The organism is Streptomyces sp. NPDC088794, from assembly GCF_044750545.1.
Lineage (GTDB): Bacteria > Actinomycetota > Actinomycetes > Streptomycetales > Streptomycetaceae > Streptomyces.
Window position 1 is genome coordinate 343,829 of record NZ_JBIVKB010000010.1, and the last position, 50,795, is coordinate 394,623.

The 50,795-nt window shown below is 70.9% G+C and carries 42 protein-coding genes and 1 pseudogene (1 of these 43 cut by a window edge); 31 read left to right on the top strand and 12 right to left on the bottom strand.

What is annotated here, in order from left to right:
* Together ACIP6U_RS27700 and ACIP6U_RS27705 are read left to right on the top strand one after the other, a co-directional pair.
* On the top strand, window positions 1–1,416 hold the 3' portion of the coding sequence (locus ACIP6U_RS27700) for a glycosyl hydrolase family 95 catalytic domain-containing protein (protein WP_401723007.1). It extends 864 nt beyond the left edge of the window; 1,416 of the gene's 2,280 nt are visible here — the last part of the coding sequence; the start codon falls outside the window, past its left edge; it ends in the stop codon at window positions 1,414–1,416.
* 35 nt (window positions 1,417–1,451) lie between these two features.
* The gene (locus ACIP6U_RS27705; RefSeq protein ID WP_401723010.1) at window positions 1,452–2,165 is read left to right on the top strand and encodes a hypothetical protein; all 714 of its coding nucleotides are present in this window, start codon (window positions 1,452–1,454) and stop codon (window positions 2,163–2,165) included.
* A 61-nt stretch (window positions 2,166–2,226) separates the two neighbouring features.
* Here ACIP6U_RS27705 and ACIP6U_RS27710 read toward each other — a convergent pair whose 3' ends face one another.
* Together ACIP6U_RS27710 and ACIP6U_RS27715 are read right to left on the bottom strand one after the other, a co-directional pair.
* Window positions 2,227–4,284 carry a TIM-barrel domain-containing protein gene (locus ACIP6U_RS27710; RefSeq protein ID WP_401723012.1) on the bottom strand — a complete coding sequence of 686 codons (2,058 nt, stop codon included), beginning with the start codon at window positions 4,282–4,284 and terminating at the stop codon, window positions 2,227–2,229.
* Window positions 4,285–4,382: 98 nt separating this feature from the next.
* Window positions 4,383–5,396: a LacI family DNA-binding transcriptional regulator gene (locus tag ACIP6U_RS27715; RefSeq protein ID WP_401723015.1), complete on the bottom strand. Its 1,014-nt coding sequence runs from the start codon at window positions 5,394–5,396 to the stop codon at window positions 4,383–4,385.
* 333 nt (window positions 5,397–5,729) lie between these two features.
* Here ACIP6U_RS27715 and ACIP6U_RS27720 point away from each other — a divergent pair, with 333 nt between their 5' ends.
* The gene (locus tag ACIP6U_RS27720) at window positions 5,730–7,673 is read left to right on the top strand and encodes an acyl-CoA dehydrogenase family protein (protein WP_401723016.1); all 1,944 of its coding nucleotides are present in this window, start codon (window positions 5,730–5,732) and stop codon (window positions 7,671–7,673) included.
* A gap of 5 nt (window positions 7,674–7,678) precedes the next feature.
* Here the strand turns inward: ACIP6U_RS27720 and ACIP6U_RS27725 are convergent, their stop codons facing one another.
* Entirely contained in the window at window positions 7,679–8,128 is a 450-nt protein-coding gene (locus ACIP6U_RS27725) for a lamin tail domain-containing protein (protein ID WP_401723018.1), read from the bottom strand.
* Between the two features lie 196 nt (window positions 8,129–8,324).
* On the opposite strand from ACIP6U_RS27725, the gene dxr reads away from it, so the two are divergent.
* From dxr to ACIP6U_RS27755, 6 genes are all read left to right on the top strand, one after another.
* On the top strand, window positions 8,325–9,587 hold the full coding sequence (gene dxr / locus ACIP6U_RS27730) for a 1-deoxy-D-xylulose-5-phosphate reductoisomerase (protein ID WP_401723020.1): 1,263 nt from the start codon (window positions 8,325–8,327) through the stop codon (window positions 9,585–9,587).
* A gap of 8 nt (window positions 9,588–9,595) precedes the next feature.
* Window positions 9,596–10,888, top strand: coding sequence for a M50 family metallopeptidase (locus ACIP6U_RS27735; RefSeq protein ID WP_401723124.1), 1,293 nt, complete (start codon window positions 9,596–9,598; stop codon window positions 10,886–10,888).
* Between the two features lie 168 nt (window positions 10,889–11,056).
* Window positions 11,057–12,214, top strand: a complete 1,158-nt coding sequence (gene ispG / locus ACIP6U_RS27740) for a flavodoxin-dependent (E)-4-hydroxy-3-methylbut-2-enyl-diphosphate synthase (RefSeq protein ID WP_123997368.1) — start codon at window positions 11,057–11,059, stop codon at window positions 12,212–12,214.
* A 399-nt stretch (window positions 12,215–12,613) separates the two neighbouring features.
* Window positions 12,614–13,462: a GNAT family N-acetyltransferase gene (locus ACIP6U_RS27745; protein WP_401723023.1), complete on the top strand. Its 849-nt coding sequence runs from the start codon at window positions 12,614–12,616 to the stop codon at window positions 13,460–13,462.
* Between the two features lie 146 nt (window positions 13,463–13,608).
* The gene (locus ACIP6U_RS27750; protein ID WP_401723025.1) at window positions 13,609–14,139 is read left to right on the top strand and encodes a GNAT family N-acetyltransferase; all 531 of its coding nucleotides are present in this window, start codon (window positions 13,609–13,611) and stop codon (window positions 14,137–14,139) included.
* Window positions 14,140–14,212: 73 nt separating this feature from the next.
* Entirely contained in the window at window positions 14,213–15,916 is a 1,704-nt protein-coding gene (locus ACIP6U_RS27755) for a proline--tRNA ligase (protein WP_401723028.1), read from the top strand.
* 52 nt (window positions 15,917–15,968) lie between these two features.
* Here ACIP6U_RS27755 and ACIP6U_RS27760 read toward each other — a convergent pair whose 3' ends face one another.
* Window positions 15,969–16,379, bottom strand: coding sequence for a hypothetical protein (locus ACIP6U_RS27760; RefSeq protein WP_401723030.1), 411 nt, complete (start codon window positions 16,377–16,379; stop codon window positions 15,969–15,971).
* A gap of 15 nt (window positions 16,380–16,394) precedes the next feature.
* Here ACIP6U_RS27760 and ACIP6U_RS27765 point away from each other — a divergent pair, with 15 nt between their 5' ends.
* From ACIP6U_RS27765 to ACIP6U_RS27780, 4 genes are read left to right on the top strand one after another with little or no spacing between them, the layout of a single operon-like run.
* The gene (locus ACIP6U_RS27765; RefSeq protein ID WP_401723033.1) at window positions 16,395–17,408 is read left to right on the top strand and encodes an FAD:protein FMN transferase; all 1,014 of its coding nucleotides are present in this window, start codon (window positions 16,395–16,397) and stop codon (window positions 17,406–17,408) included.
* Window positions 17,405–17,986, top strand: coding sequence for a ferric reductase-like transmembrane domain-containing protein (locus tag ACIP6U_RS27770; RefSeq protein ID WP_401723036.1), 582 nt, complete (start codon window positions 17,405–17,407; stop codon window positions 17,984–17,986). Before ACIP6U_RS27765 ends, ACIP6U_RS27770 begins: the two co-directional genes overlap by 4 nt.
* Window positions 17,983–19,200 (top strand): NADH-ubiquinone oxidoreductase-F iron-sulfur binding region domain-containing protein, encoded by a 1,218-nt coding sequence (locus ACIP6U_RS27775; RefSeq protein ID WP_401723039.1) that lies wholly within the window; start codon window positions 17,983–17,985, stop codon window positions 19,198–19,200. Before ACIP6U_RS27770 ends, ACIP6U_RS27775 begins: the two co-directional genes overlap by 4 nt.
* Before the next feature lies 1 nt (window position 19,201).
* Window positions 19,202–19,402 (top strand): ferredoxin, encoded by a 201-nt coding sequence (locus ACIP6U_RS27780; RefSeq protein WP_401723042.1) that lies wholly within the window; start codon window positions 19,202–19,204, stop codon window positions 19,400–19,402.
* 65 nt (window positions 19,403–19,467) lie between these two features.
* On the opposite strand, the gene ACIP6U_RS27785 is transcribed toward ACIP6U_RS27780, so the two are convergent.
* The 3 genes from ACIP6U_RS27785 to ACIP6U_RS27795 are packed head-to-tail and all read right to left on the bottom strand — an operon-like array spanning window position 19,468 to window position 21,449.
* The gene (locus tag ACIP6U_RS27785) at window positions 19,468–20,367 is read right to left on the bottom strand and encodes an aminoglycoside phosphotransferase family protein (RefSeq protein WP_401723044.1); all 900 of its coding nucleotides are present in this window, start codon (window positions 20,365–20,367) and stop codon (window positions 19,468–19,470) included.
* 27 nt (window positions 20,368–20,394) lie between these two features.
* On the bottom strand, window positions 20,395–20,883 hold the full coding sequence (locus tag ACIP6U_RS27790) for a ferritin-like domain-containing protein (protein ID WP_401723046.1): 489 nt from the start codon (window positions 20,881–20,883) through the stop codon (window positions 20,395–20,397).
* Entirely contained in the window at window positions 20,880–21,449 is a 570-nt protein-coding gene (locus ACIP6U_RS27795; RefSeq protein WP_401723047.1) for a hypothetical protein, read from the bottom strand. The genes ACIP6U_RS27790 and ACIP6U_RS27795 overlap by 4 nt, the downstream gene beginning before the upstream one ends.
* A 224-nt stretch (window positions 21,450–21,673) precedes the next feature.
* On the opposite strand from ACIP6U_RS27795, the gene rimP reads away from it, so the two are divergent.
* The 9 genes from rimP (at window position 21,674) to ACIP6U_RS27840 (ending at window position 33,655) form a co-directional block, all read left to right on the top strand.
* Complete coding sequence (rimP, locus tag ACIP6U_RS27800; RefSeq protein ID WP_401723050.1) at window positions 21,674–22,210, top strand: ribosome maturation factor RimP; 537 nt, start codon at window positions 21,674–21,676, stop codon at window positions 22,208–22,210.
* A gap of 2 nt (window positions 22,211–22,212) precedes the next feature.
* A complete protein-coding gene (gene nusA, locus ACIP6U_RS27805; protein ID WP_401723051.1) occupies window positions 22,213–23,199 on the top strand; it encodes a transcription termination factor NusA in 987 nt (328 codons plus the stop codon).
* Window positions 23,200–23,289: 90 nt separating this feature from the next.
* Entirely contained in the window at window positions 23,290–23,568 is a 279-nt protein-coding gene (locus tag ACIP6U_RS27810; protein WP_123997354.1) for a YlxR family protein, read from the top strand.
* A gap of 146 nt (window positions 23,569–23,714) precedes the next feature.
* Window positions 23,715–26,873 (top strand): translation initiation factor IF-2, encoded by a 3,159-nt coding sequence (gene infB / locus ACIP6U_RS27815; RefSeq protein WP_401723054.1) that lies wholly within the window; start codon window positions 23,715–23,717, stop codon window positions 26,871–26,873.
* Window positions 26,874–27,010: 137 nt separating this feature from the next.
* Window positions 27,011–27,304 carry a DUF503 domain-containing protein gene (locus ACIP6U_RS27820; RefSeq protein WP_019074817.1) on the top strand — a complete coding sequence of 98 codons (294 nt, stop codon included), beginning with the start codon at window positions 27,011–27,013 and terminating at the stop codon, window positions 27,302–27,304.
* Between the two features lie 37 nt (window positions 27,305–27,341).
* Window positions 27,342–27,791, top strand: a complete 450-nt coding sequence (gene rbfA / locus ACIP6U_RS27825; RefSeq protein WP_123997352.1) for a 30S ribosome-binding factor RbfA — start codon at window positions 27,342–27,344, stop codon at window positions 27,789–27,791.
* Window positions 27,788–28,693, top strand: coding sequence for a tRNA pseudouridine(55) synthase TruB (truB, locus tag ACIP6U_RS27830; protein ID WP_401723058.1), 906 nt, complete (start codon window positions 27,788–27,790; stop codon window positions 28,691–28,693). Before rbfA ends, truB begins: the two co-directional genes overlap by 4 nt.
* 272 nt (window positions 28,694–28,965) lie before the next feature.
* On the top strand, window positions 28,966–32,568 hold the full coding sequence (locus ACIP6U_RS27835; protein ID WP_401723060.1) for a trypsin-like peptidase domain-containing protein: 3,603 nt from the start codon (window positions 28,966–28,968) through the stop codon (window positions 32,566–32,568).
* Between the two features lie 139 nt (window positions 32,569–32,707).
* Window positions 32,708–33,655: a bifunctional riboflavin kinase/FAD synthetase gene (locus ACIP6U_RS27840; RefSeq protein WP_401723062.1), complete on the top strand. Its 948-nt coding sequence runs from the start codon at window positions 32,708–32,710 to the stop codon at window positions 33,653–33,655.
* An 88-nt stretch (window positions 33,656–33,743) separates the two neighbouring features.
* On the opposite strand, the gene ACIP6U_RS27845 is transcribed toward ACIP6U_RS27840, so the two are convergent.
* Entirely contained in the window at window positions 33,744–36,965 is a 3,222-nt protein-coding gene (locus ACIP6U_RS27845; RefSeq protein ID WP_401723127.1) for an AAA family ATPase, read from the bottom strand.
* A gap of 795 nt (window positions 36,966–37,760) precedes the next feature.
* Window positions 37,761–37,841: pseudogene (locus ACIP6U_RS27850) on the bottom strand (hypothetical protein); the annotation flags it as partial.
* 459 nt (window positions 37,842–38,300) lie between these two features.
* Here ACIP6U_RS27850 and ACIP6U_RS27855 point away from each other — a divergent pair.
* Window positions 38,301–39,797, top strand: a complete 1,497-nt coding sequence (locus ACIP6U_RS27855) for a PQQ-binding-like beta-propeller repeat protein (RefSeq protein WP_401723065.1) — start codon at window positions 38,301–38,303, stop codon at window positions 39,795–39,797.
* Window positions 39,798–39,878: 81 nt separating this feature from the next.
* Here the strand turns inward: ACIP6U_RS27855 and ACIP6U_RS27860 are convergent, their stop codons facing one another.
* Complete coding sequence (locus tag ACIP6U_RS27860; protein ID WP_401723067.1) at window positions 39,879–40,172, bottom strand: DUF397 domain-containing protein; 294 nt, start codon at window positions 40,170–40,172, stop codon at window positions 39,879–39,881.
* 218 nt (window positions 40,173–40,390) lie between these two features.
* Between ACIP6U_RS27860 and rpsO the strand changes: the two genes are divergently transcribed.
* The 5 genes from rpsO (at window position 40,391) to ACIP6U_RS27885 (ending at window position 45,824) form a co-directional block, all read left to right on the top strand.
* Window positions 40,391–40,678: a 30S ribosomal protein S15 gene (gene rpsO, locus ACIP6U_RS27865; protein ID WP_073494901.1), complete on the top strand. Its 288-nt coding sequence runs from the start codon at window positions 40,391–40,393 to the stop codon at window positions 40,676–40,678.
* A gap of 313 nt (window positions 40,679–40,991) precedes the next feature.
* Complete coding sequence (locus tag ACIP6U_RS27870) at window positions 40,992–43,208, top strand: polyribonucleotide nucleotidyltransferase (protein ID WP_401723069.1); 2,217 nt, start codon at window positions 40,992–40,994, stop codon at window positions 43,206–43,208.
* Window positions 43,205–44,584, top strand: a complete 1,380-nt coding sequence (locus ACIP6U_RS27875) for a M16 family metallopeptidase (protein WP_401723071.1) — start codon at window positions 43,205–43,207, stop codon at window positions 44,582–44,584. The genes ACIP6U_RS27870 and ACIP6U_RS27875 overlap by 4 nt, the downstream gene beginning before the upstream one ends.
* A 26-nt stretch (window positions 44,585–44,610) precedes the next feature.
* The gene (dapB, locus tag ACIP6U_RS27880; protein ID WP_401723074.1) at window positions 44,611–45,363 is read left to right on the top strand and encodes a 4-hydroxy-tetrahydrodipicolinate reductase; all 753 of its coding nucleotides are present in this window, start codon (window positions 44,611–44,613) and stop codon (window positions 45,361–45,363) included.
* A gap of 8 nt (window positions 45,364–45,371) precedes the next feature.
* On the top strand, window positions 45,372–45,824 hold the full coding sequence (locus tag ACIP6U_RS27885) for a hypothetical protein (protein WP_401723076.1): 453 nt from the start codon (window positions 45,372–45,374) through the stop codon (window positions 45,822–45,824).
* Window positions 45,825–45,936: 112 nt separating this feature from the next.
* Here ACIP6U_RS27885 and ACIP6U_RS27890 read toward each other — a convergent pair whose 3' ends face one another.
* Both ACIP6U_RS27890 and ACIP6U_RS27895 read right to left on the bottom strand, forming a co-directional pair.
* Window positions 45,937–46,491 (bottom strand): PH domain-containing protein, encoded by a 555-nt coding sequence (locus ACIP6U_RS27890; protein WP_401723079.1) that lies wholly within the window; start codon window positions 46,489–46,491, stop codon window positions 45,937–45,939.
* A 90-nt stretch (window positions 46,492–46,581) separates the two neighbouring features.
* Window positions 46,582–46,818 carry a hypothetical protein gene (locus tag ACIP6U_RS27895; RefSeq protein ID WP_401723081.1) on the bottom strand — a complete coding sequence of 79 codons (237 nt, stop codon included), beginning with the start codon at window positions 46,816–46,818 and terminating at the stop codon, window positions 46,582–46,584.
* 174 nt (window positions 46,819–46,992) lie between these two features.
* Here ACIP6U_RS27895 and thyX point away from each other — a divergent pair, with 174 nt between their 5' ends.
* From thyX to ACIP6U_RS27910, 3 genes are all read left to right on the top strand, one after another.
* Window positions 46,993–47,727 (top strand): FAD-dependent thymidylate synthase, encoded by a 735-nt coding sequence (gene thyX, locus ACIP6U_RS27900; RefSeq protein ID WP_401723084.1) that lies wholly within the window; start codon window positions 46,993–46,995, stop codon window positions 47,725–47,727.
* A gap of 193 nt (window positions 47,728–47,920) precedes the next feature.
* Window positions 47,921–48,820: a 4-hydroxy-tetrahydrodipicolinate synthase gene (gene dapA / locus ACIP6U_RS27905; protein WP_401723087.1), complete on the top strand. Its 900-nt coding sequence runs from the start codon at window positions 47,921–47,923 to the stop codon at window positions 48,818–48,820.
* Window positions 48,821–48,948: 128 nt separating this feature from the next.
* Window positions 48,949–50,634 carry a ribonuclease J gene (locus ACIP6U_RS27910; protein WP_401723089.1) on the top strand — a complete coding sequence of 562 codons (1,686 nt, stop codon included), beginning with the start codon at window positions 48,949–48,951 and terminating at the stop codon, window positions 50,632–50,634.
* Window positions 50,635–50,795 lie beyond the last annotated feature (161 nt).

Here is a 50,795-nt window from a genome sequence, read left to right on the forward strand (position 1 = left end):
CACCTCCTGAACCGCCACACCACCCTCCACCGCACCGCCTACACCCGCGTCACCCTCGACCTCCACGCGGACCCCGCCGAACGCGCCCTGCCCGGCTCCGAGTTGCTCACTCACCCGGACAGCCCCGCCCTCCTTGAGCGCCTCTTCGCCGCAGGCCGCTACCACCTGCTCTCCGCGAGCGGTCTCCTCCCGCCCCGGCTGACCGGGCTCTGGACCGGCGAATGGGACACGGCCTGGTCCGGTGCCTTCACCAACGACGCCAACCTCAACCTCCAGACCGCCTCCGCCGCATCAGCCGGCCTGCCCGAAGTGACCGAGGCCCTCGCCTCCCTGATCCACGGTCAGCTCGACGACTGGGCCGAGAACGCCCGTACGGTCTTCGGCGCCCGAGGCGTCGTCGCCCCCGCCCACACCGACGGCGAGTCCGGGCTGTCGTACCACTTCAGCCGCGAATACCCCCTCCACCTGTGGACCGCCGGCGCCGACTGGCTGCTGAAGCCGCTCGTCGACCACGACGAGACGCGCGGCGCCCGAGACCCGCGTACCGCTGCCGCGCTCGCCGAAGTCGCCCGGTTCTACGAGGACTTCCTCAGTCGGACGGACGGGGAGGGGCAGTTGGTCGTCGTGCCGTCCTACTCGCCCGAGAACCGGCCCGCGAACGGGAGTTGGGGCGCGATCGACGCGGCGATGGACCTGTCCGCCGCCCGGCACGCCCTGCTGACCGCGGCCGACTACCACCCGGGCCCCGACGCCGACCGCTGGCGGGCGCTCGCCGACCGTCTGCCGCCGCACCGTGTCAACTCCGATGGCGCCCTCGCCGAATGGGCCCACCCGGGCCTCGACGACAGCTACGACCACCGGCACCTCAGCCACCTCTACGGTGTCTGGCCGCTCGACGAGATCACCCCGTACGACACCCCCGAACTCGCGGCCGCCGCCCACCGCGCGCTTGAACTGCGCGGCGCCGAGAACGACTCCGCGCACGGGCATCTGCATCACGCCCTGATCGCCGCCCGGTTGCGCGACGGGGACCGGGTCGCGCACGCACTCGGGCAGGTCCTCAAGGGCGACTTCTTCCACAACTCCCTGATGAGCGCGCACTACCCGAACCGGGACGTCTACAACGCGGACGCGGCGCACACCCTGCCCGCGGTGCTCGTCGAGACGCTCGTGCAGTCGACGCCGGACCGGCTGGTCCTGCTGCCGGCGCTCCCGGCGACGTACCCGGAAGGCGAACTCCTGGGCGTCCGCTCCCGGTTCGGGGCCGTGCTCGATCTGACCTGGAGCCCGAACGAAGCGACCGTGCGGCTGCGCCCCACCCGCAGCCGCCGTGTCGAACTCCGGACTTCCGCCGGCGCGGAGCCGCTCGATCTCGTCGCCGGCGAAGACCGCGTCCTCACCCTGAGGGCGTGGTGATCCGCGCAGTTCCCCCCACCCATGGAAGGGACACCATGGCAACACGCACGCTCGGCAGGATCACCATGGCGCTGCTGGCCCCGGCCCTCGCGCTCGGCGCCACCGTCGGACTGGCCTCCGCCCCCGCCTCGGCCGCCGTCTGGAGCTCCTGCGACCAGTGGGGCAACACCTCGCTGAACGGCTACACGCTCTACAACAACATCTGGGGTTCGGGCGCCGGCAGCCAGTGCATCTGGGCCAACTCCGGTACCAACTGGGGTGTCAACGCCAACCACCCCAACACCGGCGGCATCAAGTCCTACCCCAACGCCAAGAAGGTGATCAACAAGTCGATCACCGCGCTCGGTTCGCTGTCCAGCAGCTACAACGTCTCCGTGCCGTCGTCCGGCGCGTACAACACGTCGTACGACATCTGGGACACCAACTACGACTACGAGATCATGCTCTGGATGAACAAGACGGGTGCCGTCGGACCGCTCGGCACCTCGCAGGGCACCCTCACGCTGGGCGGCCACACCTGGACCGTCTACAAGGGCAACAACGGCGCCAACGAGGTGTTCTCCTTCATCCGCACCTCCAACTCCAGCTCCGGCACGGTCAACGTCCTGCCGATCCTGAAGTGGATCAAGGACACCAAGGGCTGGTTCGGCAACGTGACCATCGGGGACGTGCAGTTCGGCTTCGAGATCACGTCCTCCTCCGGCGGCCTGAACTTCACCGTCAACAGCGAGAGCGTCACCAGTAGTTGATCCGCAGTTGTTGATCGCCGGATGGCCGGTCCCTTCCCCACGGGACCGGCCACCCCCGCGTCTACTCCGCCACCGGCAGCCGCGCCCCGTCCCGCAGGAACAGCGGGATGCGGTCGAGCGGGGCCTCGACCGTCACGGCCGCGCCGCCCTCGTACGTCTCACCGGTCCACGCGTCCGTCCAGGTCGCGCCCGCCGGGAGGTACGTCGTGCGGGCCGTGGCGCCGGCGGTCAGGACCGGGGCGACCAGCAGGTCCCGGCCGAAGAGATAGGCGTCGTCGACCGTCCAGGTCGCCCGGTCGTCCGGGAACTCCAGGAACAGCGGGCGCATCGTCGGCAGCCCCTCCTCGTGGGCCTCCCGCATCACCTCCAGGACGTACGGCTTCAGGCGCTCGCGCAGGCGCAGGTACTTCGCCAGGATCGGGGTGGTCTCCTCGCCGTACGACCAGACCTCGTTGGGGCCGCCGGTCATGTCGGGGCCCAGCTCCATGCCGGGGTCGCGGAAGCCGTGCAGGCGCATCAGCGGGGACAGCGCGCCGAACTGGAACCAGCGGACCATCACTTCGCGGTACGCGGGGTCGTCCGGGTCGCCGCCGTGGAAGCCGCCGATGTCCGTGTTCCACCAAGGGATGCCGGACAGGGCCGTGTTGAGGCCGGCCGCGATCTGGCGGCGCAGGGTCGCGAAGTCGGTGCCGATGTCGCCGGACCACAGGGCGGCGCCGTAGCGCTGACTGCCCGCCCAGGCTGAGCGGTTGAGGGTGATGATCTCGTCGTCCGGAGTGCCGGCGGCCAGCAGACCCTCGTGGAAGGTGCGGGAGTTCTCGGCGGGGTAGCTGTTGCCGACCTCCAGGCCCGGGCCCGTCCAGTACCGCAGGTTCTCCTGGAACCCGGGCTTCAGCTCCGGCTCGCAGGCGTCCAGCCAGAAGGCCGTGATGCCGTACGGGTCGAGGTAGTTCTCCTTCACCTTCGACCACACGAACTCCCTGGCCTCCGGGTTCGTGGCGTCGTAGAAGGCGACCTGCACGGTGGAGGCGACGCCCTTGTCGGGCCAGTCCGCGTGTGCCATCGGACCGTACTGTGTGCCGATGAGGTAGCCGCGCTGCTCCAGCACCGGGTGGTTCTCCGACAGCGGCGACACCGACGGCCAGAAGCTGACCACCAACTTGATGCCCAGGTCGGCCAGTTCACGGACCATCGCGCCCGGGTCGGGCCACTCGGACAGGTCGAACTTCCAGTCGCCCAGGTGCGTCCAGTGGAAGAAGTCGCAGACGATCGCCGAGATCGGCAGCCCGCGCCGCTTGTACTCCCGTGCCACGGCGAGGAGTTCGTCCTGCGTGCGGTAGCGCAGCTTGCACTGCCAGAAGCCGGCCGCCCACTCCGGCAGCATCGGCGTACGGCCCGTCGCCGCGCTGTAGCGGCGCTGACCGTCCGCCGGGGCGCCCGCGGTGATCCAGTAGTCGATCTGCCGGGCCGAATCGGCCACCCAGCGCGTGCCGTTGCGGGCCAGCTCCACGCGACCGATCGCCGGGTTGTTCCACAGCAGGGTGTAGCCGCGACTGGAGGAGAGCACCGGTATGGAGACCTCGGCGTTGCGCTGCACCAGGTCGAGGACCAGGCCCTTCTGGTCCAACTGCCCGTGCTGGTGCTGCCCCAGACCGAACAGCTTCTCGTCGTCGTAGGCCGCGAACCGCTGCTCCAGACGGTGGTGGCCGTTGCCGACGGCCGTGTACAGGCGCGAGCCCGGCCACCAGAAGTGCGCCCGCTCCTCGGCGAGGATCTCCACGCGGTCGTCCGTGCGCAGGAAGCGGATCAGCCCCTCGGCATCCACCTCCACGGTGAGCGCGCCGACGGTCAACTGCCCCTGTCCGCCCTCTATTTTGACGGTGTACGACGCCGGCGGCGCGTCCGCGAGCAGCGCGCCCGGCAGTCCGTCCAGGACGGGACCGCCGAGCCGGGCCCGGACCCGGACGGCATCCGGCCCCCACGGCTCGATGCGCAGCGTCTCCTGGCGGCCGCTCCACTCCAGCGCGCCGTCCCGCTCGCGGAAGGTGCCGACGGTGGGGGACGACTGCGCGAGGCTCACCGCGCCGGTCGGGGGCTGGTTTTCGGCAGGCTGATTCACGAGGAGTGCTCCTGGAGGAAAGCGGACAGGGGTGACCCGCACCGGCACCGGGAAACTGGGACGTGGAACCTGGAGCGTGCGACCTGGAACGGGGCGTGTCAGGACGTCGACGGGGCCGGACCCGTACTGGACCGCACCGTCAACTCCGGTGCGATCAGCACGACTTCGTCCTTGCCGTGGCCGTCCAGCTTGGCGACCAGGTGCTCCACCGCGTGCCGGCCCATCTCCTGCGCGGGGATGGCGACCGACGACAGCCGCACCGAGGCCTGCACGGCGACCTGTTCCGGGCAGATCGCGACCACCGACACGTCCTCCGGCACGGCCCGGCCCTGCCCGCGCAGCAGGGCGAGCAGCGGCTCCACCGCCGACTCGTTCTGCACGACGAAGCCCGTGGTGCCCGGGCGCTCGTCGAGGATGCGGGCGAGGGTGAGCGCCATCGCGTCGTACCCGCCCCCGCACGGCCGGTGCAGCAGTCGTACGCCCAACTCCTGGGCCCGCGACCGCAGTCCGTCGAGGGTGCGCTCGGCGAAGCCGGTGTGCCGCTCGTAGACCGCGGGGGCCTCGCCGATGACAGCGATGTCGCGGTGGCCGAGCGTCGCCAGATGCTCGACGCACAGCGCGCCCGTCGCCTTGAAGTCGAGGTCCACGCAGGTCAGTTCGGTGGTGTCGGCGGGCAGCCCGATCAGCACGGCCGGCTGGTCGGTGCCGCGCAGCAACGGCAGCCGCTCGTCGTCGAGTTCGACGTCCATCAGGATCATGCCGTCGGCGAGCCCGCTGCCGGTGACCCGGCGCACCGCGTCCGGACCTTCCTCGCCGGTCAGCAGCAAGACGTCGTAACCGTGTGTCCGGGCCGTGGTGGCGACCGCGATGGCGATCTCCATCATCACCGGCACGTACATGTCGGTGCGCAGCGGGATCATCAGCGCGATGATGTTCGACTTGCTGCTGGCCAGGGCGCGTGCGCCCGCGTTCGGGTGGTACCCCAGCTCGCGGATGCTCTGCTCGACCCGCAGCCGGGTGGTCACGGAGATGGACCGCTTCCCGCTGAGGACATAGCTCACCGTGCTCGCCGAGACTCCGGCGTGCTGGGCGACCTCGGCGAGGGTGACCATCCAGCTCTCCAAGCGGTGTGAAGCGCTTCGACAGTGCGCATTACGAACAGGGGCGGGTGAGGATGGTTCGACATTAGCTTCGGCGCGGGTGGGTGTCCATAGGTTGTCGAAGCGCTTCGACAGCTTTTCTCGAACCGATGCTCCACGAGTTGGGGGCCGTGCCCCGACGCGTACCCGAACCGTCCCCCGGACGGACCCCCGGCGCAACACTTCAATCCGTCGGACGGCTGCGCGAAGGGTGGTGGGGTCGCCCGGAATCGGGTACTAACGATCGGGTAGCACCCGTCGGTAACCAACTGGTCCGAGGTCCCGATTCGCGGCGAGGTGACCCTCATGTCCGCACCATCCAGCGATTCCCCCGTCAAGGCCACCGTCTCCGAACGCGAGGCCCGCCAGGTGGCGGAGGCCGCCCGGGAGCAGGAGTGGCGCAAGCCCAGTTTCGCCAAGGAGCTCTTCCTCGGCCGCTTCCGGCTCGACCTGGTCCACCCGCACCCCACCCCCGCCGCCGAGGACGCCCAGCGCGGCGAGGAGTTCCTCGCCAAGCTCCGCGACTTCTGCGAGACGAAGGTGGACGCGGCACTCATCGAGCGCGAGGCCAGAATCCCCGACGAGGTCATCGGCGGGCTCAAGGAACTCGGCGCCCTCGGGATGAAGATCGACACCAAGTACGGCGGGCTCGGCCTCACCCAGGTGTACTACAACAAGGCGCTCGCGCTGGCCGGCTCCGCCTGCCCGGCGATCGGTGTGCTGCTGTCGGCGCATCAGTCCATCGGCGTACCGCAGCCGCTGAAGATGTTCGGCACGGCCGAGCAGAAGGAGGCCTTCCTCCCGCGCTGCGCCCGCACCGACATCAGCGCCTTCCTGCTCACCGAGCCCGACGTCGGCTCCGACCCGGCCCGCCTCGCCACCAGCGCGGTGCGCGACGGGGACGACTACGTCCTGGACGGCGTGAAGCTGTGGACCACCAACGGCGTCGTCGCCGACCTGCTGGTCGTGATGGCCCGAGTACCGAGGACCGAGGGCGGCAAGGGCGGCATCACCGCCTTCGTCGTGGAGACCAACTCGCCCGGCATCACCGTCGAGAACCGCAACGCCTTCATGGGCCTGCGCGGCATCGAGAACGGCGTCACCCGCTTCCACCAGGTGCGGGTGCCGGCCGCCAACCGCATCGGCCCCGAGGGCGCCGGCCTCAAGATCGCCCTCACCACCCTCAACACCGGCCGCCTCTCGCTGCCCGCGTCCTGCGTGGCGGCCGGCAAGTGGTGCCTGAAGATCGCCCGTGAGTGGTCCGCGGCGCGCGAGCAGTGGGGCAAGCCGATCGCCGACCACGAGGCCGTCGGCGCGAAGATCTCCTTCATCGCGGCGACCACCTTCGCCCTGGAGGCGGTCCTGGACCTGTCCTCGCAGATGGCCGACGAGGACCGCAACGACATCCGCATCGAGGGCGCGCTCGCCAAGCTCTACGCCTCCGAGATGGGCTGGCTCATCGCCGACGAACTCGTCCAGATCCGCGGCGGCCGCGGCTTCGAGACGGCGGCCTCCCTGGCCGCCCGCGGCGAGCGAGCGGTCCCGGCCGAACAGGTGCTGCGCGACCTGCGGATCAACCGCATCTTCGAGGGCTCGACCGAGATCATGCACCTGCTGATCGCGCGCGAGGCGGTCGACGCCCACCTCTCCGTGGCCGGCGACCTCATCGACCCCGACAAGTCCCTTGCGGACAAGGCGAAGGCGGGCGCGAACGCGGGCGTCTTCTACGCCAAGTGGCTGCCGAAGCTGGTCGCGGGACCGGGCCAACTGCCCAACTCGTACAGCGAGTTCAAGCGTGAGGTGGACCTCTCCCCGCACCTTCGCTACGTCGAGCGCACCGCCCGCAAACTCGCCCGCTCCACCTTCTACGCCATGTCCCGCTGGCAGGGCCGGATGGAGACCAAGCAGAGCTTCCTGGGCCGGATCGTCGACATCGGCGCGGAACTCTTCGCGATGAGCGCGGCCTGCGTACGGGCCGAACTCCTGCGCAGCCAGGGCGAGAACGGCCGCGAGGCCTACCAACTCGCCGACGCCTTCTGCCGCCAGTCCCGGCTGCGCGTCGAGGAACTCTTCGGCCGCCTGTGGAGCAACACCGACACCGTCGACCGCAAGGTGGTCAAGGGCGTCATGGCGGGCACGTACGAGTGGCTGGAGAAGGGGATCGTCGATCCGTCGGGCGAGGGGCCGTGGATCGCGGACGCGACCCCCGGACCCTCGAAGACCGAGAACGTGCACCGACCGGTGACGTAGTCGGTCTAGCAGTACTTGTCGCTCGGATCCCGCGTCGTCCAGGAGCAGGAGTCGACCTTCGAGCCGGTCGACTTGGTCAGCGTGGCGGTGTCGCTGGTGTTGTTCCAGACGTACGCGCCGCGGCCCTGGTACTTGTTCGACGCGGTGTCCGTGCCCTTGCCGGTGTGCACCTTCATGTACTTGCCGGCGCCGATCTTGATGTTCTTGAAGACGTACTTGTGGCTCGACGTGTCCTTCAGGATCCAGCCCTTGAGCGAGATCGCCGAGCGGCTGGTGTTCTTGATCTGCACCCATTCGCCGTTCAGGCTCGCGTTCGAGCGGTTGTCCGAGCCCGGGCTGTCGAACCAGACGTGGTAGACGATCACTCCGCCGGCGGCTTCGGCGGGTGAGCTGAGCAGGGTGCCGGTGAGTACGGCGGCGCCCGCGATCGCGGGCAGAGCGGCGCGTATCCGCATGGAAATCCCCCAAGAATCCCAAGAAATTCGTCCCCCCGACCGATTTCACCCCCGGTCGGTAGAGCAGTGCTATCACACGATCTTCACTCGGGCTTCACAAAGGGGGTTTCTGCTTCATTCGGCACAGGAAGCGACAAGCCACCCGCGCGAGGGACGCGCTGTCCTCCTGGCGGTGCGATGCGGCCACAATGGGGGGATGAGCGACAGTCCAGCCCCCCTCGCCGATCCGCACCTCGTCTACGACCCGGTCGCGGGCGGCGGACCGAAGGACGTGGTGATCCTCGGATCCACGGGGTCGATCGGCACCCAGGCCATCGACCTAGTACTGCGCAATCCCGACCGGTTCCGCGTCACCGGCCTCTCCGCCAACGGCGGCCGGGTCGCCCTCCTCGCCGAGCAGGCGCACCGGCTGCGGGTACGGACCGTCGCGGTGGCCCGCGAGGACGTCGTACCGTCCCTGCGCGAGGCGCTGACCGGCCTGTACGGCGCGGGTGAGCCGCTCCCCGAGATCCTCGCGGGACCGGAGGCGGCCACCCACCTCGCCGCCTCCGACTGCCACACGGTCCTCAACGGCATCACGGGCTCCATCGGCCTCGCCCCGACCCTCGCCGCCCTGGAGGCGGGCCGCACCCTCGCGCTCGCCAACAAGGAGTCGCTCATCGTCGGCGGCCCGCTGGTCAAGGCGCTGGCCAAGCCCGGACAGATCATCCCGGTCGACTCCGAGCACGCGGCCCTGTTCCAGGCGCTGGCCGCCGGCACCCGCTCCGACGTGCGCAAGCTCGTCGTCACCGCGTCCGGCGGCCCCTTCCGCGGCCGTACGAAGTCCGAACTGGCGGACGTCACCGTCGAGGACGCCCTCGCCCACCCCACCTGGGCGATGGGCCCGGTGATCACGATCAACTCGGCGACCCTGGTCAACAAGGGCCTCGAGGTCATCGAGGCGCACCTCCTCTACGACATTCCCTTCGACCGCATTGAGGTCGTCGTGCACCCCCAGTCGTATGTCCACTCGATGATTGAGTTCACGGACGGATCGACGATCGCCCAGGCGACGCCCCCCGACATGCGCGGGCCCATCGCCATCGGGCTCGGCTGGCCGGAGCGGGTTCCGGACGCGGCCCCCGCCTTCGACTGGAGCAAGGCCTCGACGTGGGAGTTCTTCCCCCTGGACAATGAGGCGTTCCCCTCGGTGAACCTCGCCCGGCACGTGGGTGAGCTCGCGGGCACCGCCCCGGCGGTGTTCAATGCGGCCAACGAGGAGTGCGTGGAGGCGTTCCGCGGCGGCGCACTGCCGTTCAACGCAATCATTGGGACCGTGACAAGAGTGGTCGAGGAACACGGCACCCCCGGCGCGGGAACTTCACTCACCGTGTCGGACGTCCTCGAAGCGGAGACCTGGGCACGGGCCCGGGCCCGGGAACTGACAGCGCAGACGGCGACCGCGGAGGCGCGTGCATGACGAGCTTGATGATGATCCTCGGCATAGTCGTCTTCGCGTTCGGCCTGTTGGTCTCGATCGCGTGGCACGAACTGGGGCACCTGTCCACGGCCAAGCTCTTCGGCATCAGGGTGCCGCAGTACATGGTCGGCTTCGGACCGACGCTGTGGTCACGCAAGAAGGGCGACACCGAGTACGGGTTCAAGGCCATCCCGTTCGGCGGCTACATCCGCATGATCGGCATGTTCCCGCCCGGACCCGACGGCCGCCTGGAGGCCCGCTCCACCTCGCCCTGGCGCGGCATGATCGAGGACGCCCGCTCGGCCGCCTTCGAGGAGCTGCGGCCCGGCGACGAGAGCCGCCTGTTCTACACGCGCGCCCCCTGGAAGCGCGTCATCGTCATGTTCGCGGGCCCGTTCATGAACCTGATCCTGGCGGTGGCGCTCTTCCTCACCGTCCTGATGGGCTTCGGCATCGCCCAGCAGACCACCACGGTCAGCTCGGTCTCCCAGTGCGTGATCTCGCAGAGCGAGAACCGCGACAACTGCACGTCGGGCGACCCGGCCTCGCCGGCCGCGGCGGCGGGCCTCAAGCCCGGCGACAAGATCGTCTCCTTCGCCGGAGTGCGCACGGACGACTGGAACAGGCTCTCCGACCTGATCCGCGCCAACCCCGGCAAGGACGTCGCGATCGTGGTCTCGCGCGACGGCAAGGAGGTCACCCTCCACGCGACGATCGCCACCAACCAGGTCGCCCAGAAGGACTCCAGCGGCCAGATCGTCCAGGGCAAGTACGTCAGCGCAGGCTTCCTCGGCTTCAGCGCGGCCACCGGCGTCGTCAAGCAGGACTTCGGCGACTCGGTGACCTGGATGGGCGACCGGGTCGGTGACGCCGTCGACTCCATCGTCGCGCTGCCCGGCAAGATCCCCGCCCTGTGGGACGCGGCCTTCGGCGGCGGCGAGCGTGCCGACGACTCCCCGATGGGCGTGGTCGGCGCGGCCCGGGTGGGCGGCGAGATCTTCACCCTGGACATCCCGGCGAGCCAGCAGCTGGCGATGTTCGTCATGCTGGTGGCCGGCTTCAACCTCTCCCTGTTCCTGTTCAACATGCTCCCGCTGCTGCCCCTGGACGGCGGCCATGTCGCGGGTGCCCTGTGGGAGTCCCTGCGCCGCCACACGGCCAGGCTGCTGCGCCGCCCGGACCCCGGTCCGTTCGACGTGGCGAAGCTGATGCCGGTGGCGTACGTGGTGGCGGGCATCTTCGTCTGCTTCACGCTGCTCGTGCTGGTGGCGGACGTGGTTAACCCGGTGAAAATCTCGTAGCCACTACTGGTTCGCAACGGCCCGGCATCCTTTCTGCCGGGCCGTTCTCCATCGGGTGGGTTTACCAGCGGGATGTGCCTGGCCCTCTGTGGGTGACGTAATCTCAAAGCCTGGAGCCCGTTGTTCCGGGACCGGGGCCTTGATCCACGACTTGGGGTTGCACAGCAGATGACTGCGATTTCTCTCGGCATGCCGTCCGTTCCGACCAGGCTCGCCGAGCGCCGCAAGAGCCGGCAGATCCAGGTCGGTACCGTGGCGGTGGGCGGCGACGCCCCCGTGTCGGTGCAGTCGATGACGACCACGCGTACGTCCGACATCGGCGCGACCCTCCAGCAGATCGCCGAGCTCACCGCGTCCGGCTGCCAGATCGTCCGGGTGGCCTGCCCGACGCAGGACGACGCGGACGCCCTGTCGACGATCGCCCGCAAGTCGCAGATCCCGGTGATCGCGGACATCCACTTCCAGCCGAAGTACGTGTTCGCGGCGATCGAGGCGGGCTGCGCCGCGGTCCGGGTGAACCCCGGCAACATCAAGCAGTTCGACGACAAGGTGAAGGAGATCGCGCGGGCCGCGAAGGACCACGGCACCCCGATCCGCATCGGCGTGAACGCGGGCTCGCTGGACGCTCGACTGCTGAAGAAGTACGGCAAGGCGACCCCCGAGGCGCTCGCCGAATCCGCCCTCTGGGAGGCGTCCCTCTTCGAGGAGCACGACTTCCGGGACATCAAGATCTCGGTCAAGCACAACGACCCGGTCATCATGGTCGAGGCCTACCGCCAGCTCGCCGCCCAGTGCGACTACCCGCTGCACCTCGGCGTGACGGAGGCGGGCCCGGCGTTCCAGGGCACGATCAAGTCGGCGGTGGCCTTCGGTGCGCTGCTCAGCCAGGGCATCGGCGACACGATCCGCGTCTCCCTCTCCGCGCCGCCGGTGGAGGAGGTCAAGGTCGGCAACCAGATCCTGGAGTCCCTCAACCTCAGGCAGCGCGGCCTGGAGATCGTCTCCTGCCCGTCCTGCGGCCGCGCCCAGGTCGACGTCTACAAGCTGGCCGAGGAAGTCACCGCCGGCCTCACCGGCATGGAGGTCCCCCTCCGCGTCGCCGTCATGGGCTGCGTGGTGAACGGCCCCGGCGAGGCCCGAGAGGCCGACCTCGGCGTCGCCTCCGGCAACGGCAAGGGCCAGATCTTCGTCAAGGGCGAGGTCATCAAGACCGTCCCCGAGTCCAAGATCGTCGAGACCCTCATCGAGGAGGCCATGAAGCTGGCCGAACAGATGGAAGCAGACGGAATCGCCTCGGGCGAGCCGTCGGTTTCGGTGGCGGGCTGAGGGTTTGTGCGGGCGGGGACCTGAGGGCTGTTGCCGAGGGTGACCTGGCGGTCGTTGTCGGCAGCGGCCGGAGCGGTTTTCGTGGCCGGATCGATGCCGGTCCGCATCGCTCTACCCGTCCGGTCTTCGGCGGCGGCCACTCACCATCCCGAGCCCCCACCCACCCGCAGGGGACGGCAACATCTCAAACGCCGGGTCCGCATCTTCCAGCCCGTCCGGCGTTTGAGGACGAGGCCGTTCAGGCCGATAGCGGGGGTCTGGGGGCGGCAGCCCCCAGACGACGGTACGGACACCAACCCCGGCCGCAGAAAGATCCCGCACAAAAACAGGGGCGGCACTGCTCAGCTTCCGCAGGTACAGTGCGCAGATCAGCAGAACCCTCAGGGTGAGGCCCCGCACGTGTTGACCCAGACCACCTCCCGAGTGCTCGAACCGAGTGACCTGGAAGCGGCGCTCGCAGTTCTGGACCGCGAGCCCGTCGCGAACGCCTTCGTGACGTCGCGCGTCCAGATCGCCGGCCTCGACCCCTGGCGACTCGGCGGCGAGATGTGGGGCTTCTACGAGGACGGCATGCTGACGTCCCTCTGCTACGCGGGCGCCAACCTGGTCCCGATCTGCGCGACCCCCAAGGCCGTACGGTCCTTCGCGGACCGCGCCCGCCGGGCCGGCCGCCGCTGCTCCTCGGTCGTCGGCCCCGCCGAGGCCGTCTCCCAGCTGTGGCGGCTCCTCGAACCGAGCTGGGGCCCGGCCCGTGAGGTCCGCTCCCGCCAGCCCCTCATGGTCGCCGACCGCATGCCCACGGACATCGCCCCGGATCCCTACGTCCGCCGCATCCGCAAGGACGAGATGGACACGATCATGCCGGCCTGCGTGGCGATGTTCACCGAGGAGGTCGGCGTCTCCCCGCTGGCCGGTGACGGCGGCCTCCTCTACCAGGCCCGGGTCGCCGAACTCGTAGGCGCGGGCCGCTCGTTCGCCCGCGTCGACGAACACGGCAAGGTCGTCTTCAAGGCCGAGATCGGCGCGGCGACCTCGCAGGCGTGCCAGATCCAGGGCGTATGGGTGGCCCCCGAATACCGGGGGAGAGGCGTGGCGGCACCGGGCATGGCGGCGGTCCTGCGCTACGCCCTCGCGGACGTGGCCCCCTTGGTGAGCCTGTACGTGAACGACTTCAACACCCCGGCGAGGCGGACGTACCACCGCGTGGGCTTCCAGGAGATCGGCGCCTTCATGAGCGTCCTGTTCTAGTTCACGAGCGTCGCCTTCCAGCCAACCCGGCGGCAACGCCCCAGGAGCGCGGGGCTGTGTCGATTTTCGGCTCCGCCGCGTGAGCGCGAGCAACCACAACAAGCCCGCACCCGGCATACGACCGACACCCCCTGTACCCTCCCCGCATGGACCTCGTCATCGGCCCCCTCGACCTCTCAGCCCACGTCGACGAGGCCCTGGCCGTCCAGGCCGTCGCCTTCGGACTCGGCGCGGACGAGGTAGCCGTACGCCGCCAGATCGTCCTCCGCCACATGACCCACCCCGGCGCAAGGGCCCTCGGCGCGACCGTCGGACGACACCTCGTCGGGTTCGTGTACGGAATGCCCAACAACCGCGGCCACTGGTGGTCCACCGTCGTCGAGCCCTACCTCCACGAGCAGGGCCACGACAACTGGCTCGACGACTCCTTCGTGATCACCGAGCTGCACGTCCACCCGGGCCACCAGAACCGCGGCATCGGCCGCTCCCTGATCACGACGATCACGGACACCGCCGCCGAGCCCCGCTCGATCCTCTCCGCGATCGACACCGACAGCCCGGCCCGCGGCCTCTACCACTCCCTCGGCTACCAGGACCTGGCCCGCCGCGTCCTCTTCCCGAGCGCCCCGAAGCCGTACGCGGTCATGGGCGCCCCCCTCCCGCTCCTCCGCCGCTAACCGATTTCCACCCCCACAGCGCGCCCGGCTAACCTCCTAGCCATCACCCTTTTCCGGCAGGAGTACGAGAACCATGGCGAACGCACCGGTCCAGCGCATGTCCCAGTTGATGGCGAAGACGCTGCGCGACGACCCGGCGGACGCCGAGGTCCTCAGTCACAAACTCCTCGTCCGGGCCGGCTACGTCCGCCGCACTGCGGCCGGCATCTGGTCCTGGCTGCCGCTCGGCAAGAAGGTGCTGTCCAACGTCGAGCGGATCGTCCGTGAGGAGATGGACGCGATCGGCGCCCAGGAGGTGCTGCTCCCCGCGATCCTGCCCCGCGAGCCGTACGAGGCGACCGGCCGCTGGGACGAGTACGGCCCCGAGCTGTTCCGCCTCCAGGACCGCAAGGGCGGCGACTACCTGCTCGGCCCGACCCACGAGGAGATCTTCACCCTGCTGGTGAAGGACCAGGCGTCCTCCTACAAGGACCTGCCGGTCATCCTCTACCAGATCCAGAACAAGTACCGCGACGAGGCCCGCCCGCGGGCCGGCATCCTGCGCGGCCGCGAGTTCCTGATGAAGGACTCCTACTCCTTCGACACGGAGGACGAGGGCCTCGCCAAGTCCTACGCCCTGCACCGCGAGGCCTACCAGCGCGTCTTCGAGCGCCTCGGCCTCGACTACCGCATCTGCGCCGCCACCGCCGGCGCGATGGGCGGCTCCAAGTCGGAGGAGTTCCTCGCCCCCGCCGAGGCCGGCGAGGACACCTTCGCGGACTGCCCCAACTGCGACTTCGCGGCCAACACCGAAGCGATCACGTATGAGTTGACGTCCGTGGACGCGACCGGCGTGCCCGCCCTCGAAGAGATCCCCACCCCCGACACCCCCACCATCGAGACCCTCGCCGCCCACCTCGGCGTCGAGGCCTCCGCCACCCTGAAGAACCTCCTGGTGAAGGTCGACGGCGAGATCGTCGCCGTCGGTGTGCCCGGTGACCGCGAGGTCGACCTCGGCAAGGTCGAGGCCCACTTCGCCCCCGCCACCGTCGAATTGGTGACGGCGGAGGACTTCACCGGCCGTCCCGACCTGGTGCGCGGCTACGTCGGTCCGCAGGGCCGGGGCGAGAAGGTCACGTACATCGCCGACCCGCGCGTGGCCCCTGGCACGTCCTGGATCACGGGTGCCAACAAGGAGCACACGCACGCCAAGAACGTCGTCGCCGGGCGGGACTTCGAGGTCGACGCGTACGTCGACGTCGTGGTCGTGCAGGAGGGCGACCCCTGCCCCAAGTGCGGCACCGGCCTCAAGCTCGACCGCGCCATCGAGATCGGCCACATCTTCCAGCTGGGCCGCAAGTACGCCGACGCCCTCAAGCTCGACGTCCTGGGCCAGCACGGCAAGCCGGTCCGCGTCACCATGGGCTCCTACGGCATCGGCGTCTCCCGCGCGGTCGCGGCCCTCGCCGAGCAGACCGCCGACGAGCACGGCCTGGTCTGGCCCCGCGAGGTCGCCCCGGCCGACGTGCACGTCGTCGCGGCCGGCAAGGCCCTCCAGATCGAACTCGCCCTCGACGTCTCCGAGAAGCTGCGCGCGGCCGGTCTGCGTGTCCTGGTCGACGACCGCGCCGGCGTCTCCCCGGGTGTGAAGTTCACGGACGCCGAACTCATCGGCGTACCGCAGATTTTGGTGGCGGGCCGTCGGTCCGCCGAGGGTGTCCTGGAGCTGAAGGACCGCAAGTCCGGTGAGCGCGAGGAGTTGACGGTGGACGAGGCGATCGCCCGTCTCACCGTCTGACGCCCTGATTTAAGGCACCTCTCAGGGAGTTCTTCCGGGGCGTATGGGCGCCTCACAGACTTCTCTCAGGCAGTTCCCCGACCGTAGTGGGTGACACAGAGTCACCAGGGAGGGGAACGGCCATGAACAGCAGGGAACGAGGTGCCGCGGCCGCGGTCCGCAGAGGGGCCCGGCGCACGGCGGCGACAGCGGCGGCGGTCACTCTCGCGGCCGCCGCCGGGATGTTCGCGCTCATCGGCACGATGGACACGGACACGAGCGCGTCCTCGACGAACACGACCACGAGCAGCGACAGCAGTAGCAGTACGACGGACTCGTCGACGTCGAGCAGCTCCTCCAACGGCGGCTCGTCGACGGACAGTTCGTCGAGCGACAGCTCGTCCTCGACCGACAACTCCTCATCGAGCAGTTCGTCCTCCAGCGGGGGCCTCACCTCCTCCAGCGGCGGCTCCACCGACTCCACGTCGGGAGCGTCGTGATGACCACCGCCCCGCGCATCACCGCGGACACCGCCCCGCGCATCACCGCGGACACCGCCCCGCGCACCACGGCCGCCACCGAATGGCGTGCCCTCGGCACCCGCGTCCGTCTGGTCGTCACCGAACCCGCCCTGCTCGACTCCTGCAACCTGCTGCTCGCCCGGCACCTCGCCGAGGTGGACGCGGCCTGCAGCCGCTTCCGCGCCGACTCCGAACTCGCCGCCCTCGACACCACCGACGGCCGCCCGGTCCGGGTCAGCCCGTTGCTCGCCCAGGCCCTCGAAGTCGCCCTGCGCGCCGCCAAGTCGACCGACGGAACCGTCGACCCCACGGTCGGCTCGGCGATGGAAGCGATCGGCTACGACCGCGACTTCACCCTCGTCCAGGAAGACGATCGGCCCCTCCGGCTCACCGTGCGGCGGGCCCCGGGCTGGCGCACGGTGAGCCTGGACCGCGCCACGGACACGGTCACCGTCCCGGCGGGCGTCCGCCTCGACCTGGGCGCGACCGCCAAGGCCTGGGCCGCCGACCGGGCCGCCACGATGCTCGCGCAGGCGGCCGGCTGCGGAGTGCTGGTGAGCCTCGGCGGCGACACGGCCGTCGCGGGCCGGGCTCCGGCGGGCGGCTGGCAGATCCGCGTCCAGGACGTGACCGGAGCGGTCGACGAGACGCCCGCGCAGGGGCCGTACGCCACGGTCGGCCTGCACTCCGGCGGCCTCGCCACCTCGGGCACGGCCGCTCGCAACTGGCGCCGGAGCGGCCACGACCTCCACCACATCGTCGACCCGCGCACCGGCCTCCCGGTCCGCTCCCCGTGGCGCACGGTCTCGGTCGCCGCGGACACCTGCGCGGACGCGAACGCGGCGACCACGGCGGCCCTGGTGAAGGGCGCGGGGGCGGAGCGCTGGCTGACCCGACTGGGCCTGCCCGCACGGCTGGTGGCACACAGCGGGGCGGTCGTCACGACACCCGGCTGGCCCACGGAAGCCGCCGGCCTGGAGGCCGCCGCGTGAGCTCCGAGATCCTCTGGTACGCCAACCGCGCCACCGGCGCCGTCTGCCTGGTCCTCTTCACGGTCGTCGTCCTGCTCGGGATCGCGGTCCGTCTGCGGACCCGGCTCCCCGGCCTGCCCCGCTTCGGCACGGTCTCCCTCCACCGCAGCCTCTCCCTCTCCGCGATGGTCTTCCTGGCCCTGCACATCGCGTTCGCGGTGATCGACAGCTACGTGGACATCACGGTCGTGGACGTCGTCGTCCCGTTCGCTTCGAACTACCAGCCCCTGTGGCTGGGCCTGGGCACGGTCGCCCTCGACCTGATGCTCGCGGTCGTGGTCACCAGCCTGCTCCGCGCCCGGATGGGCCACCGCGCATGGCGCGCGGTGCACTGGCTCGCGTACGCCTCCTGGCCCGTCGCCCTGATCCACGGCATCGGCATCGGCACGGACACCGGCGCCGACTGGATGACCTGGCTGACCGTCTCCTGCGTGGCCGCGGTCGTCGCCGCCGTCGGCATCCGCCTGGCGCACGCCGCCCGCGCCGCCCGCCGCACCCCCGCCGCCCTGCTGCGCACCGCCGAAGGAGCCCGCTCATGACCGCGACCGTCCCCGACCTGCACATGTCCCCGCGGCTCCTCGCCCCCGGCGGCACCCCGGCCGATCTCGCCACGCACCACCAGCGGTACGGGCCCCTGGCGTACGGCGATCCCGACGGCGTCCTGCGCGCGGTCGCGGAGTCCGGGCTGACCGGGCGCGGGGGAGCGGCGTTCGCGGTGTACCGCAAGCTGGTCGCGGTCGCCGACGCGGGCCGCCGCACCGGCCGTGCCCCGGTGGTCGTCGCCAACGGCGCCGAGGGCGAGCCCGCCAGCCACAAGGACAAGACGCTGCTGCGCCTCTCGCCCCACCTGGTCCTGGACGGACTGCAGATCGCCGCCCAGGCGGTCGGCGCGGACGAGGCCCACCTCGCGGTCGAGGACGGCGCCTCCTACCTGGAGGCCGCACTGGCCCGGCGCGCCGACCCGCTCCGCGTCACCGTCGTACGGGTGCCGAAGCGGTTCCTGTCCGGGCAGTCCTCGGCGCTGGCCCAGTACCTCTCCGGGGCCGCCGCACTGCCGGCCCACCAGGACCCGCCGGTGCGCGAACGCGGGGTGCGCCGGGCGCCCACGCTCGTCCAGAACGTCGAGACCCTGGCCCACCTGGCCCTGGTCGCCCGCTACGGCGCCGACTGGTTCCGCACCGCGGGCACCCCGGCCCAACCCGGCAGCGCCCTGTGCACGGTTCACGTCCCCGGCCGCCAAGTCCGGGTGGTGGAAGCCCCGTTCGGCATGCCGCTCAGCCGCATCATCCCCATGGACGCCACCACATCGGCCATCCTCCTCGGCGGCTACCACGGCACCTGGATCCCGGCCCCCGAAGCAGCCCAACTCCCCCTGGACGCAACCACCATGGGCGCCGGTGTCCTGGCCGCCCTCCCCACCACCCACTGCGGCCTCGCCGAAACCGCCCGCGTCCTGCGCTACTTGGCTCTCCAGTCGGCAGGCCAGTGCGGCCCCTGCCTCAACGGCCTGCCCCGCATGGCCGCCGCGTTCCGGTCCCTGGCCACCCCCGGCCCCCAAGGCACCGCCCGCACCGACATAGCTCGCTGGTCGGGCCTGGTCGAGGGCAGAGGCGCCTGCCACCACCCCGATGGCACGACCCGCCTGGCCCGCAGCGCGCTCACCACGTTCACGGCCGAACTGGACGCCCACGCAAGGGGTTTGTGCACGGCAACCACCCAGACACCCCTGCTGCCAGTCCCTCAGGAGAACTGACATGGACCAACACATCACGGTCGACTGGACGGCGTGCCAAGGGCACGGCTTGTGCGCCGAGTTGCTCCCGGACCACATCACCCTCGACGAATGGGGCTACCCGCTGGTGGAGGGGTCTCCTGTACCGCCCCGCACGGCAAAGCGAGCGCAGAGGGCAGCGGCCGACTGTCCGGTCCTGGCTTTCAAGTTGGCGACGAGGTGACGCCCTGAAGGGGCGCGGGGAACTGCGCGACCAGCCACAACGGGCCCGCAGACGAAACACAACCCCTATAGCCAGCCAGCAAACTCCAGCAACAACTCAGCATCCCTCAACCGCCCCACCCGAAGCGCCCGCACCCCCGACTCAACAGCCCGGAACAACGTCCACCCCCGCAACCGCTCCTGATCAACCTCCAACGACTCAGCAAGCCTCTTGACGCGCCGCCGAGTGGTCGCCGCCCCAGAGGGCGAAGCAATCAAGTCCTCCACCCGATCCCGAACCAACCGCGCAAGATCAAACGCACACTCACCCACCACCGGATCCGGCCCCACCGCCAACCAAGGAGACCGCTCACCCGCCAACACCTTGCTCTGCCGAAACGTCCCGTGCAGCAACCGAACCTCCGGTGGCGCGGCCAACAACTCCTCCCGCGCCACCAGCGCCGCATCGACCAGCGAGACAACCTCCCCGCCGGCCCCCGCTCTCATGGCCTCGGCCTGTCGCCCGGTCCGCTCGGCCACGGTCTCGAACACATGCCCACCCGGCGGCTCGACCCAGAGCCGCCGCAACGCCCCCGCCGCCTCGAGCAACGCCTTCGCCTCCGGCAACGACCGCACGGAAACATCGGGATGCAGCCGCTCCAGCAACAGCACCCCCTCACCCCCGACCTCAGCCCCCTCCAGCAGCTGCACAGCACCCCGCCCACCCCAGTGCGCCAGCGCGACCCGCTCGCTCTCCGGCCGGGCACGGCCCGGCGCCAGCTTGAGCACGGCCGGCGTCCCGTCGGCCCACCGCACCAGCACCACCAGGCTGCTGCGCCCACCGGGCACCTGTACCCGCTCCACGGTCAACTCGCGTAGAGCGACGGCCTGTTGCGCCGCCGCGGGCAGCTTCTCCAACCAGCCGTCACCGTCCGGTGCCGTCTCACCGAGCGCTCTCACCAGACGCTGCGGCGGTTCGAAAGCCATACGCGAGCAGTTCCTTTCCCCTACGTGTTACCCAGTGGGCGTTGCCGTGGGCGTCACTGAGGCCGAGGCGTCGGAAGCCCGTTCGGCAAGCCCTGGGAAGGCTACGCTCTCGCCGCGCCAGCGCACCGCCCGCACCGCCGCCTCCCGTACCGCTCCGGCGGCCGTCCGTCGCCGCTCACCGTCGGTCGCCCGCACCAGGTCGGAGTACACTCCGGCCACCCGGTCCTCCACCTCCGCGGCGAGCCGCACGGCCGAGGGCGAGTCCGTCACCGGGAAGGGCAGCGCGTACGCGGCCGAGGCCGCGACCGGCGTACCGCCCAGGTCCCGCACCTCCCGCGCGAGCGCGTCCCGCCGGGCCCGATGGGCGTCGTACGCCGACCGGGCCTCGGTCCGACGCCCCTCACGGATCCGGCCGCCGACGACCCCGTACCCGTAGACGGCCGCGTGCTCCGCCGCGAGCGCCGCCTGGAAGGCCGCCAGCTCCGCCTTGGCCGCCTTCTTCTCGCCGTCGCTCACCGGGCACCTTCCGTCAGCAGATACGCGTGGGCCGCCCCGGCCGCCGCCACCGAGGCCAGCAGCCGGGCGGGTTCTCCGGGTACGTCGAGGAGCGCCGTCGTGCGCCGGTCGGCGAGCGCCCGCTCGGCGGCGGCCAGGTCGACGAGGGCGTCCTGAGGGGTCGCGGGGACGGGAGTACCGGACGGCGAGGCCGACGCGGACGCCGTACCCGCATCGGTGGCCGCGCTCGCGCTCTCCTCGCTCCCCGCACTCCCTGTCTTCGGCCCGGCCACCGAACCCCCGAACGCCACCGTGTGCCGCACGACCTCCGCCCGCAGCGGCGCGAGCCGCTCCGCTAGGGCCGGATACATGGCGATCACGGCGTCGTAGCGCTCGACGAGACCGGAGCTGTCCCGGGCCGCACGCGCGCGCACGCGTGCGGTCGCGGACATGCTGCCGCTGGTGTTCTCCTCGTCCCCGCCGGACCCGGAGGAGCAGCCCGCGAGCAGGGCGGCGCCGGCGGCCGAGGCGAGGAGGGTTCTTCTGCGCGGACCCGAGGGGGTGCGCGGTGGCGGGGGGTACGGCACGGCAGTCGTCCTCGAAGGCTCGTACGAATCCGCGGGCGGGAAGGGCGGCCCGCAGGTGATCACCGTACCCGCGCCCCCGCCCGGTACCCCTCACCGGCACCGCCCGTGTGTGCGAGGGCCGTCGATGGTCCGTACGTGGACGGCAACACACCCCGCGACCGGATACCCTTTGACCAGACACGCGACCTTCCCACAACAGCACACGCGGCCGAGGAGTCACCCGGATGAGCACCACCCAGAGCGAGAGGCTGCGAGAGCTCCTGGAGCCGCTCGTCAACTCCCAGGGACTGGATCTCGAAGAGATCGCGGTGGACTCCGTCGGACGCAAGCGTGTGCTGAGTGTCGTCGTCGACTCCGACACCGGGGCGGACCTGGACCAGATCGCCGATGTGAGCCGCGCGCTCTCGGCGAAGCTCGACGAGACGGACGCGATGGGCGCGGGCGAGTACACGCTCGAAGTCGGGACCCCGGGCGCGGAGCGCCTCCTCAAGGAACACCGGCACTACCTGCGTGCCGTGGGGCGGCTGGTGAAGTTCCAGCCGGTCGAGGGCGACGAACTGGTCGCCAGGATCCTGGCGGTCGACGACGAGGGCCTCGACCTCGAAGTGCCCGGCGTGAAGGGCCGCAAGGCCACCAGCCGCAGACTCGCCTTCGCCGACATCGAGAAGGCGCGCGTGCAGGTCGAGTTCAACCGCAAGGACAGCGACAAGTCCGACGACAAGTCCGACGACGTGTCCGACGAGAAGGAAGAGGAGGCGTAGCCATGGACATCGACATGAGTGCCCTGCGGGGCTTGGTACGGGAGAAGGAGATCTCCTTCCCCCTGCTGGTCGAGGCGATCGAGTCGGCCCTCCTCATCGCCTACCACCGAACCGACGGAAGCCGCCGCCACGCACGCGTGGAGCTCAACCGCGACACGGGTCACGTCACGGTGTGGGCGAAGGAGGACCCCGAGGACCTGGAGGAGGGGCAGGAGGCGCGCGAGTTCGACGACACCCCGTCCGACTTCGGCCGTATCGCCGCCACCACCGCCAAGCAGGTCATCCTGCAGCGGCTGCGCGACGCCGAGGACGACGCGACGCTCGGTGAGTACGCCGGGCGCGAGGGCGACATCGTCACGGGCGTGGTCCAGCAGGGCCGCGACCCCAAGAACGTGCTCGTGGACATCGGCAAGCTGGAGGCCATCCTGCCGGTGCAGGAGCAGGTGCCCGGCGAGACGTACCAGCACGGCATGCGGCTGCGGTCGTACGTCGTCCGCGTCGCGAAGGGTGTCCGCGGTCCGTCCGTGACCCTCTCCCGCACGCACCCGAACCTGGTGAAGAAGCTGTTCGCGCTGGAGGTGCCGGAGATCGCCGACGGGTCCGTCGAGATCTCCGCGATCGCCCGCGAGGCCGGCCACCGCACCAAGATCGCCGTCCGCTCCACCCGCTCCGGGCTCAACGCCAAGGGCGCGTGCATCGGCCCCATGGGCGGCCGGGTCCGCAATGTGATGGGCGAACTGAACGGCGAGAAGATCGACATCGTCGACTGGTCGGACGACCCGGCCGAGATGGTCGCCAACGCGCTCTCCCCGGCCCGGGTCTCCAAGGTCGAGGTGGTGGACCTCGCGGCCCGCTCCGCGCGCGTGACGGTGCCGGACTACCAGCTGTCGCTGGCCATCGGCAAGGAGGGCCAGAACGCCCGCCTCGCGGCCCGGCTGACCGGCTGGCGGATCGACATCCGGCCCGACACGGAGCAGCCCGAGGAATAGATCTGAGCCGTCACTGGCTGAGATCACGACAACAACCGTTCGATTCTTGCCCCAAAGGGGTGAGGTCGGTGCGGGGAGGTAGACTTAAGAGTGTCTGGCCGGACGCGAGCCCGCGCATGCCCTGAGCGCACCTGTGTGGGGTGCCGGGAGCGAGCGGCCAAGAAGGACTTGCTGCGCATCGTGGCGGTCGAGGGCGAGTGCGTCCCCGATCATCGCGGTACGCTGCCCGGCCGGGGTGCTTATGTGCACCCCGCCCTGGTCTGTCTCGACCTGGCGGTACGTCGCCGGGCGTTCACACGGGCGCTACGCGCCCCGGGAGCGCTCGACACAAAGGCGTTGCGCTTCTATGTCGAGCAGGCAACACCGTAAGAGCGAGTCGTACGGAACCTCCGTGCGGCCCGGTATTCCGCGAGTTGGAAGTAGGTCGAGATTGCGATGAGCACTCGATGAGCACGCGATGAGTACGCCCATGAAGTAGCGACGGTCCGGACGCACCCGGACCTAAAAGGAGCGAAGTGGCTAAGGTCCGGGTATACGAACTCGCCAAGGAGTTCGGGGTCGAGAGCAAGGTCGTCATGGCCAAGCTCCAGGAACTCGGTGAATTCGTCCGTTCGGCGTCTTCGACCATCGAAGCGCCCGTCGTCCGTAAGTTGACGGACGCCCTCAATCAGGGCAACGGAGGCGGCAAGCCCGCTTCCGCGCGTAAGGCTGCCCCGGCGAAGCCGGGCGCCCCCTCTCCGGCGCAGGCTGCCCGTCCGGCCGCCCCGCGCCCGCCGGCTCCCAAGCCGGCCGTCGCCGAGCAGCCCGCGGCTCCCGCCGCGCCGGCTTCCTCCGGCACTCGTCCCACCCCGGGCCCGCGGCCCGCGCCGCGACCGGCTCCGGCCTCTCCGGCGCCGACGGCGCCCGAGTTCACCGCGCCTCCGGCGGCTCCCGCCGCCCCGGCCGCTCCCGCCGCGTCGTCGGCCCCCGCACCCGCCGCGGGTCCGCGTCCGGGCGCTCCGCGTCCGGCCGGCCAGGCGCCGCGTCCGGGTTCCCGTCCGAGCGGTCCCGGCCAGGACCGTGGCGACCGCGGCGGCGACCGCGGCCAGGGTGCCCGTCCCGGTGCTCCGCGTCCGGCAGGCCAGGGCGCGCGTCCCGGTGCTCGTCCGGCCGGTCCCCGTCCGGGCAACAACCCCTTCACCTCCGGTGGCTCCACCGGCATGGCGCGCCCCGGCGCTCCTCGTCCCGGTGGCGCCCCGCGTCCCGGCGGCCAGGACCGCCCGGGTGGTGCTCCCGGCGGCGCTCCGCGTCCGCAGGGTGCCGGTCAGGGCGGTCCTCGTCCCCAGGGTGCTTCGGGCGGTCCCCGTCCCGGCGCTCCGGGCGGCTCGCGTCCCACCCCGGGCGGCATGCCTCGCCCGCAGGGCGGCGCTCCGCGTCCGGGCGGTGGCCCCGGTGGCAACCGTCCCAACCCCGGCATGATGCCGCAGCGTCCCGCTGCGGGTAACCCTCGTCCCGGCGGCGGCCCCGGTGGCCGTGGTCCCGGCGGTGGCGGCGGTCGTCCCGGCGGTCCCGGTGGCGGCGGCGGTCGTCCCGGTGGCGGCGGTTTCGCCGGTCGTCCGGGTGGCGGCGGTGGCGGTTTCGCCGGTCGTCCCGCGGGTCCCGGTGGCGGTGGCGGCGGTTTCGCCGGCCGTCCGGGTGCTCCCGCCGGTGGCGGCGGTGGCCGTCCCGGCTTCGGCGGTCGTCCCGGTGGTCCGGGTGGCCGTGGTGGCACACAGGGCGCCTTCGGTCGTCCCGGTGGTCCCGCGCGTCGCGGTCGCAAGTCGAAGAGGCAGAGGCGCCAGGAGTACGAGGCCATGCAGGCCCCGTCGGTCGGCGGTGTGATGCTGCCTCGTGGCAACGGACAGTCCGTCCGTCTGTCGCGCGGTGCCTCGCTCACCGACTTCGCCGAGAAGATCAACGCCAACCCGGCGTCGCTCGTCGGCGTGATGATGAACCTCGGCGAGATGGTCACTGCCACGCAGTCCGTCTCCGACGAGACGCTGAAGCTCCTCGCGGACGAGATGAACTTCGTCCTCGAGATCGTCAGCCCCGAGGAGGAGGACCGCGAGCTGCTCGAGTCCTTCGACATCGAGTTCGGCGAGGACGAGGGTGGCGAGGAGTTCCTCGTCGCGCGTCCGCCGGTCGTGACCGTCATGGGTCACGTCGACCACGGTAAGACCCGACTGCTGGACACCATCCGCAAGACGAACGTCGTCGCGGGCGAGGCCGGCGGTATCACGCAGCACATCGGTGCGTACCAGGTCGCGACCGAGGTCAACGGCGAAGAGCGTCGCATCACCTTCATCGACACCCCGGGTCACGAGGCGTTCACCGCCATGCGTGCCCGCGGTGCCAAGTCGACCGACATCGCGATCCTCGTGGTGGCGGCCAACGACGGTGTGATGCCCCAGACGATCGAGGCGTTGAACCACGCCAAGGCGGCCGACGTGCCGATCGTGGTCGCGGTCAACAAGATCGACGTCGAGGGTGCCGACCCGACCAAGGTGCGCGGTCAGCTCACCGAGTTCGGTCTGGTGGCCGAGGAGTACGGCGGCGACACGATGTTCGTCGACATCTCCGCCAAGCAGGGTCTGAACATCGACTCCCTGCTGGAGGCCGTGGTCCTGACCGCGGACGCCTCGCTCGACCTGCGGGCCAACCCGGAGCAGGACGCGCAGGGCATCGCGATCGAGTCCCACCTCGACCGTGGCCGCGGTGCCGTCTCGACGGTCCTGGTCCAGCGCGGCACGCTGCGCATCGGCGACACGATGGTGGTCGGCGACGCGTACGGCCGTGTCCGGGCGATGCTCGACGACAACGGCAACAACGTCGAGGAAGCGACTCCGTCGACCCCCGTCCTGGTCCTGGGTCTCACCAACGTCCCGGGCGCCGGCGACAACTTCCTCGTCGTCGACGAGGACCGCACGGCACGTCAGATCGCCGAGAAGCGCGCGGCGCGCGAGCGCAACGCCAACTTCGCCCGGCGCGGAGTCCGGTTCTCCCTGGAGAACCTGGACGAGGCCCTCAAGGCCGGTCTGGTGCAGGAACTCAACCTCATCATCAAGGGCGACGCGTCCGGTTCGGTGGAGGCTCTCGAGTCCTCGCTGCTCCAGCTCGACGTCGGCGAAGAGGTCGACATCCGCGTCCTGCACCGCGGCGTGGGTGCGGTCACCGAGTCGGACATCGACCTGGCGACCGGCTCCGACGCGATCGTCATCGGCTTCAACGTCCGCGCTGCGGGCCGCGCGGCGCAGATGGCGGAGCGCGAGGGCGTCGACGTCCGGTACTACTCGGTGATCTACCAGGCCATCGAGGAGATCGAGGCGGCCCTGAAGGGCATGCTCAAGCCGGAGTACGAGGAGGTCGAGCTCGGCACGGCGGAGATCCGCGAGGTCTTCAAGTCGTCCAAGCTGGGCAACATCGCCGGTGTCCTGGTCCGCTCGGGCGAGGTCAAGCGCAACACCAAGGCGCGCCTCGTCCGCGACGGCAAGGTCATCGCGGAGAGCCTCAACATCTCCGGACTGCGTCGCTTCAAGGACGACGTCACCGAGATCCGCGAAGGGTTCGAGGGCGGTATCAACCTCGGCAACTTCAACGACATCAAGGTCGACGACGTCATCGCGACGTACGAGATGCGCGAGAAGCCGCGCGTCTGACCGGTGCAGCACGCGATCGGGGCCGATCGGCGGAGAGAATATTTCCGTCGATCGGCCCCGGCCGTTGCGTGTACGGTTCCGGTATCGGCGCCCAGGAAGGCGCCCATACCCCGAACCGGCGGGACATCCGGGCACACATGTATGTGGGGACTCTGTCCTTCGATCTGCTCCTCGGCGACGTCCACTCGCTGAAGGAGAAACGCTCTCTCGTCCGTCCGATCGTGGCCGAGCTCCAGCGCAAGTACGCGGTGAGCGCGGCGGAGACGGGCAGCCAGGACCTCCACCGCAGGGCCGAGATCGGGCTCGCGGTGGTCTCCGGGGACACGGGACACCTCACCGACGTACTGGACCGCTGTGAACGGCTGGTCGCCGGGCGGCCCGAGGTGGAACTGCTCTCGGTTCGACGCAGGCTCCACAGCGACGAAGACTGAAGCAACAGCAAGACGTAGTTACTAAGGAGACGGACCAGTGGCCGACAACGCGCGTGCCAAGAGGCTGGCGGACCTCATCCGAGAGGTGGTGGCCCAGAAGCTGCAGCGCGGGATCAAGGACCCGCGGCTCGGCTCGCACGTCACCATCACGGACACCCGGGTCACCGGGGACCTGAGGGAGGCGACCGTCTTCTACACCGTGTACGGGGACGACGAGGACCGCGCGGCAGCGGCCGCAGGGCTGGAGAGCGCCAAGGGCGTCCTCCGCTCGGCCGTCGGCGCGGCGGCCGGCGTGAAGTTCACGCCGACGCTCGCCTTCGTCGCGGACGCCCTGCCGGACAACGCCAAGACCATCGAGGACCTCCTCGACCGGGCGCGGCAGTCCGACGAGAAGGTCCGCGAGGTCTCGGCGGGCGCCGCGTACGCCGGTGACGCCGACCCGTACAAGAAGCCGGGCGAGGACGACGAGGACGACGCCGCCGAATGACCGAGAAGATCCGGACGCCCGACGGCCTTGTCATCGTGGACAAGCCGTCGGGCTTCACCTCGCACGACGTGGTCGCCAAGATGCGCGGCATCGCCCGCACCCGCCGCGTCGGGCACGCGGGAACGCTCGACCCCATGGCGACGGGCGTGCTCGTCCTCGGCGTCGAGAAGGCGACCAAGCTCCTCGGGCATCTGGCGCTGACGGAGAAGGAGTACCTGGGCACGATCCGGCTCGGGCAGACGACGGTCACGGACGACGCCGAGGGCGAGATCACGGGGTCGGTCGACGCCTCGAAGGTCACCCGCGAGGCCGTCGACGCCGGGATCGCCGAGCTGAGCGGCGAGATCATGCAGGTGCCGTCCAAGGTCAGCGCCATCAAGATCGACGGCGTGCGCTCCTACAAGCGGGCCCGTGACGGCGAGGACTTCGAGATCCCGGCCCGCCCGGTGACCATCTCCTCCTTCGCGGTGTACGACGTCCGGGAGGCCGTCGCCGAGGACGGCACCCCCGTTCTCGACCTGGTCGTCTCCGTCGTCTGCTCCTCCGGCACCTACATCCGCGCCCTCGCCCGCGACCTGGGCGCCGGGCTCGGCGTCGGCGGCCATCTGACCGCCCTGCGCCGCACCCGCGTCGGCCCCTACAAGCTGGACACCGCGAAGACGCTGGACCAGCTCCAGCAGGAGCTGACCGTGCTGCCGCTCGCCGACGCGGCCGCGGCCGCGTTCCCGCGCTGGGACGTGGACACGAGAAGGGCCCGGCTGCTCACCAACGGCGTACGGCTCGACGTGCCCGAGGAGTACGCCGGCCGGGGCGCCGTCGCCGTCTTCGACCCCGCGGGCACCTTCCTCGCGCTGGTGGAGGCGCAGAACGGCAAGGCGAAGAGCCTGGCCGTCTTCGGCTGACAGCACTCGGAACACCGGGCGGTCACCCCGCCCGGTACCCGCCCGTGGAGCGGCGATCACGGGGTCAAGATGTGTCGCCGCTCCACGGTCCCCCTCGGTTCCCCCACCCCTAGGGTGTATCCATCGCCCCCGTCCTATTCACCCGTCCGGGCAGGCGCTCGGAGTGAACCGAGGGAGCGGAAGGGGGCGCTTTCGCCACGCGATCTGTCCCGCCGATCACCCCGCGCCTACCGTCGAAGACAGGGCACAGGTGTACGGCGGGGAGGTCGATCATGGCGGGACGGGGCCCGCGGCCGGCAGCACGCGACAGAGCCCACGACGAGGAGTCGGCGCCCGGCGACGACTCCCTGATCCGCGTCCGCGATCTCGCCGGACGCCCCCGCGGCACCGGCTTCCTGGCCGACCACCACGGCACGGTGATCACCAGCCACGAAGCGGTCGACGGCCTGTCCCGGCTGATCCTGTACGCCGCCGGCGACCGCAGCTGCCTGGTGAGCGCGGACGCGGTGACCGTGCTGCCCGACCTGAACCTGGCCCTGGTCCGCACCGAGGGCCTCGGCGTGGACCCGCTGCCGATCAGCGCGCGGGACGACATCGAGACGGGCGCGTACGTCCGGATCGCCGCCGGCTGCTGGCGCGAGGCACGGGTGCTGGGCACGACGTCCGTGACGTACACCGCGACCGACCGCTTCCATCTCCTCGACGACGCCCTGGAGTTGGCCATCGGCACCGCGGGCCGGGACGCACTGCGGCTGGGCGGCGGAGCGGCCGGGGGACCGGTCCTCGACCCCGCGACCGGCGCCGTGATCGGCGTCCTGGGCACAGCCCTGCACAACGGCCACCGGGACGCCGGCTTCGCCGTGCCGCTGCACCCCGTCCGCGGCCCGCTCGCCGACCTGCTCACCGAGAACGCGGCCACCGTGCCCGCCTACGGCGCCGACCTCAACCTCGCCGGCGTCCTCGAACTGACGGCCACCTCGGTCGGCCAGGACGGCCCGCCGGGCACCCTCGCCGGATACGTCGGCCGCGCGGACGCCGACGCCCCCGGCTCGGTGCAACCGGTCGAACGGGCGGCCACGGCAAGGGAGTTCGCCGCCTTCGCGCAGGGCCCGGCCGCGGTCCTCGCCCTCGTCGGAGCACCGGGCAGCGGTCGTACGACAGAACTCGCGACCCTCGCCGCCCGCCGCCACCAGGCCTCCGAACCGGCCCCCACGCTGTGGCTGCGCGGGGCCGACCTGCACGACGAGGACGTGTCGCTCGCGGACGCGGTGACGCGGGCGCTGGCCCGGGCGGGGCGGATCGTGGCGGCGGGGGAGAGGGCCTTCGGGGGTGTGGGAGGGGACCCCGGTGACCTCAGGGGAGGAGACCTCGGTGACAGCAGAGGAGGGGATCTCGGAGGCTTCAAGGGAGGGGACCTCGGCGACATCACACCGCACCGCCTGGCCCACGTCGCCCGCGCGGCGGGACGCCCCCTGCTGCTGCTCCTCGACGGCCCCGAGGAGATGCCGTCGGTCCTGGCGTACCGGCTGCGGGAGTGGACGACCGGGACGGCGGAGTGGCTGGGGGAGACCGGGGCGCGGCTGGTGGTGGCGTGCCGGGCGGAGTACTGGGAGGCGGCGGGGGCGGAGTTTCCGGGGGAGGTGCTGCACCGGGGATCACCGCCCGGTGAGGACGGTCGGGACGGAGGGCGTGCCGATCCGCGCCTCCCGCCCTGCGTCCGCCTCGACGACCTCACCCCCGACGAAGCCGAGCGCGCCCGCGCCCGCCACGGCATCCCGGAAGGAGTACTGGACGAGCCCGACGACCGGCACCCCCTCACCCTCCGCCTGCTCTCCGAGGTCCGCGCCGCCCTCCCCGACGCCCCGCACGCACGCGTGGACCGCGACGAGGTCCTCTCGGCCTACCTGGACCTGATGTGCCTGCGGATCGCCGTCCGCCTGGCCGCCGAGAACGGCCTGCGCGGGACCGCCGTACGCCGGCTCGCCGCCAGGGTCTCCGGGCAGGTGCACGAGGCGGCCCGGCGCAGCCTCGGGCCGGGACAGGGGGAGTTGGACCGACGGTCGTTCGAGGCGGTGTTCCCCTGGGGCCAGGCCCCGGCGCGGCTCGGTGGCGGTACCGGCTGGGCGTCGGCCGTCCTCACCGAAGGCCTCCTCGTGCCGGCCGGCGGCGGCTACCGGTTCGCCCACGAGGAACTCGCCGACTGGATCCAGGGCGTCCATCTCGACCTCGACGAAGCCCTGCGCGCCCTGGTCCACCGCCGCCCCACCCCGCGGAACACCCGCCCCCTGCCCGTGCCGCACCACCGCATCGGCCCCGTAGTCCAGTCCCTGCTCCTCCTGGCCCGCCAGCAGGGCACGCCCCGACTCGCCCTCCGGCTCGACGAGTTGACGCACGCCCTGGAGGCGGACCCGCACTCCTGGTGGGCCACCGCACTCCTCACGGAGACCCTGACGCGGGTACCGGACGCGACGCCGTACCTGGAGCCGTTGCGGTCGCTGGCGGAACTGGTGGTGAGGATGCGGGGGGAGGGCGGCAGCCGGGCCCTGACGCCCGCCTTCTGGACCGGCCTGCGCCTCGCGGACGCCGATCGCTTCGACCTGCTCCGACGGCTCGTGCTCGCCGACGGCCCACCCCAGGACGGCGGTTCGGGCACAGGCACACGCGACGGCACGGAGCTCCCGCCCCGGTTCCTCGACGAGACCTCCCGGCTGCTCGCCGCCGACCCCACCGCCGTACAACCGCTGCTCACCCGCTGGTTCGACGACGACCGGCCGTTGCCCGCGACCCCGCACGCGAGCGTCGCCAAGGCCGCGCAGGCGTTGTTGCACACGTACCGGCATCTCGCCCTCGACGACCTGACGGAAGTGCTCGTCGAGAGCGCGCATCGGCGGGCGGACGAGCTGCTGGCGGTGCTGGCGGAGGACGAACCGTCGGCGGTGTGCCGGGCCGTGGACCGGTGGGCGCACGACGAGCGGCCGTCCCGGCGGGTCGCGGCGATCGCCTACGGGCTGCGCGCCGCCCCGCACGTACGGACCGAGGCCGACCGTGAACTCCTGCGCTACGCGGCCCAGTTCCTCCTCGCCCGCCCCGCCGACTGCACCCTGCACGGCGGCGCCCTCGCCCTCCTGGTCCGCGATCCACGCACGCGTGCCCGTCATCTCCCGCAGGCGCTGCGGCACTTCGCGGCCGGCGACCCGCACCTCCCGCCGAACGCGCTGATCGCCGCCCTCACCACCCACCCCGAGCCGGTCCTGGACGCCTTCCGGGAACGGCTGCGCCGCGCCGACGGCGGACACGCGCTGCGCACCCTCGCCGACGTCACCACGCCCCCGCTGGCCCGCCGGGTCGCCGAACTCGTCCGCGAGGCCGTCGAGCGGCGCCCGGAGACGGCCGCCGACGTGGCCGCGTACGTCGACCGGTGCCTGGACCAGGGTCCGGCCGCCCGGTCCGTGCTGAAGCCGCTGGTCACCGGCCTGCTGGACGGCGGTCAGGAAGGGGTGCGGGCCGCGCTGGCCGCCGTACTCGCCGCCCCCGGCACCCCGGTCTCCCGCCCCCTCCGGCACGAACTGCTGGAGTTTCTCCTGACCCACGAACACGCCCCGGCCGTCCTGGACGCCCTGCTGCACGCCACCGCCCGCCAGGACGGCGAGGACGTCCGCGACCTCGTCCACCGCACCGGCCTCCTCCTGGTCCGCACCCCGGACGGCGCGGCCCGTTTCGACCGCGGCTTGGTCGACCTGGGCCGGCACGTGCCCGGGTTCGCGGCCCGGATGGCGGGCTGGCTGACCGACACCCCGCAGGCCTGGGCGGCCGTGGTGGGCCCGAGCACCCGCCGCATGATCGAGAACCTGTCCGGTGTCCGCGTGCCCGCCTGAGCGCGCCGCCACGCGCGCGCCCACGTGCATCGGGTCACAGCCCCTATGCCGATGCGGGCGGGGGCCGCCCGGCATGGCACCCTTAGACCTGCGTAACAGGTCGGTAGATACGGACACGGGTTCGAGGAGAGCGGTCACAGTGCAGCGCTGGCGTGGCTTGGAGGACATCCCCGAGGACTGGGGGCGCAGCGTCGTCACCATCGGTTCCTACGACGGGGTCCACCGCGGGCACCAGCTGATCATCCGGCATGCCGTGGAGCGCGCCCGTGAGCTGGGTGTCCCCTCCGTCGTCGTCACCTTCGACCCGCACCCCAGCGAGGTCGTCCGCCCCGGCAGCCACCCCCCGCTGCTCGCCCCGCACCACCGCCGTGCCGAACTCATGGCCGAGCTGGGCGTGGACGAGCTGTTGATCCTCCCCTTCACCACGGAGTTCTCGAAGCTCACGCCCGCCGACTTCGTCGTCAAGGTCCTGGTCGACAAGCTGCACGCCAAGGCGGTCGTCGAGGGCCCGAACTTCCGCTTCGGCCACAAGGCCGCCGGAAACGTCGAGTTCCTGATCGAGCAGGGCAAGGTCTACGACTTCGAGGTCGAGGTCGTCGACCTGTTCGTGACCGGTGAGGCGGGCGGCGGCGAACCCTTCTCCTCCACCCTGACCCGGCGCCTGGTGGCCGAGGGCGAGGTCGAGGGCGCCGCCGAGATCCTGGGCCGCCCGCACCGGGTGGAGGGCGTGGTCGTACGCGGCGCCCAGCGCGGCCGCGAGCTCGGCTTCCCGACGGCCAACGTCGAGACCCTGCCCCACACCGCCATCCCCGCCGACGGCGTCTACGCCGGCTGGCTGCACGTCGAGGGTGAGGCGATGCCGGCCGCGATCTCCGTCGGCACGAACCCGCAGTTCGACGGCACCGAGCGCACGGTGGAGGCGTACGCGATCGACCGCGTGGGCCTCGACCTGTACGGCCTGCACGTCGCCGTGGACTTCCTCGCTTTCGTCCGCGGCCAGGCGAAGTTCGCGTCCCTGGACGCGCTGCTCGTGCAGATGGCCGAGGACGTGAAGCGATGCCGGGAGCTGATCTCGGCGGCGGAGTAAGTCCGCGCGGCGGAACGGAACGGAACGAACGCCGAAGGGCGGCCGGTCTCATCGAGACACCGGCCGCCCTTCGTCTGTCTGCGGCTGCCTACTGCTGCTGGGGCGGCGGGGGCGGAACCTGCCCGTCCGGCTGCTGCGGGTAGCCGTAACCGGCCGGCGGATACGGCTGTCCGGGCTGCGGCGGATAGGGCTGCCCCGGCTGGGCGTACGGCTGGCCGGGCTGGGGCTGACCGGGCTGAGGCGGCTGGGGCTGCTGCGGCGGGTACGGGCCCGGCTGCGCGGGAGGCTGCTGCTGCCCCGGGTAGGGCGGCTGGCCCTGCTGCGGATACGGCTGACCTTGCTGCGGGTACGGCTGCCCCGGAACCTGCTGGTACTGCTGTCCCGGCAGCGGCGGGGCCGCGACCGGCGGCGGGTTCCCGTCGCTCGTCCACAGGCCGTGCGCCTGCTGGTGGCGTACGAAGTCCTCGGCGACCATCGCCGCGAGGTTGAAGTACGACTCACGCACCTTCGGCCGCATCATGTCGAGGTCGACCTCGGCACCGGCGGCGAGATGCTCGTCGAAGGGCACGACCACGACACCGCGGCAACGCGTCTCGAAGTGCCGGACGATGTCGTCGACATTGATCATCTTGCCGGTCTCGCGCACACCGGAGATGACGGTGAGGGAGCGCGAGACAAGGTCCGCGTACCCGTGCGCGGACAGCCAGTCGAGCGTCGTACTGGCGCTGCTCGCCCCGTCCACCGACGGCGTCGAGATGATGATGAGCTGGTCGGCGAGGTCGAGCACACCGCGCATGGCGCTGTAGAGCAGACCCGTGCCCGAGTCGGTGAGGATGACGGGGTACTGCCTGCCCAGCACGTCGATCGCGCGCCGGTAGTCCTCGTCGTTGAACGTGGTCGACACGGCCGGGTCGACGTCGTTGGCGATGATCTCCAGACCGGACGAGGCCTGGGAGGTGAACCGCCGGATGTCCATGTAGGAGTTGAGGTACGGGATCGCCTGGACGAGGTCACGGATGGTGGCCCCGGTCTCCCGCCGCACCCGGCGGCCGAGCGTGCCGGCGTCCGGGTTGGCGTCGATGGCGAGGATCTTGTCCTGCCGCTCGGTGGCGAGCGTCGAGCCGAGCGCGGTGGTGGTCGTGGTCTTGCCGACCCCGCCCTTGAGGCTGATGACGGCGATCCGGTAGCAGGACAGCACGGGCGTCCGGATCAGCTCCAACTTCCGCTGCCGCTCGGCCTCTTCCTTCTTCCCGCCGATCTTGAACCGCGACGGCGCGGCGCCTGGCCGACCGCTCTTCGCCTTCTGCTTCTTGTTGTTGAGCAGCCGATCGGACGACAGCTCCACGGCGGCGGTGTAACCCAGCGGCGCGGCCCCGGGGTTGGTCATCTGCCGCTGGTCGTGCTGCATGGGCTGCGGCCAGGAGGTACCGGTGCGGGGGTCGACGGGGGGCTGCTGGGCCTGCGGCGCGTGCGGGTCCTGGGGAGCGGGCTGGGCGGCTTGCGGGTGTTGGGGATCCTGCGGGTGCTGTGGTGCGGGCGCGGGCGCGGGCGCGTGCGGGGCCTGCGGGAACTGGGGGTTCTGCGGGGCCTGAGGGGCTTGCACGGCTTGGGGGTTGGGCTGCGGGTGAGCCTGCGGCTGGGGATGCGGGGGGACGCCCGGGTGGGGCTGGGCCTGGGGCGCGGGCTGCTGCGGGAAGCCGTAACCGCCGGGCGCGTCGGGGGTGTTGGGTGCCGGGGGCTGGGGGAAGCCGTAGCCGCTGGGGGGTGCGTCGGCGGGGGCCTGCGGCGTTGCGGGGGCCGGGGCGGGTGTGGGCGGGGCGGTCGCCGTGTTGGGAACTGGCGGTTGGGGGAAGCCGTAGCCGCTCGGGGGCGCGTCGGCGGGAGCCTGTGGTGCTGCGGGGGCCGGGGCGGGTGTGGGCGGGGCGGTCGCCGTGTTGGGTACCGGCGGTTGGGGGAAGCCGTAGCCGCGCGGGGGCGCGTCGGCGGGGGCCTGCGGTGTGGCGGGCGTCTGCGCGGGCGCTCCGGGGTGCGGGAAGCCGTACCCGTTCGGCGGGGGCGCGTCGGTCTGTGCCTGCGGAGTCGCGGGGGCGGGCGGTGTGTTGGGGGCGGCCGGGGGCTGCGGGAAGCCGTAACCGCCAGGCGCGTCGGGGGTGTTGGGCGCCGGCGGTTGAGGGAAGCCGTAGCCGTTCGGCGGCGGGGCGTCGGTCGGCGCCTGCGGTGCCGTGGGTGCCCCGGGGTGCGGGAAGCCGTAGGCGCCGGGGGTGTTGGGGGCGGGCGGGGTCGGCTGCGGGTGGCCCTGGCCTACCGGCTGTTGGGCCGGGGGCTGCTGCGGCGGCTGGTGCCAGGCCGCGGGGGCGGGCTGTGGGGCCTGCGGCTGGAACGGCGGCACGGGCGGCTGGGCCTGCACGGCTGCCGGTTCCGGCTGCGCGGGCGCGACCGGCTCCGCCTGCTGCGGCTGAGGCTGCGCGGGCCACTCGGCCGCCGGTGCGGGCGCGGCGAGTTGGTACGACGGCGGCAACGGCGGCAACCCGCTCTGCGGCGCCGGCGGGGGAGTCCAGACGGGCGGCCCGACCGGCGGAGCGTCCTGCGGCTCGGCGGCGGCCTGGGGAGCGTCGTCTTGCGGCTCCTCGTCCGGGGCGTTGTCCTGCGGCTCGTTGTGTTGGGGCGCGGCGTCTGCGGGTGCGGCTTCTTCGTCTACGACGTTCTCGGCTACGACGTTCTCGTCCACGAGGTCTACGTGCACGACGTCTTCGTTTACGGCGTCCTCGGCCAACGAGTCCTTGGCCAACGAGTCCTTGGCCACCGAGTCCTCGGCCACCGAGTCTTCGGCCACCGCGTCCTTGGCCACCGAGTCCTCGGCCACCGAGTCTTCGGCCACCGCGTCCTCGGCCACCGAGTCCTCGGTCTCCGCATCGCCAGTCACCGAGCCCGCAAGCTCGGGGTCGGCAGGCGCGGTGTCCTGAGCTTCGGCCTCTTCCGGCTCGGCTTCGGTCTCCGCAGCAGCGTCAGTCTCGGTCTCCGGCGCGACTTCGGTCTCGACCTCGACCTCGGCGTCCGGAGTGGCCTCCCCGTTCACGTCGGGCTCGGCGGCGGCCTCTGCCTCGGGCTCGCTCCCGGCGTCAACGGCCTCCGCTTCCTCCGGTTCCTCGGCTTCCTCCGGCTCGACCGCCGAAGGCTCCGTGGCCTCGGGCTCGTCCTGTCCGTCGGTCGCAACGACCTCACCGGCGCCCTCCGCCTCCTCGGCGGCGGCAGCAGCGGCAGCCGTGCGCTCCGCGAAGTCCCGCTTCAGGGCGACGGGAGAGATGCGCATGGTCGCGCCGCTCTCCAGATCACCGTTCCCGGACTCGTCCCCGGAATCCGACGCGGCGTCGGAAGGACCCACGAGCGGCTGGACCCCGACGACGGGAACGTTCGGCACGGCGGTCGGAGACGAGACGTCCGCGACCGGAGCCGGAGCTGTCGCGGGAGTTGGGGCAGGCGCGGGCGGCGTCGGCTGCGCCCCCTGCGGCTCGAATCCACTCCCCGTCGGAAGCTTGGGTACCGCCCCCGGCCCGCCGACCACCGGCGCACCCGGCGTGACAGGCGGCGCGAAAGGAGCCCCCGGCACAGGCGCGGGCGGCGCAGAGGGAGCAACTGGGGGAGTGAAGGCACCCCCAGGCGCGGGCGCGGGAGGCGCCGGCGGCGTGAACGGAGCCCCGGGCGCAGGCGGCGCGGGCGGGGTGAAAGGCGCCCCCGGAGCCGGAGCCGGAGCCGGAATGGAGGCAGGACCGCCGGAGGCACCCGGCCTGGGCGGCTGCGGAAGCGAATGAGCAGGCGGAGTCAGCCCAGGAAGCGCGGAGAAGTCCGCAGGAGAGAGCCCAACTGCCGGCGCACCGGAGTTCGCCCCATGTCCGGGTGCTTGCCCAGGCACCTGCCCGGACCCCTGCCCCGGACCATGACCGGAACCCTGCGGCTGTCCAGGACCTTGCCCCTGACCCGGAGCAGCCCCCTGTGCCTCTTGCGAACCCGGCCCTGATCCCGAACCCGATCCCGAACCCGACCCCCCGGACGCGTTCTGCGTGTACCAGGCGGGCGGCGCGTAATCGATGGTGAACTCGCCGGTCGTCTCGACGGAGGCCTCCGCGTCGGGCTGGTCATCGCCGGGTGTGGCCCAGCCCCCGCGGTTCCCGTCCCGATCGCTGCTCACAATTCCTCCTGGTGTGGTCGAGAACCCTCATGCCGTGTCGGGGCGACCATCGCTTGTCGTCCTTACGTTGTCCGAGGTAGTCCGATCCACCGGCTCTCCCCCTGGGACACCACCGCCCGGTCCACGGGTTCTGGCGACGCGCCCCCTCCCAGCCTAATCACCAGGGGCCCCACCTCGGCAGGCCCGTCCACCCCTGAGCGCCTTCCCGGTGCGTCACAACCAGCCCAGAAGTGCCGTACTCAGCCGCCCCATCGGTGAACAAATCGGGCACGATCCGTGAACGTGCCGGACAGGGAGCGACACCGCGGTGCCTGCGCTTACACCCGAAGAGACGTTCCCTGCAAGGGTGTTGGGGAAACGGCGTCCCACCCCACGCCATGCGTTCCAGCAGGCGGCGGGCATAGTGGGGGCCGCTCCGACCACCCCCCGACGGAATCTGACCGAAAAGGACTTCTTCGCGTGAGCTTCGGCCCACCTCCCTCGATCTACACCCAGTCCACACTGGCGGCCGACCAGTCCCGCAGGCGCCGCCGTTTCCGTCTGCTGGGCGCCGTGACGGCCGCCGTCGTCGCCGTCGGAGGTGTCGGCGGCCGGCTCCTGATGTCGGGCGACGACGGGCCTGGCGACCAGAAGACGGCCGTGGTCGCGCAGGCCCCGGACGACGTCAGGGAAACGGTCGAGAAGCGACCCGTATCGCCCGAGGGGCAGAACGTGCTGGAGTTCAGCGAGGAGGGACTCGCCGCTCGCCCCGACACCGACCCCCGCTACGCGCCCGGCACTTGGGCCACCGGCACGATCCTCGCCAAGGGCATCGCCACCCGTGTCGACGGCTACCGCATCGGCGACGAGAGCGGCGACAGGGCCTGGACCCTCGACCTGGGCGGCCACCTCTGCGCGGTCACGGACCACGTCACCGCCGACGGACGTACCGCGGTCGTCGTCCAGCCCCCGCAGCCCGAGGGCGCGAAGTCGGAGGGCGTGTGCGACCAGGTCGTCCTCGTCGACCTGGACACCGGCAGGAAGCTCTGGCAGAAGACGATGCCGTCGGCCCGCGCCGCGTTCGTGACCAACACAAACATCACCCTCGCCAAGGGCGTCGTCGCGGTGGGCTGGGGGCACGGCTCGGTCGCGTACGACATGAAGAGCGGCAAGCAGCTCTGGAACGGCACCTCCACCTCCGAGTGCGAGGACAAGGGGTTCGCCGGCGGGCGCGAACTCCTCGCGCTGGAAGCCTGTGGCGCGCTGCCCGACACGCGGTACGAGGTGCAGCGGCTCGACCCGCGCACCGGCAGGGCGCAGTGGACGTACCGACTCGCGAGCGGTGTGCAGGACGTCTACCTGCCCTCGTCCGACCCGCCCGTCCTCGCCGTGGCGGCCGGCGACAGCCTGGTCACCGACCTGATCACGCTGGACGGCGACGGCAAGCACCTGGCCACCATCTCGCTGGGCGGCTACGACGCGAAGTGCGACGACCGGTACTTCGGCAGTTCGTACTTCGGCACGGTCGAGAACTGCGACGGCGTGGTCGTGGGCCCGACCCGGGCGTACGTCACCAGCAAGGAGTCCACCGACCCCGCCCAGGCCGCGGACTGGATCGTGGCGTTCGACCTCAAGACCGGGCGGGGTCAGGGGAAGTTCGACGGACGCCCGTTCCAGCAGGTCTTCCCGCTCCGGATGAACGGCGACGAGCTGTTGATCTTCCGCCAGGGCCGCACCGGCTTCCAGTCGGCGGCCGTGGTGAGCTGGAACGCCCGTACGGACCGGGAGACCCCGCTGCTGCTGTTCAGCCTGCCGGAGGACGACGACTCCGAACTCGGCGACCCGGAGCAGTCGGACATGGTCTACGAACAGGGCCGGGTCTTCTTCGCCAAGCGCGAACTGTCCCGCGACGACAAGTCCCCGAAGGACCCGGTCCTGGTGACCGTCGGCTACGGCACCGCGGGACTGAAGCACTGAGGGCCGTAGGAGAAGGAGTAAGGGGCGGCACGTATACGTGCCGCCCCTTACTCCTTCTCGCGATCGCCTACGCGCGCGTGCTCACTCCGCCGACAGGCCCCCGTTGCGCGTCGTCGGCTCCAGGTCGAACTCGCCGTCCCGCGCGCCGAGCACGAAGGCCCGCCACTCCGCCTCGGTGTACCGCAGCACGGTGTCCGGGTCGAGCGAGGACCGCATGGCGACCGCCCCGTCGGGAAGGTCGGCGATCTCGACCCGCTCCTCGTGCTCCTCGGTACCGGGCGCGCTGCGCCACTCGACGCCGGAGATGTCGAGCGCGTACAGCTCGTCGCGCTCGCGCTCCTTGCGCGCCTTGATCTGCTCTTCCGTCTCCGCCATGCCGCAGCGACCCCTTCCCGACGTGATCCGTGTGCCAACCTTAGTGACCTGGTACGCCCGCCTTCCGGGGTTCGCGGAGCTGGTAAGGGCGCCCACCGGCTCCTGGTACCCTGAGTGACGGCCGTTTGTGTTACGGCTTTCCGCCTGACGAGTCACCGAAGCTCCCCCGAGAATTAGACCGGGGGCACTCGAAGGCACACAGACCATGAGGAGTACGCGTGTCGCTCGACGCCGCCACGAAGAAGCAGATCATCGGCGAGTTCGGCCAGAAGGAGGGCGACACCGGCTCCCCCGAGGTCCAGGTCGCCATGCTCTCGCGCCGCATCTCGGACCTGACCGAGCACCTCAAGACCCACAAGCACGACCACCACTCCCGTCGTGGTCTGCTGATCCTGGTCGGTCAGCGCCGCCGGCTGCTCCAGTACCTGGCCAAGAAGGACATCCAGCGCTTCCGTGCGCTGGTCGACCGCCTGGGCATCCGTCGCGGTGCGGCGGGCGCCAAGTAGTACGCCGTGAAGGGGGCGGTTCCCGAAGCGATCGGGGGCCGCTCCCTTCGCCGTTTGTGCCGCCGTACGTGCGGAAACGTGCGGAGTGTCACACCCGCTTTGTAGTGTGGTAGCACAACGCAACAGCACGAGGAGAAGCGCACCTCGCCGCCGCCGGTCCTCGGTAGTGGCTCCCGGGCAATGCGAACCCGGGTGCTTCGATCGAAGACCGGCCCGCAACAGGTGGAGCGCTTCTCCGCTCATGTCCCCCCGCCATACGGGCGGATCGGGACAAAAGACGAAAAGCAGACGAAAAGTAACGGAGAACACGCTAGTGGAGAACGAGACCCACTACGCCGAGGCCGTCATCGACAATGGCACCTTCGGTACCCGCACCATCCGCTTCGAGACGGGCCGCCTGGCCAAGCAGGCCGCCGGCTCCGCCGTGGCGTACCTGGACGACGACACCATGGTGCTGTCGGCCACCACCGCCTCCAAGAACCCCAAGGACCAGCTCGACTTCTTCCCCCTCACGGTGGACGTCGAGGAGCGGATGTACGCCGCCGGCAAGATCCCCGGCAGCTTCTTCCGCCGCGAGGGCCGTCCCTCCGAGGACGCGATCCTCACCTGCCGCCTGATCGACCGCCCGCTGCGCCCGTCCTTCAAGAAGGGCCTTCGCAACGAGATCCAGGTCGTCGCCACGATCATGGCGCTCAACCCCGACCACCTGTACGACGTCGTCGCGATCAACGCGGCCTCCGCGTCCACGCAGCTGGCCGGTCTGCCCTTCTCCGGCCCGATCGGCGGCGTCCGCGTCGCGCTGATCAACGGCCAGTGGGTCGCCTTCCCGACGCACACCGAGCTCGAGGACGCCGTCTTCGACATGGTCGTCGCCGGTCGCGTCCTGGAGGACGGCGACGTCGCCATCATGATGGTCGAGGCCGAGGCCACCGAGAAGACCATCCAGCTGGTCGCGGGCGGCGCCGAGGCGCCCACCGAGGAGGTCGTCGCCTCCGGTCTGGACGCCGCGAAGCCCTTCATCAAGGTGCTCTGCAAGGCCCAGGCCGACCTCGCCGCCAAGGCAGCCAAGCCCACCGGCGAGTTCCCGGTCTTCCTCGACTACCAGGACGACGTCCTGGAGGCGCTCACCGCCGCAGTCAAGGACGAGCTCTCCCAGGCGCTCACCATCGCGGGCAAGCAGGACCGCGAGGCCGAGCTGGACCGCGTCAAGGGTCTCGCCGCCGAGAAGCTGCTCCCGCAGTTCGAGGGCCGCGAGAAGGAGATCTCCGCCGCGTACCGCTCGCTGACCAAGTCCCTGGTCCGTGAGCGCGTCATCAAGGACAAGGTCCGCATCGACGGCCGCGGCGTCACGGACATCCGTACGCTCGCCGCCGAGGTCGAGGCCATCCCGCGCGTGCACGGCTCGGCGCTGTTCGAGCGTGGCGAGACCCAGATCCTGGGCGTCACCACCCTGAACATGCTCCGGATGGAGCAGCAGCTGGACACCCTCTCCCCGGTGACCCGCAAGCGCTACATGCACAACTACAACTTCCCGCCGTACTCCGTCGGCGAGACCGGCCGCGTCGGCTCCCCGAAGCGTCGCGAGATCGGCCACGGAGCGCTCGCCGAGCGCGCCCTGGTCCCGGTCCTGCCGACCCGCGAGGAGTTCCCCTACGCGATCCGTCAGGTGTCCGAGGCCCTCGGCTCCAACGGTTCGACGTCCATGGGCTCGGTCTGCGCCTCCACCATGTCGCTGCTGAACGCCGGTGTGCCCCTGAAGGCCCCGGTCGCCGGTATCGCCATGGGCCTGATCTCCCAGGAGATCAAGGGCGAGACGCACTACGTCGCCCTCACCGACATCCTCGGTGCGGAGGACGCCTTCGGTGACATGGACTTCAAGGTCGCCGGCACCAAGGAGTTCGTGACCGCCCTCCAGCTGGACACCAAGCTGGACGGCATCCCGGCCTCCGTCCTGGCCGCGGCCCTCAAGCAGGCCCGTGACGCCCGCCTCCACATCCTCGACGTGATGATGGAAGCGATCGACACGCCGGACGAGATGTCCCCCAACGCCCCGCGGATCATCACCGTCAAGATCCCCGTGGACAAGATCGGCGAGGTCATCGGCCCGAAGGGCAAGATGATCAACCAGATCCAGGAGGACACCGGCGCCGAGATCACGATCGAGGACGACGGCACCATCTACATCGGTGCCCAGGTCGGCTCGCAGGCCGAGGCCGCCCGCGCCACGATCAACGGCATCGCCAACCCGACCATGCCGGAGGTCGGCGAGCGCTACCTGGGTACGGTCGTCAAGACCACGACCTTCGGTGCGTTCGTGTCGCTGCTCCCGGGCAAGGACGGTCTGCTGCACATCTCGCAGATCCGCAAGCTCGCCGGCGGCAAGCGCGTGGAGAACGTCGAGGACGTGCTGGGCGTGGGCGCCAAGGTCCAGGTCGAGATCGCCGAGATCGACTCCCGCGGCAAGCTCTCCCTGATCCCCGTGATCGAGGGCGAGAGCGACGACGAGAAGAAGGACGACACCGACCAGTGACGTCGAGCGGCTCCACGGCGACGGCCCGCACCTCTTCGGAGGCGCGGGCCGTCGCCCGTACCCAAACCGTCATCGAGGGCACCAACGGCATCGGCACGGTCCGCAAGACCACCCTCCCGGGCGGCCTGCGCATCGTCACCGAGACGCTGCCCTCGGTGCGCTCCGCCACCTTCGGCATCTGGGCGCACGTCGGCTCCCGTGACGAGACGCCGTCCCTGAACGGCGCCACGCACTACCTGGAGCACCTGCTCTTCAAGGGCACCTCCAAGCGCAGCGCGCTGGACATCTCCTCCGCCATCGACGCGGTCGGCGGCGAGATGAACGCGTTCACCGCCAAGGAGTACACGTGCTACTACGCGCGCGTGCTCGACACCGACCTCCCCCTCGCCATCGACGTCGTCTGCGACATGCTCACGGGCTCGCTGATCCGCGAGGACGACGTGAACGTCGAGCGCGGCGCGATCCTCGAAGAGATCGCCATGACCGAGGACGACCCGGGCGACTGCGTGCACGACCTGTTCGCGCACACGATGTTCGGCGACAACCCCCTCGGCCGCCCGGTCCTCGGCACGGTCGACACGGTCAACGCCCTCACCGCCGACCGCATCCGCCGCTTCTACAAGAAGCACTACGACCCGACCCACCTGGTGGTGGCGGCCGCCGGCAACATCGACCACAACAGGGTCGTACGCCAGGTCCGCGCCGCCTTCGAGAAGTCGGGCGCCTTCAAGAGCGCCGACGCCGCGCCCATCGCCCCGCGCGACGGCCGCCGCGCCCTGCGCACCGCGGGCCGCGTCGAACTGATCGGCCGCAAGACCGAACAGGCGCACGTCGTCCTCGGCATGCCCGGCCTGGCCCGCACGGACGACCGCCGCTGGGCGCTCGGGGTCCTCAACACGGCCCTCGGCGGCGGCATGTCCTCCCGCCTGTTCCAGGAGGTCCGGGAGAAGCGCGGCCTGGCCTACAGCGTGTACTCGTACACGTCCGGCTTCGCCGACTGCGGCCTCTTCGGCGTCTACGCCGGCTGCCGGCCCTCGCAGGTCCACGACGTACTGAAGATCTGCCGCGACGAACTCGACCAGGTCGCCGAGCACGGCCTGTCCGACGACGAGATCGACCGCGCGATCGGCCAGCTCCGGGGTTCCACGGTCCTGGGCCTCGAGGACACGGGCGCGCTCATGAACCGCATCGGCAAGAGTGAGCTGTGCTGGGGCGAGCAGATGTCCGTCGACGACATGCTGGCCCGGATAGCGTCGGTCACCCCGGACGACGTCCGCGCGGTCGCCCGCGACATCCTGGGACAGCGGCCCTCGCTGTCGGTCATCGGGCCGCTGAAGGACAAACAGGCGTCCCGTCTGCAGGAAGCCGTCGCCTGACACCCCTCCGGTAAGGAAGCAGGAACATGAGCAAGCTGCGCGTGGCCGTCCTCGGTGCCAAGGGCCGGATCGGTGCGGAGGCGGTACGGGCCGTCGAGGCGGCCGAGGACATGGAGCTGGTCGCCGCCCTCGGCCGGGGCGACAAGCTGGAGACGCTGGCGGACACCGGCGCCCAGGTCGCGGTCGAACTGACCACCCCCGCCTCGGTGATGGGCAACCTCGACTTCTGCGTCCGGCACGGCATCCACGCGGTCGTCGGCACCACCGGCTGGACCGACGACCGCCTCGCGCACCTCAAGGACCTGCTCGCCCAGTCCCCGGAGACCGGCGTGCTCATCGCGCCGAACTTCTCCATCGGCGCCGTCCTCACCATGAAGTTCGCGCAGATTGCCGCGCCCTACTTCGAGTCCGTCGAGGTCATCGAACTACACCACCCGAACAAGGTCGACGCCCCCAGCGGCACCGCCGCCCGGACCGCCCAGCTCATCGCCGAGGCCCGGGCGGAGGCGGGCTCGGCGCCCGCGCCGGACGCCACGGTGACGGCCCTGGAGGGCGCGCGCGGCGCCAGTGTGGACGGCGTCCCCGTGCACTCGGTCCGCCTGCGCGGCCTCCTCGCCCACCAGGAGGTCCTGCTCGGCGGCGAGGGCGAGACGCTGACGATCCGCCACGACTCCCTGCACCACAGCAGCTTCATGCCGGGCATCCTGCTCGGCGCGCGCCGCGTGGTGACCACTCCGGGCCTCACCTTCGGCCTGGAACACTTCCTGGACCTGGGCTGACACCTGCCATGCGAGCCAAGCTCACCTACGCCGTCACGGCCGCCGTCCTGGTCTTCTACTTCGTCCTGGTCGGCAGCCGCGGCGTCATGCTGATCCAGTCCGGCACGCTCCTGACCGTCACCTTCGGCGTGGCGGTGCTGATCCTGCCGGTGATCGGCCTGTGGTTCCTGTGGAAGAACACCCAGTTCGTCCGCAGGGCCAACGCGCTGGCCGCCGAACTCGACGCCGAGGGCGGCCTGCCCGTCGACGAACTGGCGCGCACCCCCGGCGGCCGTATCGACCGCGACTCGGCCGACGAGGTGTTCGCCAAGCGCAGGGCCGAGACGGAGGCCGCCCCCGACGACTGGCGCAGCTGGTTCCGGCTGGCCGTCGCCTACCACGACGCCCGCGACACCCCGCGCGCCCGCAAGGCGATGCAACGGGCGATCGCCCTGCACGACGGCCGGACCATCGAGGCCTGACCGCATCCTCGAAGGATGCCCGCGCCGCGATACGCCGAAGGGGCCGCCCCGCACCAACTGCGGGCCGGCCCCTTCGACTTGAGTACAGGCGACTTGCGTACGACCGTCGGCGTCAGCGCCGACGATTCTCCGCGGCCCAGGCCTCGATGGTGTCCGCCGCACGGTCGAACGACCCCGTGCGCGCAAGGAAGTCGGCGTTGTGCGTCGTCAACAGCACCGGCGCGTCCTCCGGGCCGCGGTCGCTGCGTACGAGGACCAGCGCCTGTCCCTGCACGGTCCGGGGCAACCCCAGCCAGCGCACCGGCTGTTGGACCGTCCGCACGGCGACGACCCGGTCCCAGGGCGTGGTCCGCGTGCCGAAGAAGCTCACCCGGCGCAGCCCGTGCGCGCTGACCCACACGCCCACGCGCAGCAGGCGCAGCGAGCAGAGGATGACGGCGAACGCGATCGCGAGGATCACGCCGGCTTCGGACGCCGAGGTGGTGAGCGCCAGGATGACCGCGGAGAACAGCACGAACGAGGCGAGCAGCAGCCAGAGGGCCGCCATGCCGACGCGCCAGGGGCCGGGACGGTAGGGCCGCCGCCAGCGGTCGCGGTCGTCGAACGGCAGCGCGATGTCGTCCGCCGTCTCGAAGGTTCGGTCGGCCGTCAGGAAGGGCAGGGGCACGGCTGGTCCTCACTCAATCCATGCATGGGCTGTGCCCGGTGAGGTTATCCGGCTGTGTCCGCACTCACCACCTGTGGGGTCCGGATGGAGTCAACGCCCCTGGGATGCCTGTGATTGCTGAGCCGGCGTGGACGTGGGGGTGGACAGCGCCGGCATGCCAAGGATCAGCGAACCCGCTATCCCGGCGACGATGGTGAGCCCCAGCAGCCAACGCCCGGCCGTCTGGCCGAAGGACGCCCGCTCCCGGGGCGGCGGAGCGACATTGCTGCGGAACCTGTCGGCTTCGGCGAGGAAGGCGAACGGGACGGGTTCGCGCCGACTGGACATCGGGGTGCTTCTCCCTTCGGGGATCGAACGAACGTCTCTCATCTCCACAGACGAGTGAATGCCCCAATTGGTGCCCCGTTTCACGAGATTTCCCTCCGGCAAGGCACCTCCCTCCCTGTCACAGGGGCCCCGTATTGTGGGCGCGAACCACAGATGTGACGGGAAGGACCCCCCTTGACCTCCGGCGACGACACCCAGCCGTTCCTGCGCAGCGACGTCACCGTCGAGCTGGTGAAATCCAGCGCCTCGGACTCGGACGTCCTGTTCGCCGCCCGCGTCTCGACCCTCGGCGAACAGTCCCTGGAAGAGCTGCAGAAGGACCCCGAGCGCTCCAAGGGCCTGATCAACTTCCTGATGCGGGACCGGCACGGCAGCCCCTTCGAGCACAACTCGATGACTTTCTTCATCAGCGCCCCGATCTTCGTCTTCCGCGAGTTCATGCGACACCGCGTGGGCTGGTCGTACAACGAGGAGTCGGGCCGCTACCGGGAGCTCGAACCGGTCTTCTACGTCCCCGACGAGTCACGCAAGCTCGTCCAGGAGGGCCGTCCGGGCAAGTACGTCTTCGTCGACGGAACCCCGTCCCAGCGCGCCGCGGTCCAGTCGGTGCTCGACGAGTCCTACCAACAGGCGTACGCGGCGTACCAGAAGTTGCTGGCCGAGGGCGTCGCCCGCGAGGTCGCCCGCGCGGTCCTCCCGGTCGGCCTCTACTCCTCGATGTACGCCACCTGCAACGCCCGCTCGCTGATGCACTTCCTCGGCCTGCGCACCCAGCACGAGCTGGCCAAGGTGCCGTCCTTCCCGCAGCGGGAGATCGAGATGGTCGGCGAGAAGATGGAGGAGGAGTGGGCCAAGCTCATGCCGCTCACCCATGCCGCCTTCAACACCAACGGCCGTGTCGCCCCGTAACCCGGCACACATGTACGGATCAGCCGAGCGAAGTGTCCGTATTGCGGCATTTGGAGAAGTTCATCTAGCCTGATCAAACGGACCCGGTACTGCTTGAACCCCCGAGCAGGCAGTACCGGGCTCCTCCTTTGTCCGGACTTATCCCGCACCCCAAGGGCAGACCCCGCATTGAGCAGCGAGTAGCGTGTTACCCATGGCTCCGACCTCCACTCCGCAGACCCCCTTCGGGAGGGTCCTCACCGCCATGGTCACGCCCTTCACGGCGGACGGCGCGCTCGACCTCGACGGCGCACAGCGGCTCGCCACCCACCTGGTGGACGCAGGCAACGACGGCCTGATCATCAACGGCACCACCGGTGAGTCCCCGACCACCAGCGACGCGGAGAAAGCGGATCTCGTACGAGCCGTACTGGAGGCGGTCGGCGACCGGGCCCACGTGGTGGCCGGCGTCGGCACCAACAACACCCACCACAGCATCGAGCTGGCCCGCACCGCCGAGAAGACCGGCGCACACGGCCTCCTCGTCGTCACCCCGTATTACAACAAGCCCCCGCAGGAGGGCCTGTACCGACACTTCACGGCCGTCGCCGACGCCGCCGAGCTGCCGGTCATGCTCTACGACATCCCCGGCCGCAGTGGCGTCCCCATCGCCACCGAGACCCTGGTCCGACTGGCCGAGCACCCCAGGATCGTCGCCAACAAGGACGCCAAGGGCGACCTCGGCCGCGCGAGCTGGGCCATCTCCCGCGCGGACCTCGCCTGGTACTCCGGCGACGACATGCTCAACCTGCCGCTGCTCTCCGTGGGCGCGGTCGGCTTCGTCTCGGTCGTCGGCCATGTCGTCACACCCGACCTGCGGGCCCTCGTCGACGCCTTCGTCTCGGGCGACGTACAGAAGGCCACCGAGATCCACCAGAAGCTGCTCCCCATCTACACGGGCATGTTCCGCACCCAGGGCGTCATGACCACGAAGGCCGCGCTCACCCTCCAGGGACTGCCCGCCGGACCGCTGCGCGCACCGATGGTCGAGTGCACTTCCGAAGAGATCGAGCAGCTCAAGATCGATCTTGCCGCCGGCGGGGTACAGCTCTGACACCAGACTTCACAACTGAATAAGCGGGCCACCGATGCCTGCAATCCACAATGACAACTGCTACACGCACGAACGTCACGCACGCCACGTGCCCATCGGTACGTGGCGTGCGTGGTGAGGAGAGTCTTTTGAGTCATCCGCATCCTGAACTCGGCCCGCCCCCGTCGCTCCCCGAAGGCGGCCTACGGGTCACCCCACTGGGCGGCCTCGGCGAGATCGGCCGAAACATGACGGTCTTCGAGTACGGAGGCCGCCTGCTGATCGTCGACTGCGGAGTGCTCTTCCCTGAGGAGGAGCAGCCCGGAATCGACCTGATCCTGCCGGACTTCACGTCCATCCGGGACCGCCTCGACGACATCGAGGGCATCGTCCTGACCCATGGACACGAGGACCACATCGGCGGTGTCCCCTTCCTCCTGCGGGAGAAGCCGGACATCCCGCTGATCGGCTCCAAGCTGACCCTCGCCCTCATCGAGGCGAAGCTCCAGGAGCACCGCATCCGCCCGTACACCCTTGAGGTGGCGGAGGGGAACCGCGAACGGGTGGGCCCCTTCGACTGCGAGTTCGTCGCGGTCAACCACTCCATCCCGGACGCGCTGGCGGTCGCCATCCGCACGCCGGCCGGCATGGTCGTCCACACGGGCGACTTCAAGATGGACCAGCTCCCGCTGGACAACCGCCTCACGGACCTGCACGCGTTCGCACGGCTCAGCGAGGAGGGCATCGACCTGCTCCTCGCCGACTCGACGAACGCCGAGGTCCCGGGCTTCGTCCCGCCCGAGCGCGAGATCTCGAACGTGCTGCGCCAGGTCTTCGGCAGCGCCCGCAAGCGGATCATCGTGGCGAGCTTCGCCAGCCACGTCCACCGCATCCAGCAGATTCTGGACGCGGCCCACGAGCACGGCCGCAGGGTCGCCTTCGTCGGCCGCTCGATGGTCCGCAACATGGGCATCGCCCGTGACCTGGGCTACCTCAAGGTCCCGCCGGGCCTAGTCGTCGACGTCAAGACGCTCGACGACCTTCCGGACAGCCAGGTGGTCCTGGTCTGCACGGGCTCCCAGGGCGAACCGATGGCGGCCCTGTCCCGCATGGCCAACCGGGACCACCAGATCCGGATCGTCGAGGGCGACACCGTGATCCTGGCGTCCTCCCTGATCCCCGGCAACGAGAACGCGGTCTACCGCGTGATCAACGGCCTCACCCGCTGGGGCGCCAACGTCATCCACAAGGGCAACGCCAAGGTGCACGTCTCGGGCCACGCGTCCGCCGGCGAGCTCCTGTACTTCTACAACATCTGCCGGCCGAAGAACCTGATGCCGGTCCACGGCGAATGGCGCCACCTAAGGGCCAACGCCGAGCTGGGCGCCCTCACCGGCGTCCCGCACGACCGGATCGTCATCGCCGAGGACGGCGTGGTCGTCGACCTCATCGAGGGCAAGGCGAAGATCTCGGGCAAGGTCCAGGCGGGTTACGTCTACGTCGACGGTCTCTCCGTCGGTGATGTCGGCGAGCCGGCCCTGAAGGACCGAAAGATCCTCGGCGACGAGGGCATCATCTCGGTCTTCGTGGTCATCGACTCCTCGACCGGCAAGATCACGGCGGGCCCGCACATCCAGGCCCGCGGCTCGGGCATCGACGACTCCGTCTTCGGCGAGGTGACTCCGAGGATCTCGGAGGTGTTGGAGCGGTCGGCCCAGGACGGCGTGGTGGAGCCGCACCAGATGCAGCAACTCATCCGCCGCACCCTCGGCAAGTGGGTCTCCGACACCTATCGGCGCAGGCCGATGATCCTCCCGGTGGTGGTGGAGGTCTGATCACGTACGACCCCTCGTACGCGTGACCTTGGAGCGGGGCCCCGCCAGGTTCCTAGAGGCGGCCCCCCCCAGGACGGTTTCGTCGACGCCGGAAAGGGCACCCCGCCGCGTCGTGGGTGCGAACCCGGGCCCCAAGCCGGTGGGGAATACCACACAGCGGG

Bases quoted from the DNA above. Each gene is read 5' to 3' on its own strand.
- ACIP6U_RS27765 (WP_401723033.1), top strand. From the start codon at position 16,395: ATGACCACCGCCCCGCGCATCACCGCGGACACCGCCCCGCGCATCACC.
- ACIP6U_RS27720 (WP_401723016.1), top strand. From the start codon at position 5,730: ATGTCCGCACCATCCAGCGATTCCCCCGTCAAGGCCACCGTCTCCGAA.
- ACIP6U_RS27705 (WP_401723010.1), top strand. From the start codon at position 1,452: ATGGCAACACGCACGCTCGGCAGGATCACCATGGCGCTGCTGGCCCCG.
- ACIP6U_RS27885 (WP_401723076.1), top strand. From the start codon at position 45,372: ATGCGAGCCAAGCTCACCTACGCCGTCACGGCCGCCGTCCTGGTCTTC.
- ACIP6U_RS27725 (WP_401723018.1), bottom strand. From the start codon at position 8,128: ATGCGGATACGCGCCGCTCTGCCCGCGATCGCGGGCGCCGCCGTACTC.
- truB (WP_401723058.1), top strand. From the start codon at position 27,788: ATGACCGAGAAGATCCGGACGCCCGACGGCCTTGTCATCGTGGACAAG.
- ACIP6U_RS27820 (WP_019074817.1), top strand. From the start codon at position 27,011: ATGTATGTGGGGACTCTGTCCTTCGATCTGCTCCTCGGCGACGTCCAC.
- ACIP6U_RS27775 (WP_401723039.1), top strand. From the start codon at position 17,983: ATGACCGCGACCGTCCCCGACCTGCACATGTCCCCGCGGCTCCTCGCC.
- ACIP6U_RS27785 (WP_401723044.1), bottom strand. From the start codon at position 20,367: ATGGCTTTCGAACCGCCGCAGCGTCTGGTGAGAGCGCTCGGTGAGACG.
- ACIP6U_RS27860 (WP_401723067.1), bottom strand. From the start codon at position 40,172: ATGGCGGAGACGGAAGAGCAGATCAAGGCGCGCAAGGAGCGCGAGCGC.
- ispG (WP_123997368.1), top strand. From the start codon at position 11,057: ATGACTGCGATTTCTCTCGGCATGCCGTCCGTTCCGACCAGGCTCGCC.
- ACIP6U_RS27835 (WP_401723060.1), top strand. From the start codon at position 28,966: ATGGCGGGACGGGGCCCGCGGCCGGCAGCACGCGACAGAGCCCACGAC.
- ACIP6U_RS27780 (WP_401723042.1), top strand. From the start codon at position 19,202: ATGGACCAACACATCACGGTCGACTGGACGGCGTGCCAAGGGCACGGC.
- nusA (WP_401723051.1), top strand. From the start codon at position 22,213: ATGGACATCGACATGAGTGCCCTGCGGGGCTTGGTACGGGAGAAGGAG.
- ACIP6U_RS27895 (WP_401723081.1), bottom strand. From the start codon at position 46,818: ATGTCCAGTCGGCGCGAACCCGTCCCGTTCGCCTTCCTCGCCGAAGCC.
- ACIP6U_RS27845 (WP_401723127.1), bottom strand. From the start codon at position 36,965: ATGCGCATCTCTCCCGTCGCCCTGAAGCGGGACTTCGCGGAGCGCACG.
- dxr (WP_401723020.1), top strand. From the start codon at position 8,325: ATGAGCGACAGTCCAGCCCCCCTCGCCGATCCGCACCTCGTCTACGAC.
- dapB (WP_401723074.1), top strand. From the start codon at position 44,611: ATGAGCAAGCTGCGCGTGGCCGTCCTCGGTGCCAAGGGCCGGATCGGT.
- dapA (WP_401723087.1), top strand. From the start codon at position 47,921: ATGGCTCCGACCTCCACTCCGCAGACCCCCTTCGGGAGGGTCCTCACC.
- rimP (WP_401723050.1), top strand. From the start codon at position 21,674: ATGAGCACCACCCAGAGCGAGAGGCTGCGAGAGCTCCTGGAGCCGCTC.
- ACIP6U_RS27750 (WP_401723025.1), top strand. From the start codon at position 13,609: ATGGACCTCGTCATCGGCCCCCTCGACCTCTCAGCCCACGTCGACGAG.
- ACIP6U_RS27735 (WP_401723124.1), top strand. From the start codon at position 9,596: ATGATGATCCTCGGCATAGTCGTCTTCGCGTTCGGCCTGTTGGTCTCG.
- ACIP6U_RS27755 (WP_401723028.1), top strand. From the start codon at position 14,213: ATGGCGAACGCACCGGTCCAGCGCATGTCCCAGTTGATGGCGAAGACG.
- ACIP6U_RS27715 (WP_401723015.1), bottom strand. From the start codon at position 5,396: ATGGTCACCCTCGCCGAGGTCGCCCAGCACGCCGGAGTCTCGGCGAGC.